Here is a 55,565-nt window from a genome sequence, read left to right as displayed (position 1 = left end):
CCCGCTGTGTGGCAGCCCGGCAGGATTGTTGTGCCTTCGGTGTTGCCATGGCCCAAAAGCGCCTCATCGCCCTTGGTGAACCAGTTATAGCCGGTGTCGTTCTTCCCGATCTCGGCATAGAGCGCGCCTGACCCCGACCGAACAGTCTCAAGCGCGACCAACCGGCCTTCGATCTGCATGACCGCAAAGGCTTCGGGACCATCGCTGTTGATATAGACCACCGACAGCCGCACATCGCGGTCGCAGATATATTCGGCCATCTTCACATCAGCCGATTTTATATCCGCCTGTGCGGCCTCTGCCCCCAACATCAATCCACAAATCAAAACGGAACGGATCATGAGTTCGCCCGTTCTTCGACGCTGTCAGCAATCGATTCGGCCCGGGCTGCCATTTCGGCAAGCGAATCGATGACTGAGGCCGGGATCACCGGCACCTCGACCCGTTCAGCGGCGGGGGGCGGCGCGTTACGCAACGCGCTGACCTCGGCCTCGGCACGAGCCAGTTGTTCCTCGGTATGGCGCAGCTGGCGATCCGTGGCGCGCACCTGTTCCTCCATTCCGGCGGTCTTGTCGGCCAGCATCAATCCGGCCATCAGCAACATTCGGCTTTCGGGCAGGCGGCCGATCTGACCGACCAGAGCCGCTGCTTCGGTATCCAGCATCCGCGCGGCGGACTGAAGATAGTGCTCTTCGCCCTCCTGACAGGCCACGTCAAAGACGCGACCGCCAATGGTGATTTTGATCTCAGGCACCGGCACTCTCCTCGACGATGGGTTTCAGTTCGGCCAGCAGTGCCTCGATCTCGTCTCGTTCGGCGGCGCGGGTTGCGCGCAGTGCCTCAAGCTCTGAACGCAGCGCCCCGGTGTCATCCGCCCCTTGTGCAGTTGCTGGCGGCGCGTCCCGCAACCCGGTGTTTTCCTCTTCCAGTGCGGCAATCCTGTTGTGGGCGGCGGCGAGATCGGTTTCCAGCGCACTCACCTTTGTATCCTGCCGCTCCTTGATTGCGCGCACCCGTTCCTCAAGCTGGGCGGTCACGTCCCGCTCGGCTTCAAGCTCGGCCAGCAGATCGGCGGCGGGGGGCAGGCCGTCGTCCACTTCGGCGGCGGGCTCAGGTTCTGGGCGCGCCGGATAAAGCGAGCCGGCGTGGGTCGCGATCCGGTCCAGCGCAGCGGCTATCCGGCGCTCCAACTCGGTCATGTCCTTCATTGGGTCTTCCTTGCTTTATGCCGCACCTGCCGATTCGGGCCATGGACCGCGAATCACCCCCGTTGGGATTCCGGGCATTTAACCCCAAGTCAAACCCGATTTCATCCCCCAAGCGGCAAATTGGCCATCTTGCGCACCTCTCAGGCCCGGTCTGCCCGGCGTTCCGCCTGACCGGGCACAACCAGACCGGGTCAGCGCGCTTGATCTTGACGTCAGGGCTGCTATCACCCGGGCCATCCGGGACATCTCCCGACAGGCCGCCAGAGGAAACGACATGGACATCGCCAGCCTGCGCGAACGCGCACCCGATCATTGGAATCGCGCCGCCGCGCTTCGGTTTCTGGCCATGGATGCCGTTGCCGCCGCAAACTCAGGGCACACGGGCATGCCGATGGGTATGGCCGATGTCGCCACGGTCCTGTTTTCGCGCCATCTGAAGTTCAGCGCGGCGAACCCCGACTGGCCTGACCGTGACCGGTTCATCCTGTCTGCGGGTCATGGATCGATGCTGCTGTACGGGTTGCTGCACCTGACCGGCTATGCCGACATGACGCTGGAGCAGTTGAAGAACTTCCGCCAGTGGGGCGCGATCACAGCCGGGCACCCGGAATACGGCCACGCCAAGGGAATCGAAACCACGACCGGACCGCTGGGTCAGGGTCTGGGCAATTCGGTTGGTTTCGCCATCGCCGAAGAATCCCTGCGCGCCAGGTTCGGCAAGAAGATCATCGATCACCATACCTATGTCATCGCGGGCGACGGCTGCCTGATGGAGGGCATCAGCCAGGAGGCGATCTCGCTGGCCGGGTTCCAGAAACTGGGCAAGCTGATCGTGTTCTGGGACAACAACAACATCACGATCGACGGCACCGTCGACATGACCGACCGCACCGATCAGTTGAAGCGGTTCGCCGCCAGCGGCTGGCATGTGCAGGAATGTGACGGCCACGACCCCGAAGCAATCGATGCTGCGATCACCGCGGCCAAGGCCGCGAACCAGCCGTCGATGATTGCCTGCAAGACCCATATTGCCCTTGGAAGTTCCGCTCAGGACACGTCGAAAGGCCACGGCGCGCTGACCGGCGACAAACTTATCGCCGACACCCGCGAGGCTTACGGCTGGGACCACTCACCATTCGAAATCCCCGACGATATCCGTAAATGGTGGGCCGAGGTCGGCGCACAGGGTGACGTGGTGCATACCGAATGGACGGCGCGGCTTGCCGATCTCAGCGATGGCCGGCAGATGCTGTTCAACCGCATGTTTTCGATGGATCCGCCGAAAAAGCTGACCGCGACGATCCGTGCGCTGAAAAAACAACTCAGCGAATCCGCGCCCAAGGTGGCCACCCGCAAGAGCAGCGAAATGGTGCTTGAGGTGGTGAACCCAATCATGCCGGAAACCATCGGCGGCTCGGCTGACCTGACGGGCTCGAACAATACGCTGACCGCCGATCTGGGCATTTTCGATGCATCAGACCGGCGCGGGCGTTACCTTCACTATGGCATCCGCGAACATGGCATGGCCTCGGCGATGAACGGTATGGCGCTGCATGGCGGTGTACGTCCCTATGGCGGCACCTTCATGTGTTTCACCGATTACGCACGGCCCGCGATGCGGCTGTCGGCACTGATGAAAGCGCCCGTCGTCTATGTGATGACCCACGATTCCATCGGTCTTGGCGAAGACGGACCGACACACCAGCCGGTGGAACATCTGGCAATGCTGCGTGCGACCCCGGATATCAACATCTTCCGTCCCGCAGATTCCATCGAAACTGCCGAGGCGTGGGAAATCGCCCTTTCGTCCACCGGCACGCCTGCGGTTCTGGCGCTGAGCCGTCAGAACCTGCCCACTGTGCGGACCGAGCATAAGAACGCGAACCTGACCGCCAAAGGTGCCTATGTGCTGGCTGACGCGCAGGCAAAGCGGCAGGTGATCCTGATGGCAACCGGGTCGGAAGTGTCAGTGGCGCTGGCGGCCCGTGACCTGCTCGAGGCCGAAGGCATCGGCACCCGGGTCGTATCGATGCCCTGCTGGGAACTGTTCGAGGCACAGGACGACACCTATCGCCGCCGCACCCTGCCCCCCGGACCTGTCCGCGTCGCAATTGAGGCCGGTGTGCGTTTTGGCTGGGACCGCTGGCTGTTTGGCGAAGGCGGAAAGAAGGACAAGGCCGATTTTGTCGGCATGCACGGCTTTGGCGCTTCGGCCCCGGCGGAAGAGCTGTACGAACAGTTCGGCATCACGGCTGAAGCGACGGTCGCCAAGGTAAAGGCCCTGTTGGGCTAAGGGCGGCATTCAGCTTTGCATTTTTTCGGGCGTGCCATGCAAGGCGCGCCCGAATTGCATTTCAGACCGTCTGCGCGACCTGTTCAAGCGGTATACGAACTTCGGCCACCGTGCCCTGCGCCGCCTCAAGCCGATGATAGGTGCCACCAAGCTGAGCACAGGACGCCTCGATCACCGGCAGCCCCAGCCCGCCGTCGCGTCGGTGATCCACAGGAAACCCGATTCCGTCATCCGCAAGGGTCAGGACATACTGGCCGCCTTCGACTTGCGAGGCTTTGTCCCTGTGTCCGCGAACGTCGATCCGCCCGGCCCGCGCGTCGGGAAAGGCATGGGTGATCGAATTCTGGATAAACTCATTCACCAGCACCGCCACCGCCGCCGCGCGGCGTGAATCAAGTTGGTAGGGTTCGATATCCAACTTAAGCGCCACATGATCCGGGCGAAATCCCTGAATCGACCCGGCGACATTCGTCAAATACCGGGCCAGATCAATGCGATCCGTGGCATTCGTGCGGTAAAGCTGTTCGTGCAGCGACGCCACCGTTTCGATCCGTCGCACCACGGTGCCCAGCGCTGTTTTGACTTCCTCGGAAACCCCCGAACGGGAATGAAGCCGGGTCAGCGCGGCCACCGATTGCAGCGAATTCTTGACCCGGTGATCGACCTCTTGACGCAGAACTTCCGCCTCGCGCAGGGCCTTGCGCAATTCGAGCTGCGTCACGACCTGCCGCGCCAGAGCTGCCAGCATATCGCGCTGCACCGGGGTCAGCCTGCGCGGGCGATAGTCCAGAACGCACAGCATGCCAATCGCAACCCCGGTTGCCGACCGCAACTGTGCCCCGGCATAAAACCGAATGCCCGGATCGTCGACGCACAACAGATTGCCTGAAGACCGCGCATCGTTGAGCGTATCGGGAATTTCAACCATTTCGTCAGCATGAATGGCATGCACGCAAATCGATTTATCCAGCGGGGTCTGCGAAGGCTGCATGCCGACGCGGGCCTTGAACCACTGGCGGTCTGAATCGATCAGGCTGACCAGCGCAATCGGCGCATCACAGATTTCTGCGGCCAAAGCTGCGATATCGTCAAAGCTCTGTTCTGGTCGGGAATCGAGTATATCATACTCGCCAAGCACAATCAGGCGCGCTTCTTGCGAGCTGGTTTCGGTTGCCGCAATTTTCATGGTGCCGACGCCTGCCCAAACTAAGAAGATTAGAACTTTATACGTTCAGCTTTCCAGCGGCAATGGACGATCGGTTGACCTTGCGGCACCTGGTCCATCCGCCCCAATTTGCGCCATCCGCCCCGCATGTCCTGCCAGTACCAGCAAGCCCCCGGCGATCGCCCAGTTCTTGATAAAGATAGACATTTGCCAGCCATCGTCCGGAATAAAATGGAACCAGCTGGTAAACAGGCAGTATATTGCCAATGCGATGGCCACCCACCGCAGCCATATCCCGAGGATCAGCGCCAGTGCCGCAGCCCCGTTGAACACCAGCGCAGGCCAGACCAGCCAGCCGGGCAGCCCCTTGCCCGTCAACAGATCTGAAACCTGCGCCGGGTCCAGCGCCTTTTGCAGCGCGCCCGCGACGAACAACAGCGCTATCAGGCAGCGCCCCAGCACGATCAAGACCCTGTCCATCCGCGCACCCATCACCGCCCCCTTGCTTTGGCCGAATTTCATGTTGCCCGGCGGACCGGGCCGGGCCATGTTGCGCGCAAAGGCGGACCTCTACCATGATTAAACGCGCAAAATGACCAACACGACCGCTATCGGGCTTGCCTCTGTGGTTCTTGTGCTGATCGGGGTGGACCTGTGGTTTGACTCGGGGGCAATGCTGTATCTGGGACGCAAGATGGCGGATCTGGTGCGATATATCGCCTTTTGGCGCTGAGCTTCGGGTCGGTGGAGTTGACTGCTGACCGGAAATAGACATTGTGGCGCCAACCCCGCCGGGGGGCGGACCGCTTCGCGCCCCGACCAGCAAAGGAGAGCTTTCATGACCGTCAAGGTAGCAATCAATGGCTTTGGCCGTATTGGGCGTAACATACTGCGTGCAATCATAGAATCCGGCCGGACCGACATTGAGGTGGTGGCAATCAACGATCTGGGCCCGGTCGAAACCAACGCCCACCTGCTGCGTTATGACTCGGTCCATGGCCGGTTTCCCGCAACGGTGACAACAACCGAAAACACAATCGACGTGGGTCGCGGCCCGATCAGGGTCACGGCGATCCGCAATCCCGCCGACCTTCCCTGGGGCGATGTCGACATCGTCCTGGAGTGTACCGGCATCTTCACCACCAAGGAAAAATGCGCCGCGCATCTGGAAAACGGATCAAAGCGCGTGCTGATTTCGGCCCCCGGGGCCGGCGCGGACAAAACCATCGTCTATGGCGTCAACCATGATGTGCTGACCGCTGACGATATCGTAGTGTCCAACGCGTCCTGCACCACCAACTGCCTGTCGCCGGTGGCCAAGGTGCTGAACGACACAATCGGCATCAAGCGTGGGTTCATGACCACGATCCACAGCTATACCGGCGATCAGCCGACGCTGGATACGATGCACAGCGACCTGTACCGCGCCCGCGCCGCCGCTCTCAGCATGATCCCGACCAGCACCGGCGCCGCCAAGGCGGTGGGTCTTGTCCTGCCCGAATTGAACGGCAAGCTTGACGGTGTCGCGATCCGCGTACCCACCCCCAACGTCTCGGTTGTCGATCTGACGTTCGAAGCATCGCGCGACACATCTGTACAGGAAATCAACGACGCGATCCGCGCCGCTGCTGATGGCGCGATGAAAGGCATCCTTGGCTATACCGATGAACCGCTGGTCAGCATCGATTTCAACCACAATCCCCACTCCAGCGTCTTCCACATGGATCAGACCAAAGTCATGGAAGGCAGCCTGTGCCGCATCCTGACTTGGTATGACAACGAATGGGGCTTCTCCAACCGTATGGCCGACACTGCCGTGGCGATGGGCAAGCTGATCTGAACATTGCCCGGACGTTGACGTAAGTAGTTTACCCGATCCCGGAGCAAGATGACTGTGCATTGGAACGGCTCGTTTCTCTGAAGAGTCATCTTGCTTCACCGGTCGTCCAGAGGATCGGTGCCCACAGATCCTCGCCGAGCGGTGTTTCCCAAGCTTAAACTACAAAATCCACATGCTTGGCACCCCCGCTCGCCGCATTGCAGCATTTGCATGGCAGCCTTCGAATTTGGGGCGTTGTCTGGCGCTAACATAACATCCATCTCACATCCTGTAAGCGAAACGCCTTACGACGAACCACAGGATACGAAGATGAAACTGATCCACGCCATCCGCGCCGCCGCCGCGCGCCGCATCGCATACCGTCGCACGGTTGCCGAACTATCTCGCCTCAACACCGATGTCGCTCTTGACCTTGGTATCTTTCCCGGTGACGCGGCAAAGATCGCCCGGCAATCTGTCTATGGCGTCTGATCTGCCTGACGCCGCTTTTGCACACCCCTGAACGGGCAGGCCGCCAAAGCCTGCCCGTTTTGCGTTCCCGTTGCTGTCTCAACCGCGCCTCGCCTTGCCCGCCCCATCTGGACCATGCCGCGTCGCCGGTGTTAACTGCCCCTATCAGCATCAGGGGGCAGACATGGCGACCGGCACAAACATCCGCACATATTTCCAGGGCGCATGGCACGACGGTGATGTTGCGGTCATCAAGGCGGCAGATCACGGCGCGTGGCTGGGCTCCGGAGTGTTTGACGGTGCGCGGTATTTCGATGGTGTCGCGCCCGATCTTCTGGCCCATTGCCAGCGGGTGAACCGGTCCGCCGAGGCGCTGATGGTCAACCCCACGATCAGCCCCGAAGACATGGTGGCGCTGATTTGGGAAGGTCTGGCCGTCTATCCGAAAAACGCTGCCGTTTATATCCGGCCAATGTATTGGGCCACCGACTGCGGTTATTCTGCCATTGTGCCCGGCGCGGGAACAGGGTTTTGCATCTGCCTTGAGGAAATCCCAATGGCTGCGCCCGACCAGTCGGCAACCCTGTGCCTCACAAGGTTCCGCCGTCCGGTATTGGAAAGTAGCGTCGTCAACGCCAAAGCTGCCTGCCTCTATCCCAACAACGCAAGGATGCTGGCCGAGGCCAAGGCGCGTGGATTTGCGAACGCTCTGGTGGCCGATGCCTTGGGGAATGTGGCCGAATCGGCGACCGCCAATGTGTTCATGGTGAAGGACGGCGAGGTGTTCACCCCCATCGCCAACGGCACATTTCTGGCCGGGATCACCCGTGCCCGGCATATGGTCAACCTGCGGGCCGACGGAATGAAGGTTCACGAAACCGTACTGGCCTTTGCCGATTTCGACCAGGCGGACGAAGTATTCATGACCGGCAACATGTCCAAGGTAACGCCGGTCACCGCATTCGAAAACCGCCAGTATCAGATCGGCCCCGTCACCAAACGCGCACGCGAATTGTATTGGGATTGGGCGCATTCGCTCTGAACGGACCCGACCATTTGCCGCGCATATTGGCGTGGACAGCCCGCCCTGCCTGCGCCATTGTTCCGCCGAATGAACAGGGAGCGCCTGATGCGCAAGTTTCTCGTCGTGCTGGACGACAGCCGCGAATGTCTGAACGCCATGCGGTTCGCCGCCATGCGCGCAGCCCGGACGGGGGGCGGGGTGGTTATCCTCGCCGTGATTCCGCCCGAAGATTTCAACCATTGGGTCGGTGTGGGCGACATCATGCGCCAAGAGGCAAGAGAACGGATCATTGCCCACTATGAGGTTTATGCCAAATGGATGCGTGACCGGCAGGGGGTCGAACCCGAACTGGTGATCCGTGAGGGCGAGGCGGTTTCCGAGATCCTCAATCTGATCAAGGAAGACGGGGAGGTGGGCGTGCTGGTGCTGGGCGCTTCTGCCGACAGCGGCGGCCCCGGTCCGTTGGTGACCCAATTGACCCGCGCTGCCGGAGAACTTTCGGTGCCCATAACCATCGTCCCCGGCGAACTGAGCAAGGAGCGGCTGGAGGCGGTGACGTAATCCGCCTGCTGTTGGCTAAAAAGGTGGCGCGCGGGGAATGGCACGACGGTTTCGATAAACGCATAGCGTTGTATCTTGCCGCGCGTCTGCGCCGGACCGATCTGGCACACCTTTGCCGCAGCCCTGCCTGAACAGGTGGTCACCCCGCCCCCGGGGCACCACTGGCGATTTCGGTTAACCCGCCAAATTTATCACCGTTTTTGCGAGGCGACCGATTGCAGTGCGCTGACGTTGGCTGGCGGCCGCCCGCTCGCGGTTCTCGCGACGTCTTAGGGTGCCACTTTGACCGGTTTTCCCGATCGGCGATCCAGCGTACAGTCGATGAGCCGATTGCCGGGCAGGCGTCGCAAACGGCTCTCGCCCTGCGTGCCCTTGCCCGAGTGTCGCACGTCTCGCCTCTGGTCGATGCCCCGGGCGCGCTTCCGCCGGGTTTCCGTCGCTGAACCCGCCAATTTAGAATCGTTCCAAACGTTGACAAACGGCCCACCAGGGCGCATATCAAGACAGTCATGCGAAAGGTGCGCCAATGTTTATCCAGACCGAATCCACTCCAAATCCGGCGACACTGAAGTTCCTGCCCGGCCAGACCGTGCTGGACACCGGAACCGCCGATTTCCCCACGCCCGACTCGGGTGCTTCATCGCCTCTTGCGCAGCGCATTTTTGCGGTCGACGGCGTGACAGGCGTCTTCCTTGGTTCCGATTTCGTGACGGTGACCAAGGGCGAAGCAGTGGCATGGGAACATATCAAACCCGCGATCCTTGGTGCCATCATGGAGCATTTCCAGTCCGGCGCAGCTGCGCTCGACGGTGAAACGCCGGCACCGGGCGGCCACGCGGCCCACGACGGACCAGACGCCGCCATCGTCGGCCAGATCAAAGAACTGCTCGACACCCGTGTGCGCCCCGCTGTGGCACAGGATGGTGGCGACATCACGTTTCACGGTTTCGACCGTGGCATCGTCTATCTGCACATGATGGGCGCCTGCGCTGGCTGTCCGTCTTCGACCCTGACCTTGAAAATGGGGATCGAGAATCTGCTGCGCCACTATATCCCCGAAGTGGTCGAGGTGCGTCCAGTCGCTGCCTGATGTTACCGTCTGAGCCCACCATTCTGGCATTCGATACGTCGGTCGCGCATTGCGCGGCCGCACTTCTTTCGGGTGGCAGAATTGTCGCCCAGCGTTATGAGGAAATGGCCAAGGGTCAGGGCGAACGGCTGATCGGGCTGCTTGGCGATGTGCTCGACGATCACGGAGCAGTCTGGGCGGATTTGGATGGTATCGGCGTAGGCATCGGTCCGGGAAATTTCACCGGGATCCGCATTGCCGTCTCGGCGGCGCGGGGGTTGGCGCTGGGGCTTGGCGTGCCTGCGATCGGCGTATCGGGGTTTGAAATCCTGCACCGCGCAAGTGCCCGCACCGCTGAGTCACGGCATCTGATCTCGCTGCCCCACCGGGGTGGCTATTACCTTCAGGAACTGCTTGACGGACGGCATCGGGGCGCCGCCATTGCGATGACAGATCCCGACGTCGCGCCGGTTCTGGACGATCTAACCGGCACGGTGATTTTGGGCGAAAATGCACACGACATTGCCTTATTGATGGCGCAGGCCGACAAGCCTTCTGCCATTTATCGTGATGCGTCCGTCCCATGGCCCAAGGCCGCCGGGCTGATTGCCCAAATCACTGCTGATCGGATGGCGACGCCTCAACCGCGCCCTGCCCCGCTTTATATCCGTGCACCCGATGCGGCCCCGCCGCGCGATCCGGCGCCGGTTATCCTGCCGTGACGAGAAAAGGCGCAGCGCGACAAATCGACGATCCAGCCGCGCGCGACTTCCCCCCCGAAACGCTTGCCACCATACATGCCGCCGCGATGATCCTGCCCCGCCCCTGGAGCGTGGCGGAATTTGCCTCGCTCCTGTCCTTTCCGGGCACATTTGTCACCGGTGCGGCGCAGGCGTTTGCCCTTGGCCGTGTGATACTGGACGAGGCCGAGTTGCTGACCCTTGCAACCCACCCGGATTACCGCAGGCAGGGGCTGGCCCGCGCAGCCCTGTCGGCATTCGAAACCGCAGCTCTGGCCCGGGGGGCTGCGACCGCATTTCTCGAAGTTGCTGAGAACAACGCCCCGGCCCGCGCGCTCTATTGTGCCGCAGGATATACGGTGACCGGACGCCGGCCCGGCTATTATCGCACGACCGGTTCCGCGCCCGTTGATGCCTTGCTGATGGCACGTCTGCTTTCCGCAGAGTGACGCTCGGTCAGATGCGTGTTTCTGCGGTCTTTGCCTGATCGCGCCACGCCACATTACAAATACAGGTTGACCCCTGCCATGCCCTGCGGCCTTATTCCAATGTCCGGGCATAAAACGATCCGTGCCCGCAAAAACAACATCCGGGAGAGCCCTATGACCCCTATGCACAAATTTCTTGGCGCGACGGCCGCGCTGGCCCTGTCCGCCGGTGCCGCTTTGGCCGACCCCGGCCTGATCATCGATCTGGGCGGCAAGTTCGACAAATCCTTCAATGAATCCGCCTATACCGGTGCTCAGAAATGGGTCGAGGATACCGGCGGCGAGTATGTGGAAACCGAACTTCAGTCCGAGGCGCAGCGTGAACAGACGATGCGCCGCATGGCCGAACGGGGTGCCAACCCAATTGTCGTTCTGGGGTTTGCCAACGCATCGACCCTGGAAAAGATCGCACCCGATTATCCCGATGTCAGCTTTGCGATTGTCGACATGGTCGTCGATCAGCCCAACGTGCAGTCCATCGTATTTGCCGAACACGAGGGCAGCTTTCTGGTCGGTGTGATGGCCGCCATGGCGTCGAAATCCGGCACGGTGTCGTTCGTCGGTGGCATGGACGTTCCGCTGATCCGCAAATTCGCCTGCGGCTACGTGCAGGGCGCGAAATCGGCCAACCCGGAAATCACCGTGATCCAGAACATGACCGGCACCACGCCATCGGCCTGGAACGATCCGGTCAAGGGCGCGGAGCTGACCAAGGCGCAGGTCTCCCAGGGGTCTGACGTGGTCTATGCCGCCGCAGGGGGCACCGGTGTCGGCGTTCTTCAGGCCGCCAAGGACGAAGGCATCCTGTCCATCGGGGTGGACTCCAACCAGAACTATCTGCACCCCGGCTCGGTTTTGACCTCGATGCTGAAACGGGTCGATAACGCCGTCTATGCCGTTTTTGAAGGTGGCGCAGAGGGTTTCAAGCCCGGCATCAACGCGCTGGGTCTGGCGAATGACGGCGTGGGTTACGCCATGGACGATAACAACAAGGATCTGGTGTCCGAAGAGATGGTCAAAGCCGTTGAAGACGCGAAAGCCAAGATCATGTCGGGCGAAATCACCGTGCACGACTATACCTCGGACGACAGCTGCCCCGCGAGCTGATGATTTCGCAGGGTAACAAGGGGCGGTCCGATGTGGCCGCCCCCGCCATGGGAACCTCCCTCGCAGTCGGAGCCGCCTTTGGTGCGACTCTGGCCATTGGGGAAACGATCAGCTTTCAGGCCGACGGCGGCGTTAAAACCGTGCGCGCCTACGATCAATTCGGCATGGCCGTTATCGAATCTATCGGCGAGCCGGGCGCGATTTATCAATGCGTGGCTCTGGATCAGACCGGGCAGCCGATCGCGACAGTGTCGGCGCTTTCCGACATGGGCCAGATGATGATCGAGGGCCTGTCTGCCGATGCCATCAGCTCGGTCAAATGTCGAAAGGTCATGTAGGATGACAACCGCCCCCGCCATCGAACTGAAAGGCATTTCAAAAGCCTTCGGTCCGGTTCAGGCGAACAAGGATATCAACATCCGCGTGATGCCGGGCACGATCCACGGCATCATCGGGGAAAACGGCGCGGGAAAATCCACGCTGATGAGCATCCTTTACGGGTTCTACAAGGCAGACGCGGGCGAAATCTTCATCGGCGGCAAAAAGACCGCCATCCCCGACAGTCAGGCCGCGATTGCGGCGGGCATCGGCATGGTGTTCCAGCACTTCAAGCTGGTCGAGAATTTCACCGTTCTGGAGAATGTGGTTCTGGGTGCCGAAGAAGGGGCCTGGCTGACGCCCTCACTGGCCAAGGCGCGCAAACTGCTGACCGAACTGGCGGCGGAATACGAGCTGAACGTCGATCCCGATGCGCTGATTCAGGATCTGGGCGTGGGCATGCAGCAGCGTGTCGAGATCCTCAAGGCACTGTATCGGCAGGCCGAAATCCTCATCCTTGACGAACCCACCGGCGTTCTGACCCCCGCCGAGGCCGACCATCTGTTCCGCATCCTCGAAGGGCTGCGGGCGCAGGGCAAGACGATCATCCTGATCACCCACAAGCTGCGCGAGATCATGGAGGTCACTGACACCGTTTCGGTCATGCGGCGCGGCGAAATGACAGCGACCGTAAAAACCGCCGAAACATCGCCCGAACTGCTGGCCGAACTGATGGTCGGGCGCAAGGTTCTGCTGCGTGTCGACAAGGTGCCTGCAAAGCCGGGAAAGACCGTTCTGTCGGTGGATAACCTGCGTGTGGTTGATGACAAGGGGGTCGAACGGCTGCGCGGCGTGTCGCTGAATGTGCGGGCGGGCGAAATTCTTGGCATTGCCGGGGTGGCGGGCAACGGACAGTCCGAACTGCTTCAGGTTCTGGGCGGCATCCGGACGGGCACCGGGCGGATCACTTTGAACGGCGAAGAGATCGATCTGACTGGCAAACATTCTGACGCAGGCACCCGGCGCGCAAGGGGCATCGCCCATGTCCCCGAAGATCGCCACCGCGAGGGTCTGATTCTGGATTTTTTTGCCTGGGAAAATGTCGGTTTCGGCTATCACCACGATCCGAAGTACAATCGCGGCCTATTGATGGACAACGACGCGCTGCGCCGGGATACCGAGGCGAAGATTGCCAAGTTCGATGTGCGCCCCGCCGACTGCTGGCAGACGGCCAAGAACTTTTCCGGCGGCAACCAGCAAAAACTCGTCATCGCCCGCGAGTTGGAACGCAATCCCGACCTTTTGCTCATCGGGCAGCCGACGCGGGGGGTGGATATCGGCGCCATCGAATTCATCCACCAGCAGATCGTCGCGCTGCGCGATGCCGGCAAGGCCGTGCTGATGGTCTCTGTCGAGTTGGACGAGATCCTGTCTCTATCCGATCGGATTGCGGTGATGTTCGACGGGCGGATCATGGGCGAGCGTCTGCCGCATGAGACAAATGAACGCGAACTGGGGCTGATGATGGCAGGTATCACCGACACCGATCGGGATGTTCCGGTGCAGGAAGTCGCGGCCAATCTGGGCCACACCGTCGGGGCAAAGCCATGATCCTTCCCAAATGGGCCGACGTTGTTCTTATCCCGCTGATCAATCTGTTCCTTGCCCTATTCGTGTCGGGCCTTGTCGTACTGCTGATTGGTGAAGATCCGGTAAACGCCATGAAGATCATGGTGAAAGGCGCCGTCGGTTCAACCTATGGCTGGGGCTATACACTGTTTTATGCCACGAACTTTATCTTTACCGGGCTGGCGGTGGCGGTGGCGTTTCATGCGCGTCTATTCAACATCGGCGGCGAGGGGCAGGCGCAACTGGGGGCGCTGGGCGTGGCGCTGGTATGTCTGGCGCTGCCTTGGCCGCATTGGACGCTGGTGCTGCCGTTCTCGATTCTTGGTGGCGCGCTGTTCGGCGCGGCATGGGCGGCGATCCCGGCCTATCTTCAGGCGCGGCGCGGCAGCCATATCGTGATCACGACAATCATGTTCAACTATATCGCCTATGCGTTGCTGGTGTATCTTCTGCTCGGTGCGTTGAAGGCACCCGGGATGGCACCGGAAAGCCCGCGTTTTCCGGCCGGTACATTCCTGCCCAACGCACGGGATGTCTTTGACATGCTGGGGATCAATTTTGCCCGCTCGCCGTTGAATGTGTCTTTTGTCCTCGCGCTGATCGCCTGTTTCCTGATCTGGCTGATGTTGTGGCGCACGCGGCTTGGTTATGAAATCCGCGCCTATGGCCAGTCGGAACCGGCGGCGATCTATGCCGGAATTTCACCGTTTCGGATCACGATGATCGTCATGCTGATCTCGGGCGCTCTTGCGGGATTGATGGGCGTCAACGCCGTTCAGGGCGAAGCACAGCGCCTGTTGCAGGACAATGTGCTGGGAGCCGGATTCGTCGGCATTGCCGTGGCGCTGATGGGGCGGTCGCATCCGGTGGGGGTGCTGATCGCGGCCGTGCTGTTCGGTGCGCTGTATCAGGGTGGGGCCGAATTGGAGTTTGAAACCAACGTTCCGCGGGAAATGGTGCTGGTGATTCAGGCGCTGGTGATCCTGTTTACCGGCGCGCTGGACAACATGGTGCGCGGACCGGTCGAGGGCGCGTTTCTGCGGCTGGGTCGCAGACCCGCCCCCGGAGCGGCGGCGGAATGATGATCGGGGTTTTCCTGCCTGAGCGGCATATGAGACAGTTCAATCCAGAAGACGGCGGATACTGACAATGGACCTCAACACCCTGATCCAGATCCTCGATTCCACGATCCGGCTGGCGACGCCGCTGCTGCTGGCCTGTTTGGCCGGACTGTTCAGCGAACGCGCCGGAGTGTTCGATATCGGGCTGGAGGCCAAGATGCTGGTCGCCGCGTTCTTTTCTGCCGCGGTGGCGGCTTCGACCGGATCGGTCTGGCTGGGCCTGCTGGCCGGGATCGCGGCCTCGATGGTGTTCGCGCTGATCCACGGCATCGCCTCGATCACGTTTCGCGGCGATCAGCTTATATCCGGCGTGGCGCTGAATTTTCTGGCTTCAGGGATGACGGTGCTGATCGCCCGCGATTGGTTCAACCAAGGGGGGCGCACACCGCCGCTTGACTATGGCAGCGGGCGGTTCGAGCCGATCACCCTGCCATACGCCGATGCGCTGGCCGGTGTGCCGGTGCTTGGGCCGGTCTATGGTGGTATGATCTCGGGTCATTCGATACTGGTCTATGTCGCTTTCGCGATGGTGCCGCTGACGTGGTATATTCTGTTTCGCACCCGGTTCGGGCTGCGGCTGCGGGCGGTGGGCGAAAACCCCGGCGCGGTGGATACGGCTGGCATATCGGTTGTACGGTTGCGCTATTCGGCAGTGCTGATCGCCGGAGTCCTGTGCGGGATTGCGGGGGCGTATCTGGCGACGGGTCTTGCGGCCGGATTTGTGCGCGACATGACGGCGGGGCGCGGTTTCATCGCATTGGCGGCGCTGATCTTTGCCAAGTGGCGGCCTTGGTATGCGCTGGGTGCCTGTCTTTTGTTCGGGCTGCTTGACGCGATCGGCAACCGGTATCAATCAATCGAATTGTTGGGCATTTCGGTGCCCGCGCAACTGATGCAGGCGCTGCCCTATATCCTGACCGTGGTGATCCTGGCGGGGTTTGTGGGCAAGGCGATTCCGCCGCGCGCAGGAGGAGAGGCTTATGTCAAAGAACGCTGACGATCTGGTCCGTATCATCCGTGACCGTGCCGGGGACACCGACGTGCGGTTTGGCCTGATCCTTGGGTCGGGGCTGGGTCATCTGGCCGATGCGGTCGACGGGGTGGCGATTGACTATGACGAGCTGCCGGGTTTTCCCCACGCCGGTGTATCCGGCCATAATCCGAAACTGGTGATCGGCGCGCTTGAGGGCGTGCAGGTCGCGGTGTTTGGCGGTCGGTCGCATTACTATGAATCCGGGCGGGCCGATGCCATGCGCCTGCCAATTGAGGTGCTCAAGGGGCTGGGCGCCGGGTCGTTGATCGTCACCAATGCGGCTGGATCCTTGCAGCCTGACATGGTCACCGGCAGCCTGATGTGTCTGACCGACCATATCAATTTTTCCGGCCTGAACCCGCTGATCGGCGAAGCCACCGATGCGCGGTTCGTGCCGATGAAAGATGCCTATGATCCCGACCTGCGTCAGGCCTTGCTGGACGCGGCAAGCGGTGAAGGTGTCGATCTGGATCAGGGTGTCTATGCCTGGTATTCCGGCCCATCGTTTGAAACACCCGCCGAGATCAACGCGATCCGTATTCTGGGCGCCGATGCCGTGGGCATGTCCACCGTGCCGGAAACCATTCTGGCTCGGTTTCTTGGGCTGAAGGTCGCCGCGATTTCGACCATCACCAACATGGCCGCCGGAATGAGCGATGAATCGATCAGCCACGAACACACCAAGGCCATGGCGCCCATCGGCGCGGCGAAACTGGAGCGGGTGCTGCGCCGGTTCCTGCGCGACCTGTCGTGACGGATGGCCATCGCATCCGCAATCGGCCAACCTTTTAACGATGGCGAAACCCGGTGTGCGCGCTCGCCCGGTGAAAAACTGGCCCTATTGAAAACGCGCACTGGCTTGAAAGTCGCCGTTGCTCTGCCCACCTAACGCGGTCTATGTGAGCCCATGCAAATCTACCTGCCAATCGCCGAAGTATCGGTCAATGCATTCCTGCTCTTGGGTGTCGGCGGATTGGTCGGTGTTTTGTCGGGAATGTTCGGGGTTGGCGGCGGATTTCTGATCACGCCGCTGCTGTTCTTTATCGGCATCCCGCCTGCGGTTGCCGTGGCAACATCGGTCAATCAGATCGTCGCATCGTCGTTTTCGGCCCTTCTCGCCCATCTCAAGCGAAAAACCGTCGATATGCGGATGGGTAGCGTCTTGCTGGCCGGGGGGCTGGCCGGATCCCTGCTTGGGGTGCAGGTTTTCAACATGCTGCGCGCGCTGGGTCAGGTCGATCTGTTGGTCAACCTGTCCTATGTCGTGCTTTTGGGTATCGTTGGCTTCCTGATGCTGATCGAGTCGGTGAATGCCATTCGCAGGTCCCGCAAGGGCACGCTGATCACCCGGCATAAGCACAATTGGGTGCATAATCTGCCGATGAAGATCAAGTTCCGCAAATCGGGGCTGTATATCTCGGTCATTCCGCCGCTGCTGGTCGGGCTTCTGGTGGGGGTGCTGTCGGCGATCATGGGGGTTGGCGGCGGGTTCCTCATGGTGCCGGCGATGATTTATCTTCTGGGGATGCCGACCAAGGTGGTGATCGGCACATCGCTGTTCCAGATTATTTTTGTCACAGCCTTCACCACCATGCTGCACGCGGTCACCAACAACACCGTCGACATCGTGCTGGCGGTTCTGCTGCTTGTGGGCGGTGTGATCGGCGCACAGATCGGCACCCGCATCGGGTTAAAGATGAAGGCAGAGCAGCTGCGCATCCTGCTCGCCGGGCTGGTCCTGCTGGTTTGTGGCAAACTGGCGCTCGACCTTCTGCTCATGCCGTCAGAACTTTATTCACTGGGCCGGGGGGACGGAAATTGATCCTGCGGCTGCTGATCCTGTTGACGCTCTGCGCCCTGCCCGTCCGTGCCGAGGAAGTGGTGGCCGGACTGAGCCAGCGACAAATCTCGATCAGCACCAACTTTGACGGATCCGAAATCCTGATCTTTGGCGCGATCAAACGGCAGCAGGCGATCGACTATTCAACCGAGCTGGGTGTCATCATCACCGTGTCAGGCCCGGACGAGGCGCTGACTGTGCGGCGCAAGGAAAAAGTCGGGCCGATCTGGGTCAACGTCGACGCGCTGGGGGTGCAAAGCGCACCAACGCTTTACGCCGTGTCGACCAGCGCACCGATCTCCGAGCTTGTGAGCGAAGATACCGACCTGCTGCACCGTATTTCGGTGCGCAGCGCGATTTTCGCCGGGATGGCGGATCAGGGCGTAGACGGCGATGCGTTCACCGAGGCGCTGATCAGAATCCGCACCGAATCGAAACGCTATCAGATGAATGAAGGTGCGGTCGAGCTGACCTCGGATACCCTGTTCAATACGTCGGTCAGCCTGCCGGCAAATCTGGTCGAGGGGAACTATGCCGTGCGCTTCCTGCTGTTGCGGGACAAACAGGTGATCAGCCAATACGAGACGGTGATTTTTGTGCGCAAGGTGGGGATGGAGCGTTTTCTCCACGCTCTCGCCTATGAACAGCCTTATCTGTACGGGCTGCTGTCGCTGTTTATCGCCATCGCGGCGGGCTGGGGCGCCTCCGCTGTCTTCCGATACGTCCGCAACTAAGGCGGGACGACCTGAGCCGCAGATTGTCGGGTCGGGTTGCGCGATCTTGCGGCGGATTTCAAAGCGGTCTTGTCTGCTGTCGTGATGCCGTCACGTGGCTATGTGGCGACCGGGTTTCCCCGGATCAGACCTCGCCTTCGCCTTGCAGCGTCAAAGGTGCGGCCGGAGCGGTCAGATCATCTATCCCCAGCGGCGCGTCCGGCAGCGCCAGACGATTGCGCACCACCCAGAACAAACGTTCTTCCGCACGGGTGATGGCGACATAGGCGAGGCGTTTCCACAAATCCACGCCCGCCTCGTTGCGACCTGTCCAGGCGGCGGCGGAAAGGTCGGGCGCAAAGACCTGCACGTCGGGCCACTGGCTGCCCTGCGCCTTGTGGATCGTCACCGCCGCGCCATGCAGAAACGTCGCGCCCATACGGGCCGCAAAGGGGATGAACGGTTCTTCTTCGTCCGGCATCTCGATCTTGACGATACTGGCGGCGCTGACCTGCGGTTCTTCGGCGCCCATGACATGCAGACGCGAAAACCCCGGCTTGCGCCCTTCGCCAAGAAAGATCACCTGCGCGCCTTTGATCAGCCCCCGGGCCTCAAGATCAATCCGTTTCTTGCGGTGTTTCAGCGGCAGTTCAAGCCCGTCGCAGATCAGCGGTTCACCGGGCAACAGAGCGTCGGCAGGCGCGCCATAGGCGGCGCGAAACGCATGGATCAGCCGGATCCGCGTGGCATTGCGCCAAACCAGAACAGGCGAACGCGCCATCATCTTTGCCTCGACCCGCCCGGCGACAATGACCCGGGGGTCACTGGCAGCCGCATCATGCACCATCCGGTCGAATGCGTCATAGGTCAGATCGGGGTCGGCCAGCGCGTGGGCCAGATCGAGAATCGGATTGTCCAGATCCTGACGGTGGATACGGTTCAACGTCAGAACTTTCGCCGGGTCCAGCGTATCGAAAACCATCGCTCCCGATTGCTTGACCGGGGCGAGCTGTGCCGGATCGCCAAACAGCATCAAGGTGGGAAAAATCTCTTGAAGATCGTCGAACTGGCGCGTGTCCAACATCGAGGATTCATCGACCAGCCCGATATCCAGCGGCTCTTCGCGCCGTTTCCACCCGGTGATGAAATCGCTGCCCCTGACGCCCGCCGTGGCCAGTGCGCCCGGCACGGATTTGTTGGTCTGGAAAAACGCCCAAGCCCGGTCGAGCGCGATATCGCTCAACCCCTCAATCGTGGGCCGTTCGCCATTTCCCGCCAGCCATTCGGCCACCCTTTCATATTCAGGATCATAGACCGGAGTATACAGGATGCGGTGGATTGTCGTCGCAGGCACGCCGCGGTTGCGCAGCACGCTGGCCGCCTTGTTCGTTGGCGCGAGAATCGCGAGGGTGCGCCGATCCTTGCGTTTACGCCCCTCCCAGTCGCCTGAAACGACATCGACACCCGCATCGGCAATCGCGTGAAACAGCCGGGCCAGCAACATCGTCTTGCCCGAACCGGCTTTGCCCGTCACCGCCAGCACCCGCGACGCACCTTCCGCCATAGGAGTCAGCGCCTCGTTATCGAGGTCAACTCCGGCAGCGCGCAGCATCTCGGTGATCCGATCGAAGGCGTCGGCCTGATCTTCGGAAAGCGGGGGCGATGCGGGGCGTTCAGCGGGCAAGGACATGGCGGCGACCATATGCGCGGCGTCGCCGGATGCCCAGAACCATCAGGCCGCCAGAACCAGTTTCCCGTCGCCAAACGCACGACGATACCAATGGGCCGAAAGTTCACCCGACAGCCCCGCACGAGCCAACAATCCGGGCCGCAGATCGGCGGTGAACGCCCAGAGCCCGGCGCAGATCGCGTCGCACCCCGCCCCGTCGTGCCCCAGCACGGCAGGGGGCCAGCCCAACCGCCGGTAAATCCGCATCATCCGCGCGTCGAAGACTCCGACCGCATGGGAAAGACCCAGATTCAACCCAACCTCAAGCCCGCCCAGCATCAGCGCCGCCGAGACACGCCCTTCGGACTGATTGGCCGCGGGGGAAATGCAGAACCGCGTACATTCCCAAATCCCTGCGTGACGGATCGGTGGACCGCCCGTCAGATGGGCGAAATGTTCGCCCAGCATCGTGCGCCCAAGGGTCGGCAGATAACGCAGCGATCCGCCGTGCCGCCCGTCGGGCCGTTCCCAGATGACATAAAGCGGATTCAACGGATCATACTGATCCCGCTCGTGCCCCCGTGCGTCTACCGGTACCTCCCATCCCAGACGGGTTCGGAACTGTGCCGCGCGGTCGGCGAACATGCTGTCGCGCAACAGCGGGTAACGGGCCAGCGCATTGCCGAAAAGATACCGGATCATCCTTTTGCCTCCACGATGAATGTGGAGTCCGGGATGCCCCGCCGGTGGTTAACGCGCCCTTGCCTACGCGACCGGCGGATGTCGCAAATTTTAACGGATCAGATGACCAGCAGCCCCTGTGATAGCGCCCGCGCGACCGCATGGGTGGTGTTTGTCGCGCCCAGTTTGAACCGCGCGCTTTCGATATAGACCCGCAGCGTGTGTTCTGAAATCGCCAGCGTCTGCGCAGACTGCGCACGGTTCAGCCCGGTGGCCAGCAGGGTCAGCGCATCGATTTCGCGCGGCGACAGCTTTTGGGCCGGAACCTGATCGCTGCCCCGCTCGATTTCCAGCGCCTTCTGATTCATGAAATGCGCCAGCAGTATCAAATCATCCAGATGTTCGTCGCGATAGGATTCCCATTCGGCGTCGGTGGCGCGATGGTTGATGGTGAAGAGCGCGAATTGTCCGCTGGGGCCGCGGATCGGCAGGGAATACCCCTGATTGCCGACACCTGCGTCCTTGGCTTCGCCCAGAAAACTGCGGGTAGCTTTGGACGTCCAGTCAAGCTGTTTCCAGTCGACAGGGTGAAAGCGGCGGTAACAACCGGCGACGACAGGATCGATCCGGGCATAGTCTTCGGTGACATAGCGGGCGACCCAATCCGCGCCATAAGTCAGCGCGGCATATTGTTCGCCGGTAGAATTGACCGAGTGATAGACAAGATGTTCAATCCCGAACCCGTCGCGCAGGTCGAGAATGGCCGAGTTCAGATCTTCAAGCGTCGTCGACGCCTGCAAACGTTGGATGAACCATTCGCGCATTGACCGCATGCAGTCCTGACAGGGCCGGAGCCCGGAGTTTGGTCGACGTGATTTCACGCTCGGCCACCGCACCTGCAAGCTCCAGCTGTGCTGCGAGGGCCGAAAGATCGTTCTTGGCGGCGAAATGTTTAAGGTCTGCCAGCACGTCGAGTATCCAGTCGTTCGCCATTGCTGACTCTCCTGCGCAATTCTTAATCAAAGGTTAATGCAACCCTAGCATGTATCAGCCGACAGGCGATATTCGCAGATTTCAACTCCCCAGAAATAGCGAGGGCTCGTTTTGCATCGCACGGAAAACAAAAGGCCGCCCTTGGGCGGCCTGATGATTCGGCGCTTGGCCGGGGGATATCAGACCCCGCGCTGTGCCTCGATCGCGTCTTCCAGCGTCCGCAATCCTGTGCGCGGCGCCTGAACCAACACCGCCATATTGCCGGGTTTGTGTTCATTGCGCCGCATCTTGACATGCGCTGCGGGGATTTCATCCCAGGCGAAAACCTCGGACATGCAGGGGTCAAGCCGCCGTTCGATCATCAGCTTGTTCGCCGATGCCGCCTGTTTCAGATGCGCAAAATGCGAGCCCTGCACCCGTTTCTGATGCATCCACAGATACCGCGCGTCCAGCGTCAGATTGTACCCTGTTGTCCCGGCGCAGATCACCACCATGCCGCCCTTCTTGACCACGAAGACCGACACAGGAAACGTCGCCTCGCCCGGGTGTTCAAACACCAGATCGACGTTCACGCCCTTTCCGGTGATGTCCCAGATTGCCTTGCCGAATTTCCTGACCTCGGCGAACCACTCTTTATACTCATCTGTGTTCACCGTCGGCATCTGCCCCCAGCAATTGAAATCCTTGCGGTTCAGCACGCCCTTGGCACCCAGCGACATCACGAAATCGCGTTTATCCTCGTCGGAAATCACACCGATGGCGTTGGCCCCGGCGGTGTTGATCAGCTGGATCGCATAGGATCCCAGCCCACCGGACGCCCCCCAGACCAACACGTTCTGGCCCGGCTTCAATTCATGCGGATGGTGGCCGAACAGCATGCGGTATGCGGTCGCCAACGTCAGGGTATAGCAGGCGGATTCTTCCCAGGTCAGGTGACGCGGGCGCGGCATGAGTTGTTGCGACTGCACCGTGGTGAACTGTGCGAATGATCCGTCGGGAGTTTCGTAACCCCAGATCCGCTGGCTGGGCGAAAACATCGGATCGCCGCCGTTACATTCTTCGTCGTCGCCGTCATCCTGGTTGCAGTGGATGACCACCTCGTCGCCCACCTTCCAGCGGGTCACCTTGTCACCCACCGCCCAAACGATCCCGGCGGCGTCGGACCCGGCGATATGATAGTCGGCCTTGTGCACGTCGAACGGGCTGATCGGGATGCCAAGTCCGGCCCAGACGCCATTGTAATTCACCCCTGCCGCCATCACCAGCACACAAACCTCGTTGCTGTCGGGGCGTTTCACATCGACCACTTCCAGCTGAAACGACGTGTCGGGTTCGCCGTGCCGGTCGCGACGGATCGCCCAGGCATGCATCTGCGCGGGCAGATGGCCCATGGGCGGAATTTCACCGACCTCATAGAGATCTTTGATGGCCGCGTCATGGGCCATCGGCGGCGTCTTGGAATCCAGTGCCGTCATGGCGCACCTCCGGGCTCAGTCATGCCGCAATGCAGAATTGTTGCGACCTCTGACCGTCAGATATCGCTTGCGGGGTAACTATGCAATGTCGCAAGGGTCATTTTTGTAATTTTATGTCTCGATGACCGTCGGATCTTTTGCATTTCGTTGCAACGCGGCATCATCCAGATGATGCGCAACAGAGGCAGCATAAAACCGCACAAGTGCCTCTTTTTCCGGTGCAATTGCCACCCCTGCCGCGGTGTCGACGACCATCTTGCGCAGTCGCAGCATCGCAAGCGGGTCCATGTCATCGGGATGTGACTGAACACACATGGGCGCATCGCGCGCCTGCATCTGTTGCGCTAGTTCGGCCATATGCGCCGTCAACTCTTCTTCGGACAGCGGCCCGCCCGCCCGTTGCAACGCGAGGCAGGCCAGCGGGACCGGCAGAACCGGCACCGCGCCGCGCAGTTCGGCCATCAGCGCGCGCGACAGATCCTCGACCCGCGCCGTACCTTCGCCCGCGAACCCGGACAGCGCCAGAGGCCGCCCGAATGCCACAGCCGCATAGCCAAATCGCCGCACCTGACCGGTAATCCGCCTGAATCCCCAGCGCAGAGCAAACCCGCAACCGCTGAGAAATGTGCCGCGGAACCGTCGCTCGCCCCGTGATGCGGTTTCGGTCAGGATGCGGTCCTCGATCACCCTGTCGTAATTCAGCGCGACGGGCACGAAGACCACATCGCTGTCGCCCCGCCCATCGACGATATAGCTAAGCAGTCCCAGCTTGGCCGGCCCGACCGCACCGCTCAGACTGAGCCCGCCTTCGGGAAACATTGCCTGGGTCACGCCTGCCTCGGTCGCCATCTGAACGTAACGCGCCAGAACCCGACGATACAGTGCGTTACGCGACCGGCGGCGGATGAAATACGCCCCCATCGCCCGGATCAGCGATGACAGCGGCCAGACCCGCGCCCATTCTCCCACGGCATAGGACAGCGCGCTGCGCTCGCCGACCAGCCATGTCACCAGAACATAATCCATGTTGGAGCGGTGGTTCATCACGAACACGATCGTTGCCTCGGGGTCTATCCGGCGCAGCAGATCGGTGTTGCCGTCCTGCACTCGCACCCGAAACAACGCCGTCGACAACCAGCGCGCAGCCCGGATCGCAAACCCGAAATAGGCGGTGGCGCTGAACGCCGGAACGATTTCCCGCGCATAGCGCTCGGCATTGGAAAATGCCACGTCCTCGCGCACTCCGGTATCTTTCGCATGGGCGGTCACCGCCTCCAGAACCGCAGGATCATAAAGCAGCCGCAGGATGGTGTCGTGCCGACGCGCCAGCTTGAAGGGCTGGATCGGCACGTCAAGACGCGCGTTCAACCGCGCCACCACACGCTCGGCCCGGTTGCGAAAGAACCAGCGGACAGTCGGGTTCAGAAAATGCGTCGCAAAGGTCACCGCCGCAAACAGCACAATCAGGATCAACAGCCACAGCGGCAATTCAACGGTAGTGAACATGGAACCGACCGTGGCAGGAACAGCGTCGCCGGTAAATCCCCCTATGCCGCAACGCGGCGATTGACATTGGAATGAAGTTGCACATATCACCGCTATAACGTAATATTATTGCGCAAGAGGCAGAAATGACCCAAAACGAGACGAAAGATAGCCCTTGGTTGTTCCGCACCTATGCCGGACACTCCACGGCATCGGCGTCGAATGCGCTGTATCGCGGCAATCTGGGCAAAGGGCAAACCGGGCTTTCCGTCGCCTTCGACCTGCCAACTCAGACAGGATATGACAGCGATCATGTGCTTGCCCGAGGCGAAGTCGGCAAGGTCGGCGTACCGGTGGCCCATCTGGGCGACATGCGCGCGCTGTTTGCCGATATTCCGCTTGAACAGATGAACACGTCAATGACGATCAACGCCACGGCACCCTGGCTGTTGGCCCTGTATATCGCGGTGGCCGAGGAACAGGGGGCGGATGTCACCGCCCTGCAGGGGACGGTGCAAAACGACATCATCAAGGAATACCTGTCGCGCGGCACCTATATCTGTCCGCCCGAACCCTCTTTGCGAATGATAACCGATGTCGCGGCCTTCACCCGCGAGCACCTGCCAAAATGGAACCCGATGAATGTCTGCTCGTATCATCTGCAAGAGGCAGGAGCGACGCCGGAGCAGGAACTTGCCTTTGCCCTGGCCACGGCCTGTGCGGTTCTGGATGACCTGAAAGGCAAAGTGGCGGAGCAAGACTTTCCCGAAATGGTCGGACGAATTTCGTTCTTTGTCAACGCAGGGATCCGGTTCGTCACGGAACTGTGCAAGATGCGCGCCTTTGTCGAGCTGTGGGATGAAATCTGTCTTGATCGCTATGGTGTGGAGGATGCGAAATATCGGCGCTTCCGCTATGGGGTGCAGGTCAATTCACTGGGGCTGACCGAACAGCAGCCCGAGAACAACGTTTATCGCATCCTGATTGAAATGCTGGCCGTGACGTTGAGCAAGAACGCCCGGGCCCGCGCGGTGCAATTGCCCGCCTGGAATGAAGCGTTGGGCCTGCCCCGGCCCTGGGATCAGCAATGGTCGCTGCGCGCGCAACAAATCCTGGCCTATGAGACGGATTTGTTGGAATACGGCGATCTGTTCGATGGCAATCCGGTGATTGCCGCGCGGGTCGAAACCTTGAAAACGGCTGCACGGGCCGAGCTGGCCACGCTTGACGGAATGGGCGGGGCGATCAAATCGATCGAATATATGAAATCCCGGCTGGTCGACAGCAATGGTGAGCGGATTGCCGGCATCGAACGCGGCGACACATCGGTTGTCGGCGTCAACCGCTTCACCGGCGGCGAACCGTCGCCCCTGACCGCCGGAGAAGGCGCGATCATGGTCGCTGACGCAGGCGCCGAGGCCGACCAGATCTCACGACTGAACGATTGGCGGTCCAAACGGGACGCGGTGGCGGTCACTGCGGCATTGGACGAGCTGCGCCGCGCTGCCGCGTCCGGGGCAAACATCATGCCCCCGAGCCTTGCAGCGGCGCGGGCGGGCGCCACGACCGGTGAATGGGGCGATGCGATCCGCGCGGTCTTTGGCCAGTACCGCGGCCCGACAGGCGTATCGCGCAACCCGTCTAACCGCACCGAAGGGCTGGACGAAATCCGCGCCCGGGTTGACGCCATATCCGCCCGGCTTGGCCGCCGTTTGTCCTTGCTGGTCGGAAAACCGGGGCTGGACGGACATTCGAACGGCGCCGAACAAATCGCCGCCAGAGCCCGGGATTGCGGCATCGACATCACCTATGAAGGGATCCGGATGACCCCAGCCGAACTTGTCGACTCGGCGCGCCGGACGAAGGCGCATGTGATCGGCATTTCGGTTCTGTCAGGCAGTCACATTCCACTGGTGGCGGAAACGCTGAAACTCCTGCGCGAGAAGGGATTGGGGCAAATTCCGGTTGTTGTCGGCGGGATTATTCCCGATGCCGATTCACGAACCCTGAAAGCAATGGGGGTGGCCCGGATTTATACTCCGAAAGATTTCGAGATGAATCGCATCATGGAGGATCTTGTACTCTTGGCTGAACAACCCCACGTTGTTGTTCAATAGGAAGTGCTAATCAAGCAGAGACATATAAGAAATGACATAGATGTTATAACCATCAATCGGCGGATACCGGGTCAATTTCCTGCTACAAGTTCTTTTTACTTGCCAATTTGGTTGAAATGGCAAAGAACGCGTTCAGAAACTTGCTCAATTCCCGGGCAAACAGATGATTGGAGCGCCAATGAACCTTGATACTCTCTCCCGCAAGGAACTGCTTTCGATGCGCGATGCCGTAGAGGCTGCACTTGAAACGCTGGAAACACGTCGTAAATCAGAAGCGCGCAAGGCTGCCGCCGCGATTGCCGCCGAACATGGTTTCGACCTCGAAGAATTGCTGTCAGCCGAAAAGAAGACCAAGAAAAAGGGTCAGAAGAACCCACCGAAATATCGCAACCCCGCCGATGCCTCGCAGACATGGACCGGGCGCGGTCGGCAACCGGGCTGGATCAAAGAAGCTCTGGCGGACAACAAATCGCTCGACGCGTTCGAAATCTGATTTTCGGAGCCCGGCAATGACCGTTCACATTGGTGCCGAACAGGGCCAGATTGCTGAAACGGTCCTCTTGCCGGGCGACCCACTGCGCGCCGAGTGGGCGGCAAAGACCTTTCTGGACAATGCCGTCTGCGTCAATCGCGTGCGCGGTATGCTGGGCTTTACCGGCACTTGGCGGGGCCATCCCGTTACGATCCACGGATCAGGGATGGGGATGCCCTCGCTTTCGATCTATGTGAATGAACTGATCCGCGACTATGGCGCACAAACGCTGGTCCGTATCGGTTCGGCCGGCGGGATGCAGCCTCAGGTGGGTCTGCGCGACGTGGTGCTGGCCATGTCGGCAACAACCCTGTCCACCCCCTCACGCGGAATTTTCGGCGATCTGGACTTTGCTCCGACTGCTGATTTCGGCCTGCTTCATGCGGCTTTTCATGCCGCCGAAGCGCTTGACGTCAAAACCCATGTCGGAGGCGTCTATTCGTCGGACGCGTTCTATGATGATCGCCCCGACCTGAACGAATTGATGACGCGTCACGGCATTCTGGCCGTCGAAATGGAAACTGCCGAGTTGTACAACCTTGCCGCCCGCCACCAGCGCCGGGCGTTGGCGGTGCTGACGGTCAGCGACCACCTGATCACCGGCAACGCGCTGTCCAGCGAAGACCGCGAACACAGCTTTGCCGACATGGTCGAAATCGCCCTGACCGCCGCCTTTTCCTGAAGTCCATTAGAATTCGCTGTGTGTGCTATATTCCGACACGAGGCAGAATCTGCCTGGTCATTACAGCAATGCCGTCACCGATTTCGTTGCCACCAACCGGACTTCTCTCTTGCCGGCTGAACCATCGGAATTGCAAGCGGATTTTTCAGCCATCTAACGGATGCGATTCAATCCACCTGTATTCGAAAGTCCCGGCAACAGGATTGCAGCCATTGCCTACTGCAATAGCTGGACAGCCGCGCATTTATAACCGCACGCAGAGGACCGGCCCCCAATTGGCAGCTGGGGGAAATAGAGCCTCTCCAACCGGATTTCGGCCGGTTCACATAACAGTATCTTGATATGGAATCTCGCCACGCGATCCATCATTCACTCGCGCCGAGTATCTAACGCTTTGACGAGTTTCGCGCTATCACAGGTAATACGAACGGGGCTTCTGTCGAATATAAAATGGGAAACGTCAAGCGTTTCACGGAGTTGTCATCGCGCGGGAATTATATTCCGCCATATCACACCCGATCGAGGAACCAGCGCTATTCGATGTGCGTTGACCGAATCGTGCCACTCGCGATGGATTGCACCACGCCCGGCCAGACCAAACACCTGAACAGCTACAGAAGGGATGCAATCACCGCCCGTGACTGCGGTCATAGCCACTGGGCGCAGGCGAAACCCATCCGGAAGGCTGAGTTGCAGGCGTATACACTTCGATCAGTAACGGGTGACAGACCGCCGTATCGCTGGAATGTTCGGAACTGCAATCGCCACCCGGGCAGGCGCTGAGTGCACCGACCAGATCGATCTCGGCAAAGAATTCGATGTAATCGCCCGGCCGAACCGGACTCGCCTTCATAAAGTATTGCCCCGTCCCCCGCAGGAAACCGGTGCACATGAACACGTTCAACACGTCATGCACCAGCGGTTCGGCCTCGCGCAGTGTCAGCCCTGCGTGATCGGCAAGGGCACGGGTCAGATTTGAATGGCAGCAATGGTGATAATCGTCGCCCGACAGCAGGCGACCGGTATAGGGATCGCAGCGCGTGCCGATCACATCATGAACGCCACCGCCGAACTCGTCGAATCCATACCACTCCAGCGTATCGGCGATGATCGTCGCCATGGGGCGCAAATGTGGAAACGACGACCAAAGCCGATCGCCGGTATCCAGATGCGTGCCATGCAGCGCGCGGGTCTTGCCAGAATAGAACCGTTCGGAAACATCCTGCGCGGACCACAGGTTCAGATCGCCAACCTGCGGACCATCAACGCTGGTAATGCGAAACACCTGCCCCGCCTTCACATCGAAACAGCGCGCATCACGCGGCGGAACAATCGTTCGCGCGGTGCAGGGAGCGCCGTTTCGCGCGCGCAGATATCCGTCCAGATCGACCGCAGGCAGAGTTTCGGGCGGATAACAGAGCACCGGCGTCACGGCACGACGGGCGTAGGCATCTTGGGGGGGATGGGTCATGGCGGGCTCCAAAGCGATGTCGGATCAAAGATTGACCGGCGCGGCGCGGCTTGCAATCCTCTCCTTGCCCCGCCTTGGCGGCGACGCTGGCTCTGGCGGTGAGCTATCCCGGCGTCGGCAGGCAAAGGCAGTATCGCGACAGGCACTTCCCGCCAATCGGCGGAATATGACGCGCATCCTTGCCGGGCTTGATCAGCACCCGCGATCACCCGGCATGGAACATCTCGGTTATGACGTCGGCCCGCTGCCAAGGCGGGCCGCGCTGTTGTCCGACCGCCCCACCCTCCGGGTCTATTTCCCGGGCGACGGGGGCGGCGACCCGGCTGGATTGGCGGAACCGGCGCGGTCTTCTGAACCCGTCCCGGAATCGCTCCAAGGGGGTGGCGCTTCGGGTGTGCGCCCGCCGAACAATCCACCCCGGACAGATTTCTTCGTCGGATCCTTGGGCGGGCCATACCAATCTTCGTTCCGGGTGGCATACATTGTTCCGGCCAACGCTCCGAACGCCAAAGTGGATCCGGCCAGCAGCGCATAATCCGCACTCTGCAAGATCAGGTACAGAACGCCGTAGAGAACCGTCAGCATCAGCGCGAGAACCAGCGTTCTGCGCCCGAGTTTCAGCCCCCAGGCACCAAACAGCGACAGAAGAACCACGGTCGCACCTGCCGACAGGGCATAGGCCGCGCCAAACCCGATCTGTTCGGCATAGGCCACCATCAGCAACACGAACACCGATTGCGCCAGCCCGATCAGAATATACTGTACCGGGTGCGCGGGCCTGCCCTGACGGTTTTCAATCAGCAGCACCGACAGGAAAGTCAGTGCGATGAACAGTATGCCATAGCGTGCAGCGCGGTAAGCCTTCTGGTAAAAGTCGTTGGGCTGGAAAAACCGGACGCCCATCGCTTCGGACCGGGCGATCCTGTCGTTGTCGTCACGCGACAGTTGCGGCAGGCCGCGCGCCAGATGCGGAATGGTCCAGCGGGCCGAAAAGCCTTCGTCGCTGACCTCGGAACCATCGGGCAGAAAGGTGCCGGTAAAGCTTGGATGGGGCCAGTCGCTGGTCATCTCCAACACCGTGTTCCGCCCCACGGGCGCGATCATCAATTGCTCTGCTCCGTTGAACCCAAGAACCAGTTCCATCCGTCCCAGCGAACGGGGATCGCCGACGTTGGCGGTGATACCGCCGATGTCATCCCCGGCGCGAGGCTCCAGCGGCAATTCAGTCTTGCCGGTGCTCAGGCGGGCCGCGCCACGCAATGCCCGGTTCGATGTCAGCGACACATCCAACCCCGCCGCATCCCAGAGAATCGCCTCGCGGTCCTCAAGCAGCGCCTCGGCACCGCTCACGTCGAAATCGAACCCCATGGTCGCCACGGCAGTATAGACCGGCACCTCGAAGATCCCGCGTGACCGAACCTCGCTTTCGCTGCTGATCGTTGCGTCAAAGCTGCGTGGATAAACATAGATCTCACCACGGCGCAGGATCTCGGTCACGGCGACCTGTTCGAATGTCCGCTCGCCGGTGACAGGATCGATCTTTTCGCGGCGTTCGTTGCGGGTTTGTGGCCCCTCCAGCGGCAGGATCAGACGCGGGCCGGCAATCACCTGACGCCCGCCCCATTCCTGTCCGACCTCCTCGATCGTGCGGCGGGAGTAATCCGCGCGCTCGCCCACGATCTCGCCGACGAAGAACAGCGGGATAAACATGAACAACGCCAAAAGCCCAACGATCAGAAAACGCATTCCCGCTGACCTTAACATGACCGCTACTCCTGACTGGCCGGATCATCGGATCCGGGAACACACTGCAACGGGTGGCGCGATACGCCACCCGTTGGATATTACTGCTAAAAACTCCGCCGTTTCCGTCGGATATGCCGTCAGATGGTACGCTCGAGCATCAACTGCTTGATCGATCCAATCGCCTTCGCCGGGTTCAGCCCCTTGGGGCAAGTCTTGGCGCAGTTCATGATCGTGTGGCAGCGATACAGCTTGAACGGATCCTCAAGCTCGTCCAGCCGCTCGGGCGTCGCCTCGTCCCGGCTGTCGATGATCCAACGATAGGCATGGAGCAACGCTGCCGGTCCGAGATAGCGATCGCCGTTCCACCAATAGGAGGGGCAGGAGGTTGAGCAGCAGGCGCACATCACGCATTCATATAGCCCATCGAGCTTTTTGCGGTCCTCGATGCTCTGGCGCCATTCCTTGGCGGGGGCATTGGTCTTGGTTTCCAGCCAAGGCTTGATCGATTCGTGCTGAGCATAGAAATGCGTCAGGTCGGGGATCAGATCCTTGACCACAGGCAAGTGCGGCAAGGGATAGATTTTGACGTCGCCCTTGATCTCGTCCATGCCATAGATGCAGGCTAGGGTGTTGATGCCGTCGATGTTCATCGCACAGCTGCCACAGATGCCTTCGCGGCAGGAGCGACGGAAGGTCAGCGTCGGGTCGATTTCATTCTTGATCTTGATCAGCGCATCCAGAACCATCGGACCGCAGGTGTCCATGTCGACGAAATAGGTGTCGACGCGGGGATTTTCGGCATCATCCGGGTTCCAGCGATAGATGCTGAACTTGCGCGTGTTCGTCGCACCCTCGGGTTTGGGCCAGGTTTTGCCGGTCTTGATCCGGCTGTTCTTGGGCAGGGTCAGTTGCACCATATCAGGCTCCTCTATTCTATCGCAGCAGCGCCGGCAGACCACGGGTCGCCAGACATTGGATGGTCCCGGTTCGGGACACGATTGTTGTCACGATCTGTCTCGTACTTGCCGTTGGGCCGGTCACGGAATCGGCCGCAAGCGACAGCAGTTCGTTGGAATTGGCGTTGTCGATCACGCAATCGATCGCGGGTTCGACCGGGACGCCGGGCAGTTTATCGGCCAGAATCGGACGGATCGCGGTTTTAGCCGCCGCGCGTGTCAGATCATCGCGTGAGGCTGGCGTGCAGGCAGCCAGCGCCAGAAGAAGGAACGCCGCGAGTTTCGTCATTGGCCGCATCCCCTGTTGCGTTTGCGTGGTCGCGTCCATTGGCACATGAGTATTAAACAATGTCTCGGCTCCCTGTTCCGGTTTCATCGACACTTCTCCGGAATAAAGCGGGACAACCCTGAACTGGTTCAACCGCTGCCCGTTCAGACCGGGAAACCGGCGCTACTCCGCCGGAAAATCCAGCCTTGGCGAAAACCATCGCCACATGGATCCCCCCGTCCGCATGGATTGGCCCGACGCCCTCCATCACAGGACCAGTGGCCGGATCGGGCCCTGCCCCGACTTTTCGCGCACGCAGCTGTCATAAACTTCGTAGGGGTCGCGCCCGCGAATGAAATCGCTGGTCACGCCAAGTTCAATATGGCTTTTCGCACCGCCGGTTCCGAACCCCACGCCCACTTCGCCAAACGGGCCATCGGCCTGTCGGGCACGTTCCTCGCATTGGCGCGCGGCCAATTGCGGCGATACCGGACCGCAGGCCGCCAGCAGCGTAAATCCCGCCAAGGCAGCACAGCCAATCAGCCGGGCTGTACCGTGGCGGGGTTTTACAACGCGATCAATAGACACGTTTTTTCGGTTCGATCTTTTTCAGATCGATCCCACCTTCGTCGTGGCTGGTCAGGGGTTGCAGGCGCACGCCTCGGTATCCCAAGGATGCCTCGTTCCCCTGAAACCAGACCAGCGAGTGCTTGCGCCAGTTTACATCGTCGCGATCCGGATAATCCTCGTGCGCGTGGGCGCCGCGGCTTTCCTTTCGCGCCGCCGCCGCCGTGATCGTGGCCACGGCGTTGGGCATCAGGTTCTCCAACTCCATCGTCTCCATCAGATCGCTGTTCCAGATCATCGAAGTGTCGGTCACCTTGAGATCGCCCAGTTTTGCGGCCACCTCGATCATCTTGACGCGACCTTCTTCCAGCGTCTTGTTCGTGCGGAACACTGCGGCGTCAGCCTGCATCGTCCTTTGCATCTCAAGGCGCAACTCTGCGGTGGGCACGTGCCCTTTCGCATAGCGCAACCCGTCGAAACGGCTCAGCGCCGCCTGAACCGAACGGGGGTTCGGGGTCGGGATCGCGCTCTCGCGGTCAACCACTTCGCCGGCGCGGATGGCGGCCGCACGGCCAAAGACCACAAGATCAATCAGGCTGTTCGAGCCGAGCCGGTTGGCGCCGTGCACCGATGCACAGCCCGCTTCGCCCACAGCCATCAGACCCGGAGCTGTGTTGTCGGGTTTGTCGGCGGTGGGGGCCAGAACTTCGCCCCAGTAATTCGTCGGGATGCCACCCATGTTATAGTGAACGGTGGGCAAAACCGGGATTGGCTCTTTGGTCACGTCGACACCGGCAAAGATGCGCGCGGATTCGGAAATCCCCGGCAGACGAAGGTTCAGCGCCTCTTTCGGCAGATGGTTCAGGTTCAAGTGGAGGTGATCGCCATCCTTGCCAACGCCGCGCCCTTCGCGGATCTCCATGGTCATGCAGCGCGACACCACGTCTCGCGAAGCCAGATCCTTGTAGGTCGGAGCGTAGCGTTCCATGAACCGCTCGCCTTCGGAGTTGGTCAGGTAACCGCCCTCGCCCCGCGCGCCTTCGGTAATCAGGCAACCGGCGCCATAGATGCCGGTGGGGTGGAACTGCACGAATTCCATATCCTGAAGCGGCAATCCGGCCCGCGCCGCCATCCCGCCGCCGTCACCGGTGCAGGTGTGGGCACTGGTGGCGCTGAAATATGCGCGGCCATAGCCGCCGGTCGCCAGCACCGTCATCTTGGCCGCGAACAGGTGCAGCGTGCCGTCGTCCAGCTTCCAGCACAGAACGCCCTGACAGGTCCCGTCTTCGGACATGATCAGGTCGATGGCGAAATATTCGATATAGAACTCTGCCTTTTCCTTCAGGCTCTGGCCGTAAAGGGTGTGCAGAATGGCGTGGCCGGTCCGGTCGGCGGCGGCACAGGTGCGTTGCACCGGGGGGCCTTCGCCGAATTCGGTCGTGTGGCCGCCAAAGGGCCGCTGATAAATCTTGCCCTCTTCGGTGCGCGAAAACGGCACGCCATAGTGCTCAAGCTCGTAAACCGCCTTGGGCGCCTCGCGGACCAGATACTCCATCGCATCCATATCGCCGAGCCAATCGGACCCTTTGACGGTGTCGTACATGTGCCACTGCCAGTTGTCCGGCCCCATGTTCGACAGCGATGCGGCAATTCCGCCCTGTGCAGCAACAGTATGCGACCGGGTCGGGAAAACCTTGGTGACACAGGCGGTACGAAACCCCTGCTCGGCCATTCCCAGCGTGGCGCGCAGACCCGCACCGCCGGCGCCAATCACCACTACATCGTATTCGTGCGTCTCGTACTCATAGGCTGCCATCGCCAAACCTCCGGTTCAAAGGGCGATGCGGGCGATGGCAAATAGCCCCGTCGCCGCCGCACCGTAAGACAGACAGATCACCGCAAGGATCAATACCTTGCGCGTCAGCCCGCCGGTATAATCCTCAATCAGCACCTGCGCGCCGCTTTTGAAGTGCATGAACCCCACCAGAAACGTCAGAGCAGTGACGATCGCCGGAAACGGCTGTGAGAAATAGTTAAGCACCGCCTGATGTGGCTGGCCCAGCATCGGGCCGACGGTGAACACGAACAGCGGCACCAGAATCAACAGGCCCACAGAGGTGACGATCATGCGCCAGTGGTGCCCCGTTCCCTCTTTCGCTGATCCAAGGCCGACGGCCCGCTTGCGGTTGGTCAGAAATTCCATCTCAGATCTCCTTACACCACGATTACGGTCAGGATGGTCAGCACGACGGAACCGCCGATACAGGCCCAGCCCAGCTTTTCCGCAGTGGGAATGTCCATGGCCCGGCCGGTGTCCCAGATGAGGTGCCGCAGCCCGGCCAGCGAATGATACCAAAGCGCCCAGACGGACAGGAACATGACCAGATCGCCAAACCACGAGGTGACGAACCCGTCCGCCCGCTCAAAGGCACTGGGCGACATCGCCGCCGCAAGGAACCACCAGACCAGCATCAGCGCAGCGACCAGCAGCGCGTTACCAGTGATTCGCGTGAGGATCGATGTCATCGATGTCAGCTGTGGGCGGTAAATGCTCAGATGCGGGGAAAGGGGCCGGTTGCCCCGGTTCACGTCGGCCATTGTATCGTCCTTCCTTTCGCCGCGCCGCAGCGCGGGTGTCGCGGCATAGTATGCGGCTTCCGACCCGGAAGTCACGGGCATCCGTGCATTTTGTCGCATCTTTCAGCTGTCGTCCGTCCGTTTTTATCGGTTCGTGATCACAAAATCGAAAACGACAGCCCTGCGCTGCGGATTGTCAGGCGCGGCGTGCTGCGCGCGCAAACCGGTCATTCGGGCATCAGCGCCCAGTAATCCAGATCAAGCAGAACATGGGGAAGATACCGGCCATCCGCACCTTTCAGCCCGGCCCCCGGACCCTTGACTGCCACTGTGCGCAGGCGGATCGCGCCGACACCCGGCGCGTCGGTGGCGGCAGTCTCCAGAACCTCGGACCAGGCGCGCACCGTGTCGCCGGCGTGGCAGGGATTGGCATGCGCGCCACTATTCAGCGCCACCACGATCTGCGCATTGGCCAGCCCGTTGAACGACAGCGCCCGGGCCAGCGAAATCACATGCCCGCCATAGATCAGCCGCCCGCCATCCCGAGCAGTCGCATCGAAATGCACCTTGGCGGTGTTTTGCCACAGCCGGGTGGCCTGCATGTGTTCGGAGTCCTCGACCGTCACGCCATCGACATGATCGATCACCTCGCCCACTACATAATCGCGCAACCGGTGCGGCTCACCTGCCAGTGCGAAGTCATAATCGGTGAAGTCGAGCCCCTGAGGAACCACCAGATCACCGGGCGCCACCGCTGAGGCCAGCACGGGCAGCACCGGTTCCGGCGCCTCGCCCGGCGTCCGGCGTCGCACCATCACCCAGCGGACATAGGACAGCACCTGTTCATTGTGCTGATTCAACCCCGTCGTCCGCACCCATACGACACCGTTTTGCCCGTTCGAGTTCTGCTTCAGGCCGATCACCTGTGATTGCGCCCGCAGCGTGTCGCCGGGCCATACGGGCGCCAACCATCGCCCTTCGGCATAACCAAGGTTCGCGACAGCGTTCAGCGACACATCCGGCACCGTTTTGCCGAACACCACATGAAACGCGATCATGTCGTCCAGCGGTGACGCCGACAACCCGCAGGATTGTGCGAAGGGGTCCGACGAATACAGGGCATGCCGCGCGGGATAAAGCATGTGGTACAGCGCCCGCTCGCCCGCCTGCACAGTGCGCGGCACCGCATGGACGATGGTTTCACCGATCCTGTAATCCTCAAAGAACCGACCGGCGTTCGTCTTGCCGGAAGGCCCGCCAGAGGAAGGCGCAGTCGTCATTGGGCGCCCAGCTTCATATCCGGGTCATAGGGGCGATCGACCACCTTGGTCACCGCCTGCGCACAGCGCATCACCCCGTTCGCCGCATCAAACCCATAGGCAGGTGAGCCGTGCAGCATCCACCCCTTGGCCAGTGCCAGAGATATTTTGTGACAGAATTCCGATGTGTCGTCGCCGGTCAGCAGACGATAGATGACATGTTCAGCCAAAGGGGTTCACTCCCAACCAGAGGTGGATCAACGCGACGACGACAAACACCACCACTGTGGCGATGACCGCCGTAAACTCTTTCTTTACAGGCACATCATGGGCCGGGGTCCATGCGGGCTGAACCCGGTTCAACACGATCACCTCGGCCACGGCCCATGCCAGCAATCCACCGAACAGAAGAAAAGACGGCGTATCACCATTGACCAGCAGGTGCGCGATTGCCCAGACCTTGACAGCTGCCAGCTGCGGATGGCGCACATATTTTGTGATCCGGGTTTTCGCGCCGGAACTTGCAAACAGATAGAACGAAAGCAACATCAACAGGTTGTTGATGCCGGTCATAGCCGGGGACCGGCCCCAGAACATCGCGCCGTCAGCACCGCGATATCCGATCACCATCAGAACGATGGCAATGCCAGATCCGACGGCGACGATGGCCTTGCCCTTGTCGCCAAAACGCGCGCGGTGATCCGGCGCGATCCGCTTCCAGAAATGTGTGCCCGACCACAGGATCAGGCCAAAAAGAATCAGGATCATATGCGCTCCAGTGTTGCGATGGCTTCGGCCTTGGCCAGAGTCGCCCGTGCGGTGACGATATGCAAGTTCTCGACGATCCTTCCATCCAGTACGGCAACCCCCTGCCCCGCAGCCAGCGCGGCGTCATAGGCGGCGATCTGACGGCGGGCGAGATCGACCGCAACATCCGACGGCGCGAAGACATCATTTGCCACCGTCACCTGTGCCGGATGGATCAGGGTCTTGCCATCCATCCCCAGAGCGCGGCCCTGATCACATTCGGCACGCAGACCGGCCTCGTCCTTGAAAGCGTTATATACCCCGTCGACACAGGCAATTCCCGCAGCGCGCGCTGCCATCAGGCAGGTTTGCAGCGCCGTCATCATCGCCATCCGGTCATCGCCAGGGGCACAGCCGATCTCTTTGGCCAGGTCGTTGGTTCCCATGATGAACCCCGCCATGCGCGGCGCGCGGGCGATGGTGGCGGCGTTCAGCACACCTTCGCAGGTCTCCATCATCGCCCAGATGGCTGTGTCCGCGAACCCGTCAAGCGCCGCCATCCGGTCGCCCAGATCAGTGATGTCCTGCACGCAGTTCACTTTGGGCAGCAATATGGCTTCGGGTCGGGCAGCGGCGATTACAGCCAGATCGTCCGCCGCCCACTCTGTATCGAACCCGTTGATCCGCACCATGGTAACGCGTTGCCCATACCCCTGAGCCAGTGCGTTCAGAAGCGTGCCGCGCGCATCGGACTTGGCGTTCGGGGCTACCGCATCCTCAAGGTCAAAGATGATCGCATCGACGGGCAGATCGCGCGCCTTGTCCAGCGCGCGTGGGTTCGAACCGGGAATATAGAGCACTGATCGCAGAGGACACGCATCGCTGGACATATCAAAGTCTCCGTAATTTTCTTGCGCTTTTGTGCCCTCAAGCGAACGAACGCACAACCCTGCTTGCGCCGCAGTGCGGCAACTCCGGTCACTGGCGCAGCGAACGGTTGGTTAATCCGTCCTTGTCATGCTCACCGCAGTCTTCGCCACAGGTCGCGGTTGTGGTCGGGACAATTCCGGCTCGGCAGGCGACGCGGCAGGTTCGCGATTTCCGAGGACCGCGCAGAGGAAGGGATACCCTTATGAAACGGCATGTTTTGGCACTGTCATTCGGTCTTGGGGCGATGTTGCTGGCCACGCATCACGCCTTTGCCCAGCAGCCGGGCGAGCGTGGCTATTGCGCGCCCTACGCCGTTGTGGCCGAAAGGCTGGCCGGACAGTTTGGCGAAACCCGGCAGTCAATCGGGCTGAGTGGCGACAATCAGGTGGCCGAACTCTTCGCTTCGACCGAGTCCGGGACATGGACGATTGTCGTGTCGACGCCTGCGGGCCTGTCGTGCATCCTGGCCGCCGGGCAGGCGTTCGAAAATCTGGCCGAGCATCTGCCCCCGGCCGGCAATCCCGCCTGATCCGGGTCCTTAACCTTTGGTTCAGGGCAGCCCGTCTCACGTCAGGGCATCGAAGATCAGCTTCGAACCCGTGATCGTCAACAGGACATAAGTCACCGCAAAGAACAGTTTTTCCGAGATCCTGTGGTGCAACCAGACGCCGATGGAAACGCCGATGAACGCCATTGGGATCAGGAAAATATCGGCCCAAAGCACATCGGCGGTAAATATTCCCAATCCGGCATAAAACACCGCTTTGAACAGGTTGATCGCCGTGAACAGGATCACTGTCGTCGCCTGATACGTCGTCTTGTCCATACCCCGACTCAGCAGATAGACGGCAGCGGGTGGCCCGCCCGCATGGCTGATAAAACTGGTGATTCCCGACACACCGCCCCAGAAATATCCCGCGCCGGGTCCGGGGTTCGCCCGTTCGAACCTGAGATATCCGCGCGCACGGGCCAGTTGATAGGCGACAAATCCCAAGGCCACCAAACCGATCAACAGGCGCATGGCATCGGCGTTGGCGACAGAGTACAGCGCCGCCCCCAACACCACACCGGGCAATGCGCCGAACATCATCACCCGGGCCACCTGCCAGTCCCAGCGCCGCCAGAATGGGCGCAGGGCCGTCATGTCCATCACGATAAGCAGCGGCAACATCAGTCCAATCGCCTGTGCGGGTTCCAGAATCAGCGCCAGAAATGGTGCCGCCGCAAAGGCCGCGCCCGATCCGAATCCGCCTTTGCTGATTCCCGCGAACAGCACCGCCGGGATCGCGAGCGCGAAAAATGTGACGCTCAGTTCCATCCGCAATCCCTCGTTCTTGTTTTGATCGGCGCGAAATTCGCCCGCGCAAAAGCCCTATCTCCGCGAGAAATGGCATGCCAGCACCAATCCCGCACCCTGCCTGGCGGATGCCGCATCGCGGCAGGCTTGCACGGCTCGCATCAAATCGCTACCCAACCGGGCAAAGCCACACCAGATCGGAGACTATATCCATGGCCAGACCTAAAATCGCCCTTATCGGCGCCGGTCAGATCGGCGGAACGCTCGCCCATCTCGCCGCCATCAAGGAACTGGGCGACATCGTCCTGTTCGACATTGCCGAGGGCATCCCCCAGGGCAAGGCTCTGGACATCGCATCGTCCGGTCCGTCCGAGAAGTTCGACGCGGCGGTCACCGGCGCCAATGATTATGCCGATATCGCGGGCGCCGACGTTTGCATCGTCACCGCAGGTGTGCCGCGCAAACCGGGCATGAGCCGCGACGACCTGTTGGGCATCAACCTGAAAGTCATGAAGTCGGTCGGCGAAGGCATCGCCAAACACGCCCCGAACGCATTCGTCATCTGCATCACCAATCCGCTGGATGCGATGGTCTGGGCCCTGCGCGAGTTTTCTGGCCTGCCGCACAACATGGTCTGCGGCATGGCCGGTGTTCTCGATTCCGCCCGATTCCGGCATTTTCTGTCGCTTGAGTTCGGCGTCTCGATGAAAGACGTGTCGGCCTTTGTCCTTGGCGGCCACGGCGATACGATGGTTCCGCTGGTGCGCTACTCCACCGTCGGCGGCATCCCCCTGCCCGATCTGGTTTCGATGGGCTGGACGACGCAGGAAAAAATGGACGCTATCGTCCAGCGTACACGCGACGGCGGTGCCGAAATCGTCGGCCTGCTGAAAACCGGCAGCGCGTTCTATGCCCCTGCCACCAGCGCGATCGAAATGGCCGAAGCGTTCCTGAAGGATCAGAAACGCGTCCTGCCCTGTGCTGCCTGGGTCGATGGCGCGCTGGGTCTCAAGGGCATGTATGTCGGCGTTCCGACCGTGATCGGCGCGGGCGGTATCGAACGGGTGATCGACATCAAGATGAACAAAGATGAACAGGCGATGTTCGACAAATCAATCGAGGCGGTCAAAGGACTCGTCGAAGCCTGCAAGGGCATTGATTCCTCGCTGACGTAAAATACCGAAGGACGGCACCCGTGCAACCGGTGCCGTCCTTCAACCGCCCAATCGGCGGCCCAAATGGCGACGCAACTGAAACAGCCGCCCGCGCAGATCGTTGGCTATCCTTGTGGCCGCATTCAGATGCATCTGTGGCATCGGCGTCGCGTCAAAACCCGCGCATCCGAAATCTACGGTGATCCCGGGAAACGTCTTTGCCACGGCGGCACGCGGATCGAATGGCACGCGCATCAAAAGCTCCTTTACCTCCAGCGCCACCGCCTGTTCCGGATCAACAGTCTTGACCGACCGGTACAGTGCCGAGATTCGCGCCGGATCGCCCCGCGCTGCCGCCACCTCGGCCAGTTGCGCGCGCCGCCCGGGGGCCGGAAACGCCCGCCACCCGGCGTTCTGCGCGATCTTGCGCACCAGTTTTCCGGTATAATTCGCCTCGGTCATTCCGTCGAAATGCAGCAGCACCGGCGCCTCGATCAACCGTCCGACCGCCGCGCCACCGTCACGCCGCGCCGGTTCGTGCAGATCGATGTCCAGCGCCCGTCCGCAGCGCACGAACGCCTTGATTCGCCCGTTCGAACTCAGCCCCCAATCAAGAAACCGCAGCGCATCGCCGTAAACCGGCGCGATCTGGGCCTGACGCTCGGCGGTTACCAGCCGACGGAATGCGCCTTCAAACAGCGTCGACTCGGGCCTGTTGCGATCGCGCACACGTTCCAGCGGCCACAGACCAACATAATCCACCTCGTCCGGCATCGCTGCCACATTACGCAGGACCTGCGCGGCATCGGTCAGAAATTCGTCGGCATCCACATGCAGCAGCCAGTCGACCCTGCCCGCCTCGTAAACCCGCCGCGCATTGATCCGCTGGCGTTGTGGCGGGCTGGGTGGCAGGGCATGGCCGGCCTGTCGCCAGTTACGCGCCGTCTGCTGTATCACATGGACCCGCTCCAACGGTGCCAAAAGCGCGGCCAGCGCCGGATCGGGCGCATCGAGAAACAGATCGATCCGCGACGCGCCAAGTTCAAGGTAATGTGCGACAAAGGCCATCACCAATGGCGCAGGTTCACAAACCGTTGAAACGACCCCCCAACGCATCCTGTCCGACCCTTTTCTGTAGCGCGAATCACACGGGAACAGCCCGCATCCCGGCGGGTTGCGATTTTGTGATCACACCCCTCATCGCTGTGATCACAAATGCCGGTTATTATCTGCAAATCTCTCAAACCCGGTTCCAGTCATCGTTATCATGTGCGAAACAGGGGTCAACAGCAGCCATTGGAGGCAAGTTCTTTGAACATTCACGAATATCAGGCGAAAGCGCTCCTCAGGTCGTATGGCGCCCCGGTCAGCGACGGACGTGCCGTTTTGAAGGCCGAGGATGCCAAGACGGCAGCAAGCGAACTTGATGGGCCCCTCTGGGTCGTCAAGGCACAAATCCACGCCGGTGGACGCGGCAAAGGCCATTTCAAAGAGGCTGATGCAGGTGAAAAAGGCGGAGTGCGGTTGACGAAATCCGTCGCCGAAGCCGCCGAAGAGGCCAAGCGCATGCTGGGCCGGACCCTTGTCACCCACCAGACCGGTCCGGCGGGCAAGCAGGTCAACCGCATCTATATCGAAGACGGATCGGGCATCGAGACCGAGCTCTATCTCGCTCTGCTGGTGGATCGCCAGACCAGCCGTATTTCCTTTGTCTGCTCCACCGAGGGCGGCATGGATATTGAAGAAGTGGCCGCAAACACGCCGGATAAGATCGTGTCGTTCTCGGTCGATCCGGCCACTGGATATCAGGCGTTTCACGGGCGGCGCATCGCGTTTTCGCTGGGCCTGAAGGGTCAGCAGGTAAAGCAATGCGTGTCGCTGATGGGCATTCTTTATAAAGCCTTCACCGAAAAAGACATGGAGATGCTTGAGATCAACCCGCTGATCGTCACCGACAAGGGCGACCTGAAGGTGCTGGATGCCAAGGTGTCCTTCGACGGCAACGCAATGTATCGCCACCCCGACATCGCCGCCCTGCGCGACGAATCCGAGGAAGACCCGAAAGAACTCGCCGCCTCCAAGTACGACCTGAACTATATCGCGCTGGACGGTGAAATCGGCTGCATGGTCAACGGTGCAGGTCTGGCCATGGCGACCATGGACATCATCAAACTGTACGGTGCGGAACCTGCCAACTTTCTTGACGTGGGCGGCGGCGCGACCAAGGAAAAGGTGACCGAAGCCTTCAAGATCATCACCAGTGATCCGCAGGTCAAAGGCATCCTTGTCAACATCTTTGGCGGCATCATGCGCTGCGATGTGATCGCCGAAGGCGTGGTGTCGGCGGTGAAAGAGGTCGGTCTGAAAGTGCCGCTGGTTGTGCGTCTTGAGGGCACCAACGTCGAAGAAGGCAAGCGGATCATCAACGAGTCGGGTCTCGACGTGATTGCAGCAGACGACCTGCGCGACGGGGCCGAAAAGATCGTGAAGGCGGTGAAGGGATAAGCAGCGGATTGGCGCAAGCCGAATAAATGTCCGGTGGACCCTTCAGACCGCAAACGAGCGGGGTTCTGAGGGCCACCAGACCGCCCCTGTCTTCCCTCGTTCATTGACCCAACAGTCCATCAAGGAGCCGAAATGGCCATTCTCGTAGACGAAAACACCAAAGTCATCTGTCAGGGCTTCACCGGCAGTCAGGGCACGTTCCATTCTGAACAGGCCATCGCATATGGCACAAAAATGGTTGGCGGCGTGACCCCCGGCAAGGGCGGACAGGTGCACCTTGACCTGCCCGTGTTCAACTCGTGCCACGAAGCGGTGGCAAAGACCGGCGCGAACGCATCGGTCATCTATGTCCCACCGCCCTTTGCCGCCGATTCCATTCTGGAAGCCATCGACGCCGAAATCCCTTTGATCATCTGCATCACCGAAGGCATCCCGGTGCTGGACATGATGCGCGTCAAGCGGGCGCTCGCAGGCACGTCGTCGCGCCTGATCGGGCCAAATTGCCCCGGAGTGATTACGCCCGGTGCCTGCAAGATCGGCATCATGCCCGGCCACATCCACAAACGCGGCAGCGTCGGCGTTGTGTCCCGCTCGGGCACGCTGACCTATGAGGCGGTGAAACAGACCAGCGACAGCGGCCTGGGCCAGTCCACCGCAGTCGGCATTGGCGGCGATCCGATCAAGGGCACCGAACATATCGACGTGCTTGAAATGTTTCTGGCCGATCCGGAAACCCAAAGCATCATCATGATCGGTGAAATCGGCGGCTCGGCCGAAGAAGAAGCGGCGCAGTTCCTGGCGGACGAGCGCAAAAAGGGCCGCTGGAAGCCCACAGCCGGGTTCATTGCCGGACGCACAGCCCCTCCGGGCCGCCGCATGGGCCACGCCGGTGCCATCGTCGCGGGTGGCAAAGGCGGTGCCGAGGACAAGATCGAAGCGATGAAAGCCGCTGGAATCGTGGTGGCCGACAGCCCTGCGGGACTGGGCGAGGCGGTTTTGAAGGCGATTGGCTGAAATCTGTCGTCCGGGGGCCCGGTCCAGGCCCCCGGCTGACGCCTGACCGCGAGTTCCTCTGGAGAGAGTGCTATGAAGGCGATCATTCATATCGGTATGCCAAAAGCCGGATCGACAACGATTCAGGAGTGCCTCTGGGCGAACCGGGACACATTGCTTGAAAACGGCGTCGTCTATTCGCGCATGCGGCAGGGTCAGACCCCCAATCGCGAAATCTGGTATGCCGCGTTGCTTTTGTCAGGTGCCGATCTGGGCGCCCGTACTTATCGCTCACGCTTCGGACGCCACAATCCCGACGAGATCGCCGGCGTTGTGGAACAATACGCAAATCATCTTGATGAAACGGCAAAACGCGATGATTTGCGCTTGTATGTCGCATCCAGCGAACACCTTTACCACCTTGAACGGGACGGAGCGATCGAAGCACTGGATCGCTTCCTGCACGCGCGTTTTGATGAGGTGCACTATGTCGCCTATTTGCGATGTCGCGAAGATTTTCTTCTCAGCCGCTATTCCCAGCATCTTCGGTCGGGGGGGACACTGCAATTCGACCAGTATCTGGATGAACAGCTTACCGATGATTTCGCCGCTCCGGTTGATCGCTGGGTAAAGGCTGTGGGCGCTGATCGGATCACGCTTCGTCTGCTGGAACCCGACGCTCTGACCGGTGGCGATCTTGTCACCGACTTCCTGACGCTTCTAAATGTCCCTCCGACGAAGATGGTGCAGGTTCCCCGACAGAATGAGGCGTTTTCCGCGAAGGCCGCTGTTATCGCGCGCGCGGTGAACGAGGAACTGTCCCGCGATGGGGCGAACCAGATGGCGCGGCGTGCGATTCTGCGTCACGTCCGAATAAGCGGCCAGAGCGATCCGCGACTGACACTCAATCAAGACCAACGCGACAGGATTTGTGCGGCAACGTCAGACGCCAACGAAAAACTGCGTTTGGCGTTCTTTCCGGATCGGGATTTTCTGTTCACGCCTCGGGGCGACGGACAGGCTTCTTCATTGGCGAACACAGACCTTCCGGATGAGGCGACGGCACGCACGCTGGCGACGGACCTGATCGCCAAACTGCGGTCCGGTCAGATCCTGACCGCCAAGGGCCATCCGGCCCGGTTACGAAATCTCGCGAATAAGGGCGGCGGACGGATGCGCAAAACCGGGGGCGAGCGAAACACCATACGGGATGCGCAATGACCCGGACTGTTTCAACGCCCCACCATTTCGCGACCTTGCCATGACCTTCGTCACTGCCATTCGCACCTGCCTGCGGAAATACGTAACTTTTTCCGGACGGGCGTCGCGCAGCGAATACTGGTTTTTCGTGCTGTTCCTTGTCCTTGGCACAGTGGCGCTCGGCTTTTTCGACATGGCGCTGTTCGGCACGGAAATGATGGAAACCGGCCCCGGTCAAATGACGATGCAGTCCAACGGTCCGCTGGCTTCTCTGTTCGGACTGGCGACGATTTTGCCTGCCCTCTCGGCGGGATGGCGGCGGATGCATGACAGCGGGCGCTCGGGTTTTCATCTGCTTTATCCGCTGATCGTGATCGTTGGCATCATGGGTGCCATGTCGTTTTTCGGCGGACTTGGCCCGATGCACGGCGGCACTTCGGGGCCGATTGCCATGATCGTTCTTGTCCCCGCTTTTATCATTTTCGCCATATCACCGCTGCTGGTGCTGTGGTGGCTGACCCGGCCGAGCGAGCCGGGAACGAATTCCTACGGTGCAAACCCATACGAGGTGAACCCATGACCGACCAACCCTCCAATGACGTGTTCCACGCCTCCAGCTTTATGCAGGGGCACAATGCGGAATATCTTGAGCAGCTTTATGCCCGCTATGCCGACGATCCCAATGCTGTGGATGAAAGCTGGCGCGCGTTCTTCAAGGCGCTCGGCGATGACGCCGCCGACGCCAAAGCCGAGGCGGCAGGCCCATCATGGGCGCGCACCGATTGGCCGCCGCAGCCCAACGACGACCTGACAGCGGCGCTGGATGGCCAGTGGCCGGTGGCGCCCGTGGCCGAAACCCGTGCCGCCGGTCAGAAAATCGTGGCCAAGGCCGAAGAGCAGGGCGTGAAACTGTCCGACGACCAGATCAAGCGCGCCGTTCTCGACAGCATCCGCGCCCTGATGATCATCCGCGCCTATCGCATCCGCGGGCATCTGGCCGCCGATCTCGATCCGTTGAACTTCCGCGAAGAAACGCCCCACCCCGAGCTTGAGCCCGCATCCTATGGTTTCACTGAATCCGATCTGGATCGGCCGATCTTCATCGACAAGGTGCTGGGGCTTGAAATTGCCACGATGCGGGAGATCATCGACATCGTGCGGCGTACCTATTGCGGCACTTTCGCGCTGCAATACATGCATATTTCCGATCCGGAACAGTCTGCCTGGCTGAAGGAGCGGATTGAGGGTTACGGCAAGGAAATCGAGTTCACGAAGGAGGGCCGCAAGGCCATCCTGAACAAGCTGGTCGAGGCCGAAGGTTTCGAAAAGTTCCTGCATGTCAAATATATGGGCACCAAACGGTTCGGTCTGGACGGCGGCGAATCCCTGATCCCCGCGATGGAACAGATCATCAAGCGTGGCGGCAGTCTGGGCGTGTGCGACATCATCATCGGCATGCCCCACCGTGGCCGTCTCTCGGTGCTGGCCAACGTGATGCAGAAACCGTACCGGGCGATCTTCAACGAATTTCAGGGCGGCAGCTTCAAGCCCGAAGACGTCGACGGTTCGGGTGACGTGAAATATCACCTTGGCGCCTCGTCTGATCGCGAATTCGATGGCAATTCGGTTCACCTGTCGCTGACTGCGAACCCCAGCCACCTTGAGGCGGTAAACCCCGTCGTTCTGGGCAAGGCACGCGCGAAACAGGATCAGCTTGGCGATCCGGACCGCACCAAGGTTCTGCCGATCCTGCTGCACGGCGATGCGGCCTTTGCCGGTCAGGGCGTTGTGGCGGAATGTTTCGCCCTGTCGGGGCTGCGCGGGCACCGCACCGGCGGCACCATGCATATCGTCGTGAACAACCAGATCGGTTTCACTACGGCACCGCACTTCAGCCGCTCGTCGCCCTATCCCACCGACAACGCGCTGGTGGTCGAGGCACCGATCTTTCACGTCAACGGCGACGATCCCGAGGCGGTGGTGCATGCCGCCAAAGTCGCAACCGAATTTCGTCAGAAGTTCCACAAGGATGTCGTGCTCGACATCTTCTGCTATCGCCGCTTTGGCCATAACGAGGGGGATGAACCGATGTTCACCAACCCCCAGATGTATCAGAAGATCAAGAAACAAAAGACCACGCTGACCCTTTATACTGATCGGCTGATCGCGGATGGTCTGATCCCCGAGGGCGAGATCGAGGATGCCAAGGCGCAGTTTCAGGCGCATCTGAACGAAGAATTCGAGGCTGGAAAAGAATACCGCCCGAACAAGGCGGACTGGCTGGATGGCCGTTGGTCGCATCTGGACAAACAGGGCAAGAAATACCAGCGCGGCAAGACGGCGATCGACAAGAAGACATTCGATGACATCGGCCGCGCGCTGGTCTCGGTGCCTGACGGATTCGAGACGCACAAGACGGTGGATCGCCTGCTGGACGCCAAGAAACAGATGTTTGGCACGGGCGTCGGCTTTGACTGGGCGACGGGCGAGGCCCTCGCCTTGGGCTCCCTGATGACCGAGGGTTATAAGGTGCGCCTGTCAGGGCAGGATTCCACCCGCGGCACCTTTTCACAGCGTCATTCGGCCATCGTGCACCAACAGACCGAGGACCGGTATTACCCGCTGAACCACATCCGCGAGGGTCAGGCGAATTTCGAAGTCATCGACTCTGCACTGTCGGAATACGCGGTTCTGGGCTTTGAATACGGCTATTCGCTTGCCGAACCCAACGCCCTGACCCTGTGGGAAGCACAGTTCGGCGATTTCGCCAATGGTGCGCAGATCATGTTCGACCAGTTCATTTCGTCAGGCGAATCCAAATGGTTGCGCATGTCGGGTCTGGTTTGTCTGATGCCCCACGGATACGAAGGTCAGGGGCCGGAACACTCAAGCGCGCGTCTGGAACGGTTCTTGCAGATGTGCGGGCAGGACAACTGGATCGTTGCCAACTGCACCACACCGGCGAACTATTTCCACATCCTGCGTCGGCAGCTTCACCGCAGCTATCGCAAGCCGCTGATGCTGATGACTCCGAAATCGCTGTTGCGCCACAAGATGGCCGTCAGCCGCGCCGAAGAGTTTCAGACCGGCAGCAGCTTTCACCGGGTGCTGTGGGATGATGCGCAATACGGCAACTCGGACCTGATCCTGAAACCCGACGCCGAAATCAAGCGTGTCGTCATGTGCTCTGGCAAGGTCTACTATGATCTTCTGGAAAAGCGCGACGAGGCTGGGCTTGAAGATACCTATCTTTTGCGGATGGAACAGTTCTATCCCTTCCCCGCGAAATCCGTCGTCAAAGAGCTTGAGCGGTTCAAGGACGCCGAAATCATCTGGTGTCAGGAAGAACCCAAGAATCAGGGTGCCTGGTCGTTTATCGAACCCAATATCGAATGGGTATTGGGCCGTATCGGCGCAACCCGTGCCCGCCCCGTTTACGTTGGCCGCCCGGCCTCCGCCTCGCCCGCGACCGGTCTGGCAAGCCAACACAAAGCACAACAAACCACGCTGGTGAACGCCGCGCTGGGTCTGGAAGGATAAATATCATGGTAACCGAAGTCCGCGTACCCACCCTGGGCGAATCCGTCACCGAAGCCACTATCGCAACCTGGTTCAAGAAACCCGGCGACACAGTGGCTGTCGATGAAATGCTGTGCGAGTTGGAAACCGACAAGGTGACGGTCGAAGTGCCCTCGCCCGTGGCCGGAAAACTGGCCGAAGTGATCGCAGCCGAGGGTGAAACCGTCGGGGTTGATGCCCTGCTCGCCACAATAGCCGAGGCAGGCAACGCCGGCCCCGAAGAGGTGAAGCCGAAGGCCGACCCAGCGCCGAAGGCCGATCCCGCACCCAAGGCCGACGCGCCAAAAGAAGCGCCCGCCGAAGACCTCCAGACCGTCGACATCATGGTGCCTACCTTGGGCGAATCAGTGACCGAGGCGACGGTTTCGACCTGGTTCAAAAAGGAAGGCGACACTGTCGCCGCCGATGAAATGCTGTGCGAACTGGAAACCGACAAGGTCAGCGTCGAAGTCCCCGCCCCCGCAGCCGGAGTTCTGGGTAAGATCACCGCAGCCGAAGGCGAAACCGTGCAGGCAGGCGGCAAGCTCGCAGAAATGACCAGCGGCGGTCAGGGCAAACCCGCTTCGGTCGCCGAAGGCACCACCGAAAACCCGGATGATACGCAACAGACCAGTGACCAGGGCAAGAGCACTGCACCGGGTGATGTGGAAGACGCGCCCTCGGCCAAAAAGATGATGGCGGAAAAGGGTGTGAGCCGCGATTCGGTCACTGCCACGGGCAAGGACGGCCGCGTGATGAAGGAAGATGTGATCAAGGCGCTTTCCACAGTCGCCGCCGCGCCGACCGCAACCACCACGCCAAGCGCGACGGCTGCACCCCGCGCCCCCGTGGCTTCGGGAGATGAGGCGCGCGAGGAACGGGTGAAGATGACAAGGCTCAGGCAGACCATCGCCAAGCGCCTGAAGGAAAGCCAGAACACCGCCGCCATGCTGACCACCTATAACGAGGTGGACATGACCGAGGTCATGGAATTGCGCAACGAATACAAGGACCTGTTCCTGAAGAAACACGGCGTAAAACTGGGCTTCATGTCGTTCTTCACCAAGGCCTGCGTGCATGCCCTGCAAGAAGTGCCCGAGGTCAACGCCGAGATCGACGGCACCGATGTGGTCTATAAAAAGTTCGTCCACATGGGCATTGCGGCGGGCACCCCCTCTGGCCTTGTCGTGCCGGTGATCCGGGACGCCGACGCCATGTCCTTTGCCACGATCGAGAAAAGCATCGCCGAAATGGGTGCCAAGGCGCGCGACGGCAAGCTGACGATGGCCGAGATGCAGGGCGGCACCTTCACCATTTCGAACGGCGGCGTCTATGGCTCGCTGATGTCTTCGCCGATCCTGAACCCGCCGCAGTCGGGGATCCTTGGGATGCACAAAATCCAGGACCGCCCGATGGCGATCAACGGCAAGGTCAAAATTCGCCCGATGATGTATCTGGCGCTGAGCTATGACCACCGGATCGTCGACGGCAAAGGCGCGGTGACCTTCCTTGTCCGGGTGAAAGAGGCGCTGGAAGATCCGCGGCGGTTGCTGATGGATTTGTAATGACGAAGGATGTTGAAAACCATCGAGCCAACAGCGAGCTTGTCATCGCAGCAATTTTGTCGGCCCTGTGGGAAAGAGGGTTTCAGTCAGACGGGTTCCAGTTCGCGGACACCAAATTGGACCGCGAACTAAGTCATTACTATGATGCTTGTTTCCTCTGGCTCATCGATGAGGGACTGGTTCGTGTGGGAAATCACCAGCGTTATTCTAGTGGTGAGCCGATGGACGTCACGAGACCGGCGCTCACTGCAAAAGGCTTTGAGATTTTGGGTAGAGTGCATCCGGGAGACAAGCAAACAATTGGTTCAAAACTAGGTGAGACACTTAAGGCTGGCGGAAGAAGTGCAGGCCGTCAGGCCGTATCTGAGGTCGTAGGGCTTGGTATTGAGTTTGCAGCCAAATACTATGCTGGGAACTCTTGAGGATGACCCACGAACTCACCATCCTCACCCTCGCCGCCCTGCTACAGGTCGTGCAATTCGCCCTCTATTCTGTCGCCGCACAGCGGCAGGTGGGGTCGAAGGCGGCGATGGGGCCGCGGGATCGCATGGTGGAGTTGACCGGCACCGCCGGGCGGCTTCAGCGGGCGATGAACAACCATTTCGAAGGGCTGATCCTGTTCACCATCGCCGTTGTCGTCGTGACCACCGGCGATCAATCCAGCACCCTAACCCAGAGCTGCGCCACACTCTATCTGATCGCTCGCGTTCTCTACATTCCGGCCTATGTCTGGGGCCTTGCCCCATGGCGCAGCGTTATCTGGAGCGTCGGGCTGCTCGCAACCGTCGTTATGCTGATCGCTGCACTTGTCTGAATCCAACAATCCAATCCATGAAGTCGTACTTTCTACCCTCAGAATTGTACAAATCGAACAAAACACGGCCCAAGGAGAAACCTATGAGCTATGACGTCATCGTAATCGGCTCCGGCCCCGGCGGCTATGTCTGCGCCATCCGTTGCGCCCAACTGGGCCTGAAAACCGCCGTTGTGGAAGGCCGCGAAACGCTTGGGGGCACCTGCCTGAACGTTGGCTGCATCCCGTCCAAGGCACTGCTGCACGCCACCCATATGCTGCACGAAGCCGAGCATAATTTCGCTGCAATGGGCCTCAAGGGCAAATCGCCTTCGGTCGACTGGACGCAGATGCTGAAATACAAGGACGAAACTATCGCCCAGAACACCAAGGGCATCGAATTTCTGTTCAAGAAGAACAAGATCGACTGGATCAAAGGCTGGGCCTCAATCCCCGAGGCAGGCAAGGTTAAGGTCGGCGACGACGTGCATGAGACGAAGAATATCGTCATCGCCTCTGGCTCCGAAGTCGCCACCCTGCCCGGTGTCGAGATTGACGAAAACATCGTTGTCAGTTCGACCGGCGCGCTGGCGCTGAAGAAAATCCCGAAATCCCTGACCGTCATCGGCGCAGGCGTGATTGGCCTTGAAATGGGCAGCGTTTACAAACGTTTGGGCGCCGAAGTTACGGTAATCGAATACCTTGACACCATCACTCCCGGCATGGACGCCGAAGTGCAAAAGGTCTTCAAGCGACTGCTGGAAAAACAGGGCATCAAGTTCATCATGGGTGCTGCGGTTCAGGGGGTTTCCACCGCGAAATCCAAGGCGACAACCACATATAAACTGCGCAAGGATGACAGTGAACACACGCTTGAAAGCGATACCGTTCTGCTGGCCACCGGGCGTAAACCGTTTACCGATGGCCTTGGGCTTGACGCGCTGAACGTTGCGACCAGCAAGCGCGGCATGATCGAAACGGACGCGAACTGGGCGACCAACGTCAAGGGCATCTATGCCATTGGCGACGCGATCACCGGCCCGATGCTGGCCCATAAGGCCGAAGACGAAGGCATGGCAGTGGCTGAAGTTATTGCCGGAAAACAGGGCCATGTGAACTATGGCGTGATCCCCGGCGTGATCTATACCCATCCCGAGGTCGCGACGGTCGGCCAGACCGAAGAGCAGCTGAAAGAGGCCGGTAAATCCTATAAGGTCGGCAAGTTCAGCTTTATGGGCAATGGCCGCGCCAAGGCAAATTTTGCCGGCGACGGCTTTGTCAAACTGCTGGCTGACAAGGACACCGACCGCATCCTTGGCGCACATATCATCGGTCCGATGGCCGGTGATCTGATCCATGAAATCTGCGTCGGGATGGAGTTCGGCGCGGCCGCACAGGACATCGCCATGACCTGCCACGCCCACCCCACCTATTCCGAAGCAGTGCGCGAGGCGGCCCTTGCCTGCGGCGACGGGGCAATCCACAGCTGACCCACCTGCCCCCCCTCAGATACGCGTGGGGGGGCAGCCAGCCTAAGCCAGCAGCAGGCGCAACCCCTGCGTGACATCGGTGCGTACCGCCAGCCGCAATCCCGGCTCATCCCCCGCCCGCAACGCCGCGAGGATGATCCGGTGGCCCGAAGGCTCTTCAGTCCGGCGCAGGCGGCCATACAGGCGCCGCATGGTCGGTCCAAGTTGCAACCAGACGGTCTCGCACATCGCCAGCATCGCCGGGGCCTGAGCGCGCAGATAAAGCGTGCGGTGAAATTCCAGATTCGTCCGAAGATACCCGACCGCGTCGTGCCGCGCGATCACATCAGCCATGCCGCCATTGATCGCCGCCAATCGGTCGATCAGCGCGATATGCGCGCGCGGCAGGGCGCGACTGGCGAGTTCGACCTCGATCAGCGCCCGCAGCGCACCCAGTTCCTCGATCCGCTCGTTGCTGAGTTCAGGTGTGGAAACCCGCCCGGATGACGACAGCGACAGCGCGCCCTCGGCCACCAGACGGCGCACCGCCTCGCGGGCCGGTGTCATCGAAACGTCGAATTGCTTGCCGATACCGCGCAGGGTCAGCGCGGCGCCCGGGGCAATCTCACCATGCATGATCTGGCCGCGCAAAGCGCGATAGACCCGTTCGTGCGCCGCCTGGGTGCCATCCGAGGGGCGAATCATCCGCGGAACGTCCAGCGGTGCAGACTGGCGCCTTCACGGCGCAGCCAGGCGCGTGGCGCGGCGTAACCGGGCAACAGCCGCGCCACTTCGGCCCAGAACGCCGGTGAATGATCCATTCGCGCCAGATGCGCGACCTCATGGGCCGCGACATAATCAAGCACCTCGGGTGGGGCCAGAATCAGCCGCCAAGAATACATCAGATCGCCGACCGACGAACACGATCCCCAGCGCGACCGGGTATCGCGCAGGGTCAACCGACCATAGCTGCGCCCCAGAACCGCGGCGTGACGATCCGATGACGCAGCCAGCCGGGTTCGGGCCAATTGTTTCAAAAACGCCTCGGTCTTGGCCCCCGGCGCCTCGGTTGTGGGCAGAAACAGGACACCATCGGCAACCTGCGGTGCCCGCCCCCTGCCCTGTTCGATCCGGTGCAGTCGCCCCTCGATCGGCAGCAGCGCGCCGAATTCAACCGCCGCGACCTCGGGGTGGCGGGCAAGCTGGCTTCGGATCCAGTCTTCCTTTTCCCGGGCGAAGCCCATCGCCTCGGCTTCGGTTCCCCGACGGGGCAGAGTCAGCGTGACCCGCCCGTCAAGCCCCGACACCCGCAGCGAAATACGCCGCGCAATCGGGGACCGGCGCAAAACAATATCGATTGGGGGGTTGCCCGGCAGAATCGCTTGACCCATACAGAACCTTTCTGACGCGCCGCACGGCTTCGGCCGCTGTTTATGCCTCAGGATACACTAGCGCCGCAGGGCCACAACCGACCATAGCAAAACCGCGATTCTATTGCTGTCAATGCAGTCTTTGACACCACGCGGCGGCTGTGTCATGGGAACGCGGATTTGACAATAGACGCCAGCCAGAAAGGGTGACCATGCCCAACGAAGAATGGGGCACCAAACGGGTGTGCCCGACCACAGGAAAACGGTTCTACGACCTGAACAAGTCGCCCGTCGTCAGCCCCTATACGGGCGAAGTCGTCGCGATTGACACGGGCAAGGGTTCGCGCACCATGCTGGCCGACAAGGCCGACAAAAACAGCGCCAAGGACAAAGAAAACGACGACGAAGAAGTCGTCCTGGATGATGACGACGATACCGATGTCGATCTGGGCGATGATGTTCTTGAAGACGACGACGATGACGACACTGTTTCGCTCGACGAAATCGCCGATGTGGCGAAGGACGAAGAGTAACCAGAACCGGGGTGGACGCGGGGTGCGATTTTTCGCTTGAACTGCCCCGCGCCATCCCCTAGAGACGCGCAAGTAGCCGCCTACAAGCGGATGCGCACGGGGCCTTAGCTCAGCTGGGAGAGCGCCTGCATGGCATGCAGGAGGTCAGCGGTTCGATCCCGCTAGGCTCCACCATACCCACTTATTACACTCCCTCTACCGCCTTCGGGTGCGATGGACCGCGTAGCGGCATCGGGGCGGCATGCGGCGGCAGCCCGCCGTTCGATGTGCTGAGTTTTGCTCCAGACTGAATCGCGATCGCGCGGGCATCCTTGATTGCGCCGCCGCGTTGTGCTGCGGATTCCTGCGTTATCCACGGACGTGCCTGAGTTCAG

Annotated in this window: 59 protein-coding genes and 1 tRNA gene (1 of these 60 running past the window's edge); 33 read left to right on the top strand and 27 right to left on the bottom strand. The window is 60.8% G+C overall.

Going from position 1 to position 55,565, the window contains the following annotated elements:
- The 3 genes in view from FQ320_RS05355 to FQ320_RS05345 are tightly spaced (each overlapping or abutting the next) and all read right to left on the bottom strand, a layout consistent with a single transcriptional unit that may run on beyond the window.
- Positions 1–341: the 5' portion of an MliC family protein gene (locus FQ320_RS05355; RefSeq protein WP_148470563.1), read on the bottom strand. 4 nt of this gene lie to the left of the window's left edge; 341 of the gene's 345 nt are visible here — the first part of the coding sequence; its start codon is at positions 339–341; its stop codon lies off the left edge, out of view.
- On the bottom strand, positions 338–754 hold the full coding sequence (locus tag FQ320_RS05350) for a cell division protein ZapA (RefSeq protein WP_148470562.1): 417 nt from the start codon (positions 752–754) through the stop codon (positions 338–340). Before FQ320_RS05350 ends, FQ320_RS05355 begins: the two co-directional genes overlap by 4 nt.
- Positions 747–1,208: a hypothetical protein gene (locus tag FQ320_RS05345; protein WP_148470561.1), complete on the bottom strand. Its 462-nt coding sequence runs from the start codon at positions 1,206–1,208 to the stop codon at positions 747–749. The genes FQ320_RS05350 and FQ320_RS05345 overlap by 8 nt, the downstream gene beginning before the upstream one ends.
- Before the next feature lie 274 nt (positions 1,209–1,482).
- Between FQ320_RS05345 and tkt the strand changes: the two genes are divergently transcribed.
- Positions 1,483–3,501, top strand: coding sequence for a transketolase (gene tkt, locus FQ320_RS05340; RefSeq protein ID WP_148470560.1), 2,019 nt, complete (start codon positions 1,483–1,485; stop codon positions 3,499–3,501).
- Between the two features lie 61 nt (positions 3,502–3,562).
- Here tkt and FQ320_RS05335 read toward each other — a convergent pair whose 3' ends face one another.
- Together FQ320_RS05335 and FQ320_RS05330 are read right to left on the bottom strand one after the other, a co-directional pair.
- The gene (locus FQ320_RS05335) at positions 3,563–4,687 is read right to left on the bottom strand and encodes a sensor histidine kinase (RefSeq protein ID WP_148470559.1); all 1,125 of its coding nucleotides are present in this window, start codon (positions 4,685–4,687) and stop codon (positions 3,563–3,565) included.
- Between the two features lie 45 nt (positions 4,688–4,732).
- Positions 4,733–5,215: a DoxX family protein gene (locus tag FQ320_RS05330; RefSeq protein WP_370513018.1), complete on the bottom strand. Its 483-nt coding sequence runs from the start codon at positions 5,213–5,215 to the stop codon at positions 4,733–4,735.
- Between the two features lie 43 nt (positions 5,216–5,258).
- Between FQ320_RS05330 and FQ320_RS25525 the strand changes: the two genes are divergently transcribed.
- From FQ320_RS25525 to FQ320_RS05255, 16 genes are all read left to right on the top strand, one after another.
- Entirely contained in the window at positions 5,259–5,399 is a 141-nt protein-coding gene (locus FQ320_RS25525; RefSeq protein ID WP_187393778.1) for a hypothetical protein, read from the top strand.
- 105 nt (positions 5,400–5,504) lie between these two features.
- The gene (gene gap, locus FQ320_RS05325) at positions 5,505–6,506 is read left to right on the top strand and encodes a type I glyceraldehyde-3-phosphate dehydrogenase (RefSeq protein ID WP_148470558.1); all 1,002 of its coding nucleotides are present in this window, start codon (positions 5,505–5,507) and stop codon (positions 6,504–6,506) included.
- A 309-nt stretch (positions 6,507–6,815) separates the two neighbouring features.
- On the top strand, positions 6,816–6,977 hold the full coding sequence (locus FQ320_RS05320) for a DUF1127 domain-containing protein (RefSeq protein WP_148470557.1): 162 nt from the start codon (positions 6,816–6,818) through the stop codon (positions 6,975–6,977).
- Between the two features lie 163 nt (positions 6,978–7,140).
- On the top strand, positions 7,141–7,998 hold the full coding sequence (locus FQ320_RS05315) for a branched-chain amino acid aminotransferase (RefSeq protein ID WP_148470556.1): 858 nt from the start codon (positions 7,141–7,143) through the stop codon (positions 7,996–7,998).
- 87 nt (positions 7,999–8,085) lie between these two features.
- Positions 8,086–8,541, top strand: a complete 456-nt coding sequence (locus FQ320_RS05310) for a universal stress protein (protein WP_148470555.1) — start codon at positions 8,086–8,088, stop codon at positions 8,539–8,541.
- Positions 8,542–9,067: 526 nt separating this feature from the next.
- The gene (locus FQ320_RS05305; RefSeq protein ID WP_148470554.1) at positions 9,068–9,631 is read left to right on the top strand and encodes a NifU family protein; all 564 of its coding nucleotides are present in this window, start codon (positions 9,068–9,070) and stop codon (positions 9,629–9,631) included.
- A complete protein-coding gene (gene tsaB / locus FQ320_RS05300) occupies positions 9,631–10,332 on the top strand; it encodes a tRNA (adenosine(37)-N6)-threonylcarbamoyltransferase complex dimerization subunit type 1 TsaB (RefSeq protein WP_148470553.1) in 702 nt (233 codons plus the stop codon). Before FQ320_RS05305 ends, tsaB begins: the two co-directional genes overlap by 1 nt.
- Entirely contained in the window at positions 10,329–10,799 is a 471-nt protein-coding gene (locus tag FQ320_RS05295; RefSeq protein ID WP_255509376.1) for a GNAT family N-acetyltransferase, read from the top strand. The genes tsaB and FQ320_RS05295 overlap by 4 nt, the downstream gene beginning before the upstream one ends.
- 153 nt (positions 10,800–10,952) lie before the next feature.
- Positions 10,953–11,945: a BMP family protein gene (locus tag FQ320_RS05290; RefSeq protein WP_148470552.1), complete on the top strand. Its 993-nt coding sequence runs from the start codon at positions 10,953–10,955 to the stop codon at positions 11,943–11,945.
- Between the two features lie 32 nt (positions 11,946–11,977).
- Complete coding sequence (locus FQ320_RS05285) at positions 11,978–12,283, top strand: hypothetical protein (RefSeq protein WP_187393777.1); 306 nt, start codon at positions 11,978–11,980, stop codon at positions 12,281–12,283.
- Position 12,284: 1 nt separating this feature from the next.
- Entirely contained in the window at positions 12,285–13,874 is a 1,590-nt protein-coding gene (locus FQ320_RS05280; protein ID WP_148470550.1) for an ABC transporter ATP-binding protein, read from the top strand.
- Complete coding sequence (locus FQ320_RS05275; protein ID WP_148470549.1) at positions 13,871–14,974, top strand: ABC transporter permease; 1,104 nt, start codon at positions 13,871–13,873, stop codon at positions 14,972–14,974. The genes FQ320_RS05280 and FQ320_RS05275 overlap by 4 nt, the downstream gene beginning before the upstream one ends.
- 67 nt (positions 14,975–15,041) lie before the next feature.
- A complete protein-coding gene (locus FQ320_RS05270; RefSeq protein ID WP_148470548.1) occupies positions 15,042–16,010 on the top strand; it encodes an ABC transporter permease in 969 nt (322 codons plus the stop codon).
- Positions 15,994–16,800 carry a purine-nucleoside phosphorylase gene (locus FQ320_RS05265; RefSeq protein WP_148470547.1) on the top strand — a complete coding sequence of 269 codons (807 nt, stop codon included), beginning with the start codon at positions 15,994–15,996 and terminating at the stop codon, positions 16,798–16,800. The genes FQ320_RS05270 and FQ320_RS05265 overlap by 17 nt, the downstream gene beginning before the upstream one ends.
- A 153-nt stretch (positions 16,801–16,953) precedes the next feature.
- Positions 16,954–17,868, top strand: a complete 915-nt coding sequence (locus FQ320_RS05260; RefSeq protein WP_148470546.1) for a sulfite exporter TauE/SafE family protein — start codon at positions 16,954–16,956, stop codon at positions 17,866–17,868.
- The gene (locus tag FQ320_RS05255) at positions 17,865–18,620 is read left to right on the top strand and encodes a TIGR02186 family protein (RefSeq protein ID WP_255509375.1); all 756 of its coding nucleotides are present in this window, start codon (positions 17,865–17,867) and stop codon (positions 18,618–18,620) included. The genes FQ320_RS05260 and FQ320_RS05255 overlap by 4 nt, the downstream gene beginning before the upstream one ends.
- Positions 18,621–18,744: 124 nt before the next feature.
- Here the strand turns inward: FQ320_RS05255 and FQ320_RS05250 are convergent, their stop codons facing one another.
- From FQ320_RS05250 to FQ320_RS05225, 6 genes are all read right to left on the bottom strand, one after another.
- Positions 18,745–20,289, bottom strand: a complete 1,545-nt coding sequence (locus FQ320_RS05250; protein WP_148470545.1) for an ATP-dependent RecD-like DNA helicase — start codon at positions 20,287–20,289, stop codon at positions 18,745–18,747.
- A gap of 42 nt (positions 20,290–20,331) precedes the next feature.
- The gene (locus FQ320_RS05245) at positions 20,332–20,970 is read right to left on the bottom strand and encodes an acyl-homoserine-lactone synthase (protein ID WP_148470544.1); all 639 of its coding nucleotides are present in this window, start codon (positions 20,968–20,970) and stop codon (positions 20,332–20,334) included.
- A 98-nt stretch (positions 20,971–21,068) separates the two neighbouring features.
- Positions 21,069–21,782: an autoinducer binding domain-containing protein gene (locus FQ320_RS05240; RefSeq protein ID WP_148470543.1), complete on the bottom strand. Its 714-nt coding sequence runs from the start codon at positions 21,780–21,782 to the stop codon at positions 21,069–21,071.
- Complete coding sequence (locus FQ320_RS05235) at positions 21,727–21,942, bottom strand: hypothetical protein (protein WP_148470542.1); 216 nt, start codon at positions 21,940–21,942, stop codon at positions 21,727–21,729. The genes FQ320_RS05240 and FQ320_RS05235 overlap by 56 nt, the downstream gene beginning before the upstream one ends.
- A gap of 179 nt (positions 21,943–22,121) precedes the next feature.
- Positions 22,122–23,417 carry a crotonyl-CoA carboxylase/reductase gene (gene ccrA / locus FQ320_RS05230; RefSeq protein ID WP_148470541.1) on the bottom strand — a complete coding sequence of 432 codons (1,296 nt, stop codon included), beginning with the start codon at positions 23,415–23,417 and terminating at the stop codon, positions 22,122–22,124.
- Between the two features lie 111 nt (positions 23,418–23,528).
- Positions 23,529–24,923: a 1-acyl-sn-glycerol-3-phosphate acyltransferase gene (locus FQ320_RS05225; RefSeq protein ID WP_148470540.1), complete on the bottom strand. Its 1,395-nt coding sequence runs from the start codon at positions 24,921–24,923 to the stop codon at positions 23,529–23,531.
- Between the two features lie 125 nt (positions 24,924–25,048).
- On the opposite strand from FQ320_RS05225, the gene FQ320_RS05220 reads away from it, so the two are divergent.
- From FQ320_RS05220 to deoD, 3 genes are all read left to right on the top strand, one after another.
- Positions 25,049–27,019, top strand: coding sequence for a methylmalonyl-CoA mutase family protein (locus FQ320_RS05220; protein ID WP_148470539.1), 1,971 nt, complete (start codon positions 25,049–25,051; stop codon positions 27,017–27,019).
- A 178-nt stretch (positions 27,020–27,197) separates the two neighbouring features.
- Positions 27,198–27,512 (top strand): H-NS family nucleoid-associated regulatory protein, encoded by a 315-nt coding sequence (locus FQ320_RS05215; RefSeq protein ID WP_148470538.1) that lies wholly within the window; start codon positions 27,198–27,200, stop codon positions 27,510–27,512.
- 16 nt (positions 27,513–27,528) lie between these two features.
- Positions 27,529–28,233 (top strand): purine-nucleoside phosphorylase, encoded by a 705-nt coding sequence (gene deoD, locus FQ320_RS05210; RefSeq protein WP_148470537.1) that lies wholly within the window; start codon positions 27,529–27,531, stop codon positions 28,231–28,233.
- A 628-nt stretch (positions 28,234–28,861) separates the two neighbouring features.
- Here deoD and FQ320_RS05205 read toward each other — a convergent pair.
- The 12 genes from FQ320_RS05205 to FQ320_RS05150 form a co-directional block, all read right to left on the bottom strand.
- Positions 28,862–29,704, bottom strand: a complete 843-nt coding sequence (locus FQ320_RS05205; RefSeq protein WP_148470536.1) for a DUF1989 domain-containing protein — start codon at positions 29,702–29,704, stop codon at positions 28,862–28,864.
- 291 nt (positions 29,705–29,995) lie between these two features.
- A complete protein-coding gene (creD, locus tag FQ320_RS05200) occupies positions 29,996–31,450 on the bottom strand; it encodes a cell envelope integrity protein CreD (RefSeq protein ID WP_255509373.1) in 1,455 nt (484 codons plus the stop codon).
- Between the two features lie 137 nt (positions 31,451–31,587).
- Positions 31,588–32,367 carry a succinate dehydrogenase iron-sulfur subunit gene (locus FQ320_RS05195; protein WP_148470534.1) on the bottom strand — a complete coding sequence of 260 codons (780 nt, stop codon included), beginning with the start codon at positions 32,365–32,367 and terminating at the stop codon, positions 31,588–31,590.
- A 16-nt stretch (positions 32,368–32,383) separates the two neighbouring features.
- Positions 32,384–32,782, bottom strand: a complete 399-nt coding sequence (locus FQ320_RS05190) for a hypothetical protein (RefSeq protein WP_255509372.1) — start codon at positions 32,780–32,782, stop codon at positions 32,384–32,386.
- Between the two features lie 159 nt (positions 32,783–32,941).
- Positions 32,942–33,262, bottom strand: coding sequence for a hypothetical protein (locus FQ320_RS05185; RefSeq protein WP_370513017.1), 321 nt, complete (start codon positions 33,260–33,262; stop codon positions 32,942–32,944).
- Positions 33,252–35,057, bottom strand: coding sequence for a succinate dehydrogenase flavoprotein subunit (sdhA, locus tag FQ320_RS05180; protein ID WP_148470533.1), 1,806 nt, complete (start codon positions 35,055–35,057; stop codon positions 33,252–33,254). The genes FQ320_RS05185 and sdhA overlap by 11 nt, the downstream gene beginning before the upstream one ends.
- A 15-nt stretch (positions 35,058–35,072) precedes the next feature.
- Positions 35,073–35,444, bottom strand: a complete 372-nt coding sequence (gene sdhD / locus FQ320_RS05175) for a succinate dehydrogenase, hydrophobic membrane anchor protein (protein ID WP_148470532.1) — start codon at positions 35,442–35,444, stop codon at positions 35,073–35,075.
- An 11-nt stretch (positions 35,445–35,455) separates the two neighbouring features.
- Positions 35,456–35,839, bottom strand: a complete 384-nt coding sequence (gene sdhC, locus FQ320_RS05170) for a succinate dehydrogenase, cytochrome b556 subunit (protein ID WP_148470692.1) — start codon at positions 35,837–35,839, stop codon at positions 35,456–35,458.
- A 206-nt stretch (positions 35,840–36,045) separates the two neighbouring features.
- A complete protein-coding gene (locus FQ320_RS05165; protein WP_148470531.1) occupies positions 36,046–37,098 on the bottom strand; it encodes a MaoC family dehydratase in 1,053 nt (350 codons plus the stop codon).
- Positions 37,095–37,307: a DUF1737 domain-containing protein gene (locus tag FQ320_RS05160; RefSeq protein WP_148470530.1), complete on the bottom strand. Its 213-nt coding sequence runs from the start codon at positions 37,305–37,307 to the stop codon at positions 37,095–37,097. The genes FQ320_RS05165 and FQ320_RS05160 overlap by 4 nt, the downstream gene beginning before the upstream one ends.
- A complete protein-coding gene (locus FQ320_RS05155) occupies positions 37,300–37,845 on the bottom strand; it encodes an NnrU family protein (RefSeq protein ID WP_148470529.1) in 546 nt (181 codons plus the stop codon). Before FQ320_RS05155 ends, FQ320_RS05160 begins: the two co-directional genes overlap by 8 nt.
- Positions 37,842–38,714: a CoA ester lyase gene (locus FQ320_RS05150; RefSeq protein ID WP_148470528.1), complete on the bottom strand. Its 873-nt coding sequence runs from the start codon at positions 38,712–38,714 to the stop codon at positions 37,842–37,844. The genes FQ320_RS05155 and FQ320_RS05150 overlap by 4 nt, the downstream gene beginning before the upstream one ends.
- 242 nt (positions 38,715–38,956) lie before the next feature.
- Between FQ320_RS05150 and FQ320_RS05145 the strand changes: the two genes are divergently transcribed.
- A complete protein-coding gene (locus tag FQ320_RS05145; protein ID WP_148470527.1) occupies positions 38,957–39,283 on the top strand; it encodes a hypothetical protein in 327 nt (108 codons plus the stop codon).
- A gap of 36 nt (positions 39,284–39,319) precedes the next feature.
- On the opposite strand, the gene FQ320_RS05140 is transcribed toward FQ320_RS05145, so the two are convergent.
- Positions 39,320–40,072 (bottom strand): sulfite exporter TauE/SafE family protein, encoded by a 753-nt coding sequence (locus FQ320_RS05140; RefSeq protein WP_148470526.1) that lies wholly within the window; start codon positions 40,070–40,072, stop codon positions 39,320–39,322.
- Between the two features lie 191 nt (positions 40,073–40,263).
- Here FQ320_RS05140 and mdh point away from each other — a divergent pair, with 191 nt between their 5' ends.
- Positions 40,264–41,226, top strand: coding sequence for a malate dehydrogenase (gene mdh, locus FQ320_RS05135; protein WP_148470525.1), 963 nt, complete (start codon positions 40,264–40,266; stop codon positions 41,224–41,226).
- A gap of 39 nt (positions 41,227–41,265) precedes the next feature.
- Here the strand turns inward: mdh and FQ320_RS05130 are convergent, their stop codons facing one another.
- A complete protein-coding gene (locus tag FQ320_RS05130; RefSeq protein WP_148470524.1) occupies positions 41,266–42,321 on the bottom strand; it encodes a glycosyltransferase family 2 protein in 1,056 nt (351 codons plus the stop codon).
- Between the two features lie 195 nt (positions 42,322–42,516).
- Here FQ320_RS05130 and sucC point away from each other — a divergent pair, with 195 nt between their 5' ends.
- From sucC to lpdA, 9 genes are all read left to right on the top strand, one after another.
- Positions 42,517–43,710 carry an ADP-forming succinate--CoA ligase subunit beta gene (gene sucC, locus FQ320_RS05125; protein ID WP_148470523.1) on the top strand — a complete coding sequence of 398 codons (1,194 nt, stop codon included), beginning with the start codon at positions 42,517–42,519 and terminating at the stop codon, positions 43,708–43,710.
- 132 nt (positions 43,711–43,842) lie between these two features.
- A complete protein-coding gene (gene sucD, locus FQ320_RS05120; RefSeq protein ID WP_148470522.1) occupies positions 43,843–44,724 on the top strand; it encodes a succinate--CoA ligase subunit alpha in 882 nt (293 codons plus the stop codon).
- Between the two features lie 72 nt (positions 44,725–44,796).
- On the top strand, positions 44,797–45,924 hold the full coding sequence (locus FQ320_RS05115) for a hypothetical protein (RefSeq protein WP_148470521.1): 1,128 nt from the start codon (positions 44,797–44,799) through the stop codon (positions 45,922–45,924).
- Positions 45,925–45,964: 40 nt separating this feature from the next.
- Positions 45,965–46,483, top strand: coding sequence for a DUF805 domain-containing protein (locus tag FQ320_RS05110; protein ID WP_148470520.1), 519 nt, complete (start codon positions 45,965–45,967; stop codon positions 46,481–46,483).
- Positions 46,480–49,443, top strand: coding sequence for a 2-oxoglutarate dehydrogenase E1 component (locus FQ320_RS05105; RefSeq protein WP_148470519.1), 2,964 nt, complete (start codon positions 46,480–46,482; stop codon positions 49,441–49,443). The genes FQ320_RS05110 and FQ320_RS05105 overlap by 4 nt, the downstream gene beginning before the upstream one ends.
- Before the next feature lie 5 nt (positions 49,444–49,448).
- The gene (odhB, locus tag FQ320_RS05100) at positions 49,449–51,026 is read left to right on the top strand and encodes a 2-oxoglutarate dehydrogenase complex dihydrolipoyllysine-residue succinyltransferase (RefSeq protein ID WP_148470518.1); all 1,578 of its coding nucleotides are present in this window, start codon (positions 49,449–49,451) and stop codon (positions 51,024–51,026) included.
- The gene (locus FQ320_RS05095) at positions 51,026–51,448 is read left to right on the top strand and encodes a hypothetical protein (RefSeq protein ID WP_148470517.1); all 423 of its coding nucleotides are present in this window, start codon (positions 51,026–51,028) and stop codon (positions 51,446–51,448) included. The genes odhB and FQ320_RS05095 overlap by 1 nt, the downstream gene beginning before the upstream one ends.
- A 2-nt stretch (positions 51,449–51,450) precedes the next feature.
- A complete protein-coding gene (locus tag FQ320_RS05090; protein ID WP_148470516.1) occupies positions 51,451–51,840 on the top strand; it encodes an MAPEG family protein in 390 nt (129 codons plus the stop codon).
- An 83-nt stretch (positions 51,841–51,923) separates the two neighbouring features.
- Positions 51,924–53,309 carry a dihydrolipoyl dehydrogenase gene (gene lpdA / locus FQ320_RS05085; protein WP_148470515.1) on the top strand — a complete coding sequence of 462 codons (1,386 nt, stop codon included), beginning with the start codon at positions 51,924–51,926 and terminating at the stop codon, positions 53,307–53,309.
- Positions 53,310–53,351: 42 nt separating this feature from the next.
- Here lpdA and FQ320_RS05080 read toward each other — a convergent pair whose 3' ends face one another.
- Positions 53,352–53,993 carry a GntR family transcriptional regulator gene (locus FQ320_RS05080; protein WP_148470514.1) on the bottom strand — a complete coding sequence of 214 codons (642 nt, stop codon included), beginning with the start codon at positions 53,991–53,993 and terminating at the stop codon, positions 53,352–53,354.
- Entirely contained in the window at positions 53,990–54,679 is a 690-nt protein-coding gene (locus tag FQ320_RS05075) for a M48 family metallopeptidase (protein ID WP_148470513.1), read from the bottom strand. Before FQ320_RS05075 ends, FQ320_RS05080 begins: the two co-directional genes overlap by 4 nt.
- 191 nt (positions 54,680–54,870) lie before the next feature.
- On the opposite strand from FQ320_RS05075, the gene FQ320_RS05070 reads away from it, so the two are divergent.
- Together FQ320_RS05070 and FQ320_RS05065 are read left to right on the top strand one after the other, a co-directional pair.
- Positions 54,871–55,191 carry a TIGR02300 family protein gene (locus FQ320_RS05070; RefSeq protein WP_148470512.1) on the top strand — a complete coding sequence of 107 codons (321 nt, stop codon included), beginning with the start codon at positions 54,871–54,873 and terminating at the stop codon, positions 55,189–55,191.
- Between the two features lie 98 nt (positions 55,192–55,289).
- Positions 55,290–55,365: transfer RNA gene (locus FQ320_RS05065), tRNA-Ala, on the top strand.
- Positions 55,366–55,565: the final 200 nt, after the last annotated feature.

This window comes from Oceaniovalibus sp. ACAM 378, from assembly GCF_008085915.1.
Classification (GTDB): domain Bacteria; phylum Pseudomonadota; class Alphaproteobacteria; order Rhodobacterales; family Rhodobacteraceae; genus Oceaniglobus.
Note: the sequence above shows the minus strand (reverse complement) of the source record. Positions and strands in the feature narration are given on the sequence as shown.

Excerpts from the sequence above, each read along its gene's own strand:
- FQ320_RS05345 (WP_148470561.1), bottom strand. The coding sequence starts at position 1,208 with ATGAAGGACATGACCGAGTTGGAGCGCCGGATAGCCGCTGCGCTGGAC.
- tkt (WP_148470560.1), top strand. The coding sequence starts at position 1,483 with ATGGACATCGCCAGCCTGCGCGAACGCGCACCCGATCATTGGAATCGC.
- FQ320_RS05335 (WP_148470559.1), bottom strand. The coding sequence starts at position 4,687 with ATGAAAATTGCGGCAACCGAAACCAGCTCGCAAGAAGCGCGCCTGATT.
- FQ320_RS05330 (WP_370513018.1), bottom strand. The coding sequence starts at position 5,215 with ATGGCCCGGCCCGGTCCGCCGGGCAACATGAAATTCGGCCAAAGCAAG.
- FQ320_RS25525 (WP_187393778.1), top strand. The coding sequence starts at position 5,259 with ATGACCAACACGACCGCTATCGGGCTTGCCTCTGTGGTTCTTGTGCTG.
- gap (WP_148470558.1), top strand. The coding sequence starts at position 5,505 with ATGACCGTCAAGGTAGCAATCAATGGCTTTGGCCGTATTGGGCGTAAC.
- FQ320_RS05320 (WP_148470557.1), top strand. The coding sequence starts at position 6,816 with ATGAAACTGATCCACGCCATCCGCGCCGCCGCCGCGCGCCGCATCGCA.
- FQ320_RS05315 (WP_148470556.1), top strand. The coding sequence starts at position 7,141 with ATGGCGACCGGCACAAACATCCGCACATATTTCCAGGGCGCATGGCAC.
- FQ320_RS05310 (WP_148470555.1), top strand. The coding sequence starts at position 8,086 with ATGCGCAAGTTTCTCGTCGTGCTGGACGACAGCCGCGAATGTCTGAAC.
- FQ320_RS05305 (WP_148470554.1), top strand. The coding sequence starts at position 9,068 with ATGTTTATCCAGACCGAATCCACTCCAAATCCGGCGACACTGAAGTTC.
- tsaB (WP_148470553.1), top strand. The coding sequence starts at position 9,631 with ATGTTACCGTCTGAGCCCACCATTCTGGCATTCGATACGTCGGTCGCG.
- FQ320_RS05290 (WP_148470552.1), top strand. The coding sequence starts at position 10,953 with ATGACCCCTATGCACAAATTTCTTGGCGCGACGGCCGCGCTGGCCCTG.
- FQ320_RS05280 (WP_148470550.1), top strand. The coding sequence starts at position 12,285 with ATGACAACCGCCCCCGCCATCGAACTGAAAGGCATTTCAAAAGCCTTC.
- FQ320_RS05275 (WP_148470549.1), top strand. The coding sequence starts at position 13,871 with ATGATCCTTCCCAAATGGGCCGACGTTGTTCTTATCCCGCTGATCAAT.
- FQ320_RS05270 (WP_148470548.1), top strand. The coding sequence starts at position 15,042 with ATGGACCTCAACACCCTGATCCAGATCCTCGATTCCACGATCCGGCTG.
- FQ320_RS05265 (WP_148470547.1), top strand. The coding sequence starts at position 15,994 with ATGTCAAAGAACGCTGACGATCTGGTCCGTATCATCCGTGACCGTGCC.
- FQ320_RS05260 (WP_148470546.1), top strand. The coding sequence starts at position 16,954 with ATGCAAATCTACCTGCCAATCGCCGAAGTATCGGTCAATGCATTCCTG.
- FQ320_RS05250 (WP_148470545.1), bottom strand. The coding sequence starts at position 20,289 with ATGTCCTTGCCCGCTGAACGCCCCGCATCGCCCCCGCTTTCCGAAGAT.
- FQ320_RS05245 (WP_148470544.1), bottom strand. The coding sequence starts at position 20,970 with ATGATCCGGTATCTTTTCGGCAATGCGCTGGCCCGTTACCCGCTGTTG.
- FQ320_RS05240 (WP_148470543.1), bottom strand. The coding sequence starts at position 21,782 with ATGCGGTCAATGCGCGAATGGTTCATCCAACGTTTGCAGGCGTCGACG.
- FQ320_RS05235 (WP_148470542.1), bottom strand. The coding sequence starts at position 21,942 with ATGGCGAACGACTGGATACTCGACGTGCTGGCAGACCTTAAACATTTC.
- ccrA (WP_148470541.1), bottom strand. The coding sequence starts at position 23,417 with ATGACGGCACTGGATTCCAAGACGCCGCCGATGGCCCATGACGCGGCC.
- FQ320_RS05225 (WP_148470540.1), bottom strand. The coding sequence starts at position 24,923 with ATGTTCACTACCGTTGAATTGCCGCTGTGGCTGTTGATCCTGATTGTG.
- FQ320_RS05220 (WP_148470539.1), top strand. The coding sequence starts at position 25,049 with ATGACCCAAAACGAGACGAAAGATAGCCCTTGGTTGTTCCGCACCTAT.
- FQ320_RS05215 (WP_148470538.1), top strand. The coding sequence starts at position 27,198 with ATGAACCTTGATACTCTCTCCCGCAAGGAACTGCTTTCGATGCGCGAT.
- deoD (WP_148470537.1), top strand. The coding sequence starts at position 27,529 with ATGACCGTTCACATTGGTGCCGAACAGGGCCAGATTGCTGAAACGGTC.
- FQ320_RS05205 (WP_148470536.1), bottom strand. The coding sequence starts at position 29,704 with ATGACCCATCCCCCCCAAGATGCCTACGCCCGTCGTGCCGTGACGCCG.
- creD (WP_255509373.1), bottom strand. The coding sequence starts at position 31,450 with ATGCGTTTTCTGATCGTTGGGCTTTTGGCGTTGTTCATGTTTATCCCG.
- FQ320_RS05195 (WP_148470534.1), bottom strand. The coding sequence starts at position 32,367 with ATGGTGCAACTGACCCTGCCCAAGAACAGCCGGATCAAGACCGGCAAA.
- FQ320_RS05190 (WP_255509372.1), bottom strand. The coding sequence starts at position 32,782 with ATGAAACCGGAACAGGGAGCCGAGACATTGTTTAATACTCATGTGCCA.
- sdhA (WP_148470533.1), bottom strand. The coding sequence starts at position 35,057 with ATGGCAGCCTATGAGTACGAGACGCACGAATACGATGTAGTGGTGATT.
- sdhD (WP_148470532.1), bottom strand. The coding sequence starts at position 35,444 with ATGGAATTTCTGACCAACCGCAAGCGGGCCGTCGGCCTTGGATCAGCG.
- sdhC (WP_148470692.1), bottom strand. The coding sequence starts at position 35,839 with ATGGCCGACGTGAACCGGGGCAACCGGCCCCTTTCCCCGCATCTGAGC.
- FQ320_RS05165 (WP_148470531.1), bottom strand. The coding sequence starts at position 37,098 with ATGACGACTGCGCCTTCCTCTGGCGGGCCTTCCGGCAAGACGAACGCC.
- FQ320_RS05155 (WP_148470529.1), bottom strand. The coding sequence starts at position 37,845 with ATGATCCTGATTCTTTTTGGCCTGATCCTGTGGTCGGGCACACATTTC.
- FQ320_RS05150 (WP_148470528.1), bottom strand. The coding sequence starts at position 38,714 with ATGTCCAGCGATGCGTGTCCTCTGCGATCAGTGCTCTATATTCCCGGT.
- FQ320_RS05145 (WP_148470527.1), top strand. The coding sequence starts at position 38,957 with ATGAAACGGCATGTTTTGGCACTGTCATTCGGTCTTGGGGCGATGTTG.
- FQ320_RS05140 (WP_148470526.1), bottom strand. The coding sequence starts at position 40,072 with ATGGAACTGAGCGTCACATTTTTCGCGCTCGCGATCCCGGCGGTGCTG.
- mdh (WP_148470525.1), top strand. The coding sequence starts at position 40,264 with ATGGCCAGACCTAAAATCGCCCTTATCGGCGCCGGTCAGATCGGCGGA.
- FQ320_RS05130 (WP_148470524.1), bottom strand. The coding sequence starts at position 42,321 with ATGCGTTGGGGGGTCGTTTCAACGGTTTGTGAACCTGCGCCATTGGTG.
- sucD (WP_148470522.1), top strand. The coding sequence starts at position 43,843 with ATGGCCATTCTCGTAGACGAAAACACCAAAGTCATCTGTCAGGGCTTC.
- FQ320_RS05115 (WP_148470521.1), top strand. The coding sequence starts at position 44,797 with ATGAAGGCGATCATTCATATCGGTATGCCAAAAGCCGGATCGACAACG.
- FQ320_RS05110 (WP_148470520.1), top strand. The coding sequence starts at position 45,965 with ATGACCTTCGTCACTGCCATTCGCACCTGCCTGCGGAAATACGTAACT.
- FQ320_RS05105 (WP_148470519.1), top strand. The coding sequence starts at position 46,480 with ATGACCGACCAACCCTCCAATGACGTGTTCCACGCCTCCAGCTTTATG.
- odhB (WP_148470518.1), top strand. The coding sequence starts at position 49,449 with ATGGTAACCGAAGTCCGCGTACCCACCCTGGGCGAATCCGTCACCGAA.
- FQ320_RS05095 (WP_148470517.1), top strand. The coding sequence starts at position 51,026 with ATGACGAAGGATGTTGAAAACCATCGAGCCAACAGCGAGCTTGTCATC.
- FQ320_RS05090 (WP_148470516.1), top strand. The coding sequence starts at position 51,451 with ATGACCCACGAACTCACCATCCTCACCCTCGCCGCCCTGCTACAGGTC.
- lpdA (WP_148470515.1), top strand. The coding sequence starts at position 51,924 with ATGAGCTATGACGTCATCGTAATCGGCTCCGGCCCCGGCGGCTATGTC.
- FQ320_RS05080 (WP_148470514.1), bottom strand. The coding sequence starts at position 53,993 with ATGATTCGCCCCTCGGATGGCACCCAGGCGGCGCACGAACGGGTCTAT.
- FQ320_RS05075 (WP_148470513.1), bottom strand. The coding sequence starts at position 54,679 with ATGGGTCAAGCGATTCTGCCGGGCAACCCCCCAATCGATATTGTTTTG.
- FQ320_RS05070 (WP_148470512.1), top strand. The coding sequence starts at position 54,871 with ATGCCCAACGAAGAATGGGGCACCAAACGGGTGTGCCCGACCACAGGA.